42 protein-coding genes (1 of these 42 cut by a window edge) are annotated in these 45155 nt (G+C 64.4%); 29 read left to right on the top strand and 13 right to left on the bottom strand.

Annotated features, from left to right (window positions below):
- The 5 genes from AWB74_RS18430 to AWB74_RS18410 all read left to right on the top strand — a co-directional run.
- Positions 1 to 891: EAL domain-containing protein (locus AWB74_RS18430; RefSeq protein ID WP_143749275.1), on the top strand; the 891-nt coding region annotated here is incomplete at its 5' end.
- A 6-nt stretch (positions 892 to 897) separates the two neighbouring features.
- Complete coding sequence (locus AWB74_RS18425) at positions 898 to 1635, top strand: TenA family transcriptional regulator (RefSeq protein WP_061148170.1); 738 nt, start codon at positions 898 to 900, stop codon at positions 1633 to 1635.
- A gap of 124 nt (positions 1636 to 1759) precedes the next feature.
- Positions 1760 to 2491 (top strand): OmpW/AlkL family protein, encoded by a 732-nt coding sequence (locus AWB74_RS18420; protein WP_200821991.1) that lies wholly within the window; start codon positions 1760 to 1762, stop codon positions 2489 to 2491.
- 66 nt (positions 2492 to 2557) lie between these two features.
- A complete protein-coding gene (locus AWB74_RS18415) occupies positions 2558 to 3163 on the top strand; it encodes a sigma-70 family RNA polymerase sigma factor (protein ID WP_061148168.1) in 606 nt (201 codons plus the stop codon).
- The gene (locus AWB74_RS18410) at positions 3160 to 3897 is read left to right on the top strand and encodes an anti-sigma factor (protein ID WP_061148167.1); all 738 of its coding nucleotides are present in this window, start codon (positions 3160 to 3162) and stop codon (positions 3895 to 3897) included. The genes AWB74_RS18415 and AWB74_RS18410 overlap by 4 nt, the downstream gene beginning before the upstream one ends.
- Before the next feature lie 398 nt (positions 3898 to 4295).
- Here the strand turns inward: AWB74_RS18410 and gcvA are convergent, their stop codons facing one another.
- On the bottom strand, positions 4296 to 5183 hold the full coding sequence (gene gcvA, locus AWB74_RS18405; RefSeq protein ID WP_061148166.1) for a transcriptional regulator GcvA: 888 nt from the start codon (positions 5181 to 5183) through the stop codon (positions 4296 to 4298).
- Between the two features lie 143 nt (positions 5184 to 5326).
- Here gcvA and AWB74_RS18400 point away from each other — a divergent pair, with 143 nt between their 5' ends.
- From AWB74_RS18400 to AWB74_RS18350, 11 genes are all read left to right on the top strand, one after another.
- Positions 5327 to 6175: a transketolase gene (locus AWB74_RS18400; RefSeq protein ID WP_061148165.1), complete on the top strand. Its 849-nt coding sequence runs from the start codon at positions 5327 to 5329 to the stop codon at positions 6173 to 6175.
- Positions 6172 to 7170 (top strand): transketolase family protein, encoded by a 999-nt coding sequence (locus AWB74_RS18395; RefSeq protein WP_061148164.1) that lies wholly within the window; start codon positions 6172 to 6174, stop codon positions 7168 to 7170. The genes AWB74_RS18400 and AWB74_RS18395 overlap by 4 nt, the downstream gene beginning before the upstream one ends.
- A 36-nt stretch (positions 7171 to 7206) precedes the next feature.
- Positions 7207 to 7971, top strand: a complete 765-nt coding sequence (locus AWB74_RS18390) for an SDR family NAD(P)-dependent oxidoreductase (RefSeq protein ID WP_061148163.1) — start codon at positions 7207 to 7209, stop codon at positions 7969 to 7971.
- Between the two features lie 70 nt (positions 7972 to 8041).
- Positions 8042 to 9082 (top strand): TRAP transporter substrate-binding protein, encoded by a 1041-nt coding sequence (locus AWB74_RS18385; protein WP_061148162.1) that lies wholly within the window; start codon positions 8042 to 8044, stop codon positions 9080 to 9082.
- 5 nt (positions 9083 to 9087) lie between these two features.
- The gene (locus AWB74_RS18380) at positions 9088 to 10947 is read left to right on the top strand and encodes a TRAP transporter large permease (RefSeq protein WP_061148161.1); all 1860 of its coding nucleotides are present in this window, start codon (positions 9088 to 9090) and stop codon (positions 10945 to 10947) included.
- A gap of 65 nt (positions 10948 to 11012) precedes the next feature.
- Positions 11013 to 12992: a transketolase gene (gene tkt, locus AWB74_RS18375; protein WP_061148190.1), complete on the top strand. Its 1980-nt coding sequence runs from the start codon at positions 11013 to 11015 to the stop codon at positions 12990 to 12992.
- Positions 12993 to 13014: 22 nt separating this feature from the next.
- Positions 13015 to 13971 (top strand): D-2-hydroxyacid dehydrogenase, encoded by a 957-nt coding sequence (locus tag AWB74_RS18370; protein ID WP_061148189.1) that lies wholly within the window; start codon positions 13015 to 13017, stop codon positions 13969 to 13971.
- A 204-nt stretch (positions 13972 to 14175) separates the two neighbouring features.
- On the top strand, positions 14176 to 15078 hold the full coding sequence (rbsK, locus tag AWB74_RS18365; protein WP_268811196.1) for a ribokinase: 903 nt from the start codon (positions 14176 to 14178) through the stop codon (positions 15076 to 15078).
- A 52-nt stretch (positions 15079 to 15130) separates the two neighbouring features.
- A complete protein-coding gene (locus AWB74_RS18360) occupies positions 15131 to 16450 on the top strand; it encodes an MFS transporter (RefSeq protein ID WP_061148159.1) in 1320 nt (439 codons plus the stop codon).
- Positions 16451 to 16499: 49 nt separating this feature from the next.
- A complete protein-coding gene (locus AWB74_RS18355) occupies positions 16500 to 17459 on the top strand; it encodes a dihydrodipicolinate synthase family protein (protein WP_061148158.1) in 960 nt (319 codons plus the stop codon).
- Between the two features lie 65 nt (positions 17460 to 17524).
- Entirely contained in the window at positions 17525 to 18634 is a 1110-nt protein-coding gene (locus AWB74_RS18350; RefSeq protein WP_235024618.1) for a LacI family DNA-binding transcriptional regulator, read from the top strand.
- Here the strand turns inward: AWB74_RS18350 and AWB74_RS18345 are convergent.
- Positions 18631 to 19515, bottom strand: coding sequence for a LysR family transcriptional regulator (locus AWB74_RS18345; RefSeq protein ID WP_061148157.1), 885 nt, complete (start codon positions 19513 to 19515; stop codon positions 18631 to 18633). The two genes, AWB74_RS18350 and AWB74_RS18345, sit on opposite strands and share 4 nt — an antisense overlap.
- A 151-nt stretch (positions 19516 to 19666) precedes the next feature.
- Here AWB74_RS18345 and AWB74_RS18340 point away from each other — a divergent pair, with 151 nt between their 5' ends.
- The 5 genes from AWB74_RS18340 to AWB74_RS18320 all read left to right on the top strand — a co-directional run bounded on the left by AWB74_RS18340 (position 19667) and on the right by AWB74_RS18320 (position 25015).
- Positions 19667 to 20440, top strand: coding sequence for a glucose 1-dehydrogenase (locus AWB74_RS18340; RefSeq protein WP_061148156.1), 774 nt, complete (start codon positions 19667 to 19669; stop codon positions 20438 to 20440).
- 19 nt (positions 20441 to 20459) lie between these two features.
- Complete coding sequence (locus tag AWB74_RS18335) at positions 20460 to 21650, top strand: YncE family protein (RefSeq protein WP_061148155.1); 1191 nt, start codon at positions 20460 to 20462, stop codon at positions 21648 to 21650.
- A 41-nt stretch (positions 21651 to 21691) separates the two neighbouring features.
- Entirely contained in the window at positions 21692 to 22684 is a 993-nt protein-coding gene (locus AWB74_RS18330) for a 2-hydroxyacid dehydrogenase (protein ID WP_061148154.1), read from the top strand.
- A 16-nt stretch (positions 22685 to 22700) separates the two neighbouring features.
- The gene (gene aroE, locus AWB74_RS18325; RefSeq protein ID WP_061148153.1) at positions 22701 to 23516 is read left to right on the top strand and encodes a shikimate dehydrogenase; all 816 of its coding nucleotides are present in this window, start codon (positions 22701 to 22703) and stop codon (positions 23514 to 23516) included.
- 95 nt (positions 23517 to 23611) lie between these two features.
- Positions 23612 to 25015, top strand: coding sequence for an MFS transporter (locus AWB74_RS18320; RefSeq protein WP_087039082.1), 1404 nt, complete (start codon positions 23612 to 23614; stop codon positions 25013 to 25015).
- A gap of 45 nt (positions 25016 to 25060) precedes the next feature.
- Here AWB74_RS18320 and AWB74_RS18315 read toward each other — a convergent pair whose 3' ends face one another.
- Genes AWB74_RS18315 through AWB74_RS18295 form a run of 5 tightly spaced genes read right to left on the bottom strand, consistent with a single transcriptional unit; the run spans position 25061 to position 30530 of the window.
- The gene (locus tag AWB74_RS18315) at positions 25061 to 25981 is read right to left on the bottom strand and encodes a dihydrodipicolinate synthase family protein (RefSeq protein ID WP_061148152.1); all 921 of its coding nucleotides are present in this window, start codon (positions 25979 to 25981) and stop codon (positions 25061 to 25063) included.
- A 22-nt stretch (positions 25982 to 26003) separates the two neighbouring features.
- Positions 26004 to 26960: an amidohydrolase family protein gene (locus AWB74_RS18310; RefSeq protein ID WP_061148151.1), complete on the bottom strand. Its 957-nt coding sequence runs from the start codon at positions 26958 to 26960 to the stop codon at positions 26004 to 26006.
- A 4-nt stretch (positions 26961 to 26964) separates the two neighbouring features.
- Complete coding sequence (locus tag AWB74_RS18305) at positions 26965 to 27966, bottom strand: 4-hydroxythreonine-4-phosphate dehydrogenase PdxA (protein WP_061148150.1); 1002 nt, start codon at positions 27964 to 27966, stop codon at positions 26965 to 26967.
- A gap of 21 nt (positions 27967 to 27987) precedes the next feature.
- Entirely contained in the window at positions 27988 to 29298 is a 1311-nt protein-coding gene (locus AWB74_RS18300) for an MFS transporter (protein WP_061148149.1), read from the bottom strand.
- A 56-nt stretch (positions 29299 to 29354) separates the two neighbouring features.
- On the bottom strand, positions 29355 to 30530 hold the full coding sequence (locus tag AWB74_RS18295) for an L-rhamnonate dehydratase (RefSeq protein WP_061148148.1): 1176 nt from the start codon (positions 30528 to 30530) through the stop codon (positions 29355 to 29357).
- A gap of 160 nt (positions 30531 to 30690) precedes the next feature.
- On the opposite strand from AWB74_RS18295, the gene AWB74_RS18290 reads away from it, so the two are divergent.
- Positions 30691 to 31614: a LysR family transcriptional regulator gene (locus AWB74_RS18290; RefSeq protein ID WP_061148147.1), complete on the top strand. Its 924-nt coding sequence runs from the start codon at positions 30691 to 30693 to the stop codon at positions 31612 to 31614.
- A gap of 52 nt (positions 31615 to 31666) precedes the next feature.
- Here the strand turns inward: AWB74_RS18290 and AWB74_RS18285 are convergent, their stop codons facing one another.
- The 5 genes from AWB74_RS18285 to AWB74_RS18265 all read right to left on the bottom strand — a co-directional run bounded on the left by AWB74_RS18285 (position 31667) and on the right by AWB74_RS18265 (position 38603).
- Positions 31667 to 32980 (bottom strand): MFS transporter, encoded by a 1314-nt coding sequence (locus tag AWB74_RS18285; RefSeq protein ID WP_061148146.1) that lies wholly within the window; start codon positions 32978 to 32980, stop codon positions 31667 to 31669.
- A gap of 188 nt (positions 32981 to 33168) precedes the next feature.
- A complete protein-coding gene (locus AWB74_RS18280) occupies positions 33169 to 34386 on the bottom strand; it encodes a trypsin-like serine peptidase (RefSeq protein ID WP_235024617.1) in 1218 nt (405 codons plus the stop codon).
- 165 nt (positions 34387 to 34551) lie between these two features.
- Positions 34552 to 35169, bottom strand: a complete 618-nt coding sequence (locus AWB74_RS18275; protein WP_061148145.1) for a VC0807 family protein — start codon at positions 35167 to 35169, stop codon at positions 34552 to 34554.
- 50 nt (positions 35170 to 35219) lie between these two features.
- Entirely contained in the window at positions 35220 to 36710 is a 1491-nt protein-coding gene (locus tag AWB74_RS18270; protein WP_235024616.1) for an MFS transporter, read from the bottom strand.
- Between the two features lie 153 nt (positions 36711 to 36863).
- Entirely contained in the window at positions 36864 to 38603 is a 1740-nt protein-coding gene (locus AWB74_RS18265; RefSeq protein WP_061148184.1) for a sigma-54-dependent Fis family transcriptional regulator, read from the bottom strand.
- Between the two features lie 443 nt (positions 38604 to 39046).
- Between AWB74_RS18265 and AWB74_RS18260 the strand changes: the two genes are divergently transcribed.
- From AWB74_RS18260 to catA, 7 genes are read left to right on the top strand one after another with little or no spacing between them, the layout of a single operon-like run.
- Complete coding sequence (locus AWB74_RS18260) at positions 39047 to 39301, top strand: phenol hydroxylase subunit (RefSeq protein ID WP_061148144.1); 255 nt, start codon at positions 39047 to 39049, stop codon at positions 39299 to 39301.
- A 23-nt stretch (positions 39302 to 39324) separates the two neighbouring features.
- Positions 39325 to 40332, top strand: a complete 1008-nt coding sequence (locus tag AWB74_RS18255; protein ID WP_061148143.1) for an aromatic/alkene monooxygenase hydroxylase subunit beta — start codon at positions 39325 to 39327, stop codon at positions 40330 to 40332.
- On the top strand, positions 40325 to 40597 hold the full coding sequence (locus tag AWB74_RS18250) for an MmoB/DmpM family protein (RefSeq protein WP_061148142.1): 273 nt from the start codon (positions 40325 to 40327) through the stop codon (positions 40595 to 40597). Before AWB74_RS18255 ends, AWB74_RS18250 begins: the two co-directional genes overlap by 8 nt.
- 24 nt (positions 40598 to 40621) lie before the next feature.
- The gene (locus tag AWB74_RS18245) at positions 40622 to 42211 is read left to right on the top strand and encodes an aromatic/alkene/methane monooxygenase hydroxylase/oxygenase subunit alpha (RefSeq protein WP_061148141.1); all 1590 of its coding nucleotides are present in this window, start codon (positions 40622 to 40624) and stop codon (positions 42209 to 42211) included.
- Between the two features lie 23 nt (positions 42212 to 42234).
- On the top strand, positions 42235 to 42597 hold the full coding sequence (locus tag AWB74_RS18240; protein WP_061148140.1) for a phenol hydroxylase subunit P4: 363 nt from the start codon (positions 42235 to 42237) through the stop codon (positions 42595 to 42597).
- Positions 42598 to 42620: 23 nt separating this feature from the next.
- Positions 42621 to 43685 carry an NADH:ubiquinone reductase (Na(+)-transporting) subunit F gene (locus AWB74_RS18235; protein ID WP_061148139.1) on the top strand — a complete coding sequence of 355 codons (1065 nt, stop codon included), beginning with the start codon at positions 42621 to 42623 and terminating at the stop codon, positions 43683 to 43685.
- Positions 43686 to 43704: 19 nt separating this feature from the next.
- Positions 43705 to 44613 carry a catechol 1,2-dioxygenase gene (gene catA, locus AWB74_RS18230; RefSeq protein WP_061148138.1) on the top strand — a complete coding sequence of 303 codons (909 nt, stop codon included), beginning with the start codon at positions 43705 to 43707 and terminating at the stop codon, positions 44611 to 44613.
- A gap of 4 nt (positions 44614 to 44617) precedes the next feature.
- Here catA and AWB74_RS18225 read toward each other — a convergent pair whose 3' ends face one another.
- Positions 44618 to 45155 carry the 3' portion of a LysR substrate-binding domain-containing protein gene (locus AWB74_RS18225; protein WP_061148137.1) on the bottom strand. It continues 371 nt past the right edge of the window, so only the last 538 of its 909 coding nucleotides appear in the window; its start codon lies off the right edge, out of view — the gene reads right to left on this strand; its stop codon occupies positions 44618 to 44620.

The following is a 45155-nucleotide window of genomic DNA, read 5'->3' as shown; positions in this document are numbered from 1 at the left end:
GAAACGGCGATGCGCTTCGGCGATATCGCCTGCTATCTCGCGAAGGAACGCGGGCGCGACCGCGTGCATCTTGCCGTCCGCGGCGACAAGGAACTCACGCGGCACGCGAGCGCCATGTCATGGTGCGGCCGCATCAAGGATGCGCTGGCGAACAACCGCTTCTGCTTGTATGGGCAGGAAATTCGCCCGGTCGACCCGGCCGGCAGACACGCATCGCAGCAACATCCGCGGCATGTGGAAGTGCTGCTGCGCATGGTCGGCGAAAGCGGCAAGATCGTCTCGCCCTACCACTTCCTGCCGGCCGCGGAACGTTACGGATTGATGTCCGCAATCGATCGCTGGGTCGTGCGCGCCGTGTTCGCGACGCTCGAAGAAACGGGCAATCCCGAAGGCATTCAATACGCCATCAACCTGTCCGGCGCCTCGATCGGCGATGAACGCTTTCTGCAATTCCTGACGGATCAGTTCGAGATCAGCCGCGTGGACCCCGCGTCGATCTGCTTCGAAGTGACCGAAACCACGGCCGTCGCCAATCTTGCCGCAGCGGCGCGCTTCATCCGCGAGTTGAAAGAGCGCGGCTGCAAATTCTCGCTCGACGACTTCGGTGCGGGCATGTCCTCGTTCGGCTATCTGAAGCATCTGCCCGTCGACTACATCAAGATCGACGGCGGATTCATCAAGGACATGCTCAAAGATGCCGTTAGCAGAGACATGGTGGCGGCGATCAATGATATCGGCCATTCAATGGAGCGCCTGACGATCGCGGAGTACGTCGAGAGTGAAGCGATCCTGCAGGCGCTCAGCACGATGGGCGTGGATTTCGTGCAGGGGTTTCATGTCGGGCGACCGGCTCTCTGGGCACAAAACATTGAATTTCTTGAAGTGACGTAGGAGGAGATGTTGGATCCCACTTTTCAGCGAGTTGGCGATTTGAAGGACATTGCCAGCTACCCGGCCTGGTTGGGCGACGTGCTGGCCGAGACGAACGAGGCCAAGCGGCAGGTCATCGACCATCCCATCTTTGCCGCGATGCGCGAAGCCGAGTTGACGACGCACCAGGCCGAGGCATTTCTGGTGAATGGCTGGCCGGTCGTCGAGCAGTTTCCGCAATACATGGCGATGAATCTTCAAAAGCTGCGCTACGGGCATTCGCGCGGCGAAGACCTGGCGCGGCGCTATCTGACGCGCAATATTCGCGTCGAGCAAAACCATGCCGACTATTGGGTCGACTGGGCCGCGGCGCACGATGTGAACAAGCGCGCATTGATGAAGGGCAGCGGCTCGTCCCTCGCTTATGCACTGTCGCACTGGTGCTGGAAAAGCAGCAGCGGCGATCCGCTTGCCGCGAGCATCGCCGCGACCAACTTCGCAATCGAAGGCGTAACCGGCGAGTGGTCGGCATTCGTTTGCAGCAGCGAGACGTACGCGAACAGCTTCCCGGCATCGATGCGCCGCAAGGCCTTGCGCTGGCTCAGCCTACACGCGCACTACGACGACGCGCATCCCTGGGAGGCACTCGAGATCGTGGCAACGCTGCTTGGCAATGCGCCCGGCGTCGACGAGGTTCATGCGGTGAAACGCAGCATTCAAATGAGTTATGAATATTTCAAGGTAAGCCTCGACTGCTGTCTTTAGAGACCACTGGTTCAATTGCTTTCCCTTGTTGCACGTCCATCGCCCCGGATTTCATGACTCCGGCGATGCGGACGCGCTCGCCCCTACCCGATTGATATCTGAAACGAGAAGAGAAAAAATGAAGCTGAAACATATTGCATGCGCAGCCCTTACGGCATTGGGCATAGCCGGCGCAAGCGGCGCACATGCGCAGTCGGCGGGCGATGTCCAGGTCAGTGCCGGCTGGATGCACTTCGCACCGCAGGACTCTAGCGGCCCGTTCAACATCACCGCATTGGGCCAGACGGTCACGAAACAAGGCGCGAGCGCATCGGTCAGCGATGCCGATACCTTCGGCCTGACGCTTCAGTACTTCGTCACGGATCACATCGCCGTCGAAGCGGTCACGGGCGTGCCGCCGAAGTTTCATCTCAATGGCGAAGGGACGCTCGGGCCTTTAGGCGAACTCGGCACCGCTCGCGAATGGAGCCCGACGCTGCTGCTCAAGTACTACTTCCTGGGTGCGCAGAGCAAGTTCCGGCCTTATGTCGGAGCGGGCGGCTCGTATGTGTGGTTCTCGGACGTGAAGCTCAGCCAGCAGATGGCGAACGGCGCGTTCCTCTATACGCCGCAAACCGGCACGGCGCTGACGGGTCCGACGAGCGTGCACATCAACAGTTCCTTTGCACCGGTCGTGAACGCGGGACTCTCGTACAACTTCAGCAAGCACTGGTCGGCGGCGTTCTCGGTGTCGTACATGTGGCTGTCGGCGCGCGCGACGCTCACGACGAACTCGTCCGTCGGCCAGGTCAAGAGCGAATCGAAGCTCAAGCTGGATCCGATCGTGACGTTCCTGTCGGTGGGCTATACGTTCTGAGCATCGAACGCGATGCTATAGTCCGCCAGATACTCAGCCAGAAGCGCAGTTCGGCTCATTCTGTGCATGACGGACATATCCTCAGGCAATACCGGGAACTTCGACGCCCGCTTCTCCGACGACGCCGACCGGCTGCGTCGCGAGCGCACGAACCGGATGCTCGCGCATGTCGCGAACGGCGACGAGAACGCGTTCGCCGAGTTGTATCGCGCGACATCGCCTCGTGTGTTCGGCGTGATCGTGCGCATGATCCACGATCGCGGTGAAGCCGAAGACCTCCTGCAGGAGGTCTTCGCCACGGCCTGGCGTCGCGCGGACACGTTCGATCCCGAGCGCGGCAGCGCCATGACATGGCTTACCACGCTCGCGCGCAATCGTACGATCGACCGCATGCGCCAGCATCGCGACGAACTGCTCGGCGAGAACGATGCGCCCGAGATCGTCGACGAGTCTCCGACGCCCGCCGTCGCCGCTGAGTCGAACGAGGAACGGCGGCGGCTCGAACAATGTCTGGATCGGCTTGAACCGCAGCAGAAGCGTGTGATTCGCGAGGCGTTCTTTACCGGCGCGACCTATGGCGAACTGGCGCAACGGCTCGCCGTGCCGCTCGGCACGATGAAAAGCTGGATTCGCCGCAGCCTGATGCAGCTCAAGACCTGCCTCGAAGAATGAACACGCCCGCCGCGAACGATGACGATCTGCGCTGTGCCGAGTACGCGCTCGGCGTGCTGGATGCGCAAGCGCGCGCGGCACTCGAAGCCGACATGTCGCGCGATCCTGCGTTGCAGCGCACGCTCGATGCATGGCAGCAACGGCTCGCGCCGCTGGCGGACGATATCCGCCCGATTGAACCACCCGAACGCGTGTGGACGCGTATCCGTCACGATCTGGGCTTCATGACGCCACAAAGATCCGGTCCGCTCGCACGAAAGCGCTGGTGGGACAACCTGAGCCTGTGGCGATGGCTCGCGGTGAGCGCGAGCGTCGCCGCGCTCGCGCTGCTCGGCACGAACCTCGTCTGGATGCGGCACGCTGCGCAAGCCCCGACGACGGCAGCCGTCCCCGGCGAATACATCGTCGCGTCGATCGCGCGCAAGGACGGCCTTGTGCACTGGACTGCAACCGTCGATCTGCAGCGCGCTCGTGTCGTCATCACTCCCACGGTGCGCGTAACGGTGCCGCCGAATCGCACAACGGAACTGTGGCTCATCCCGCCGAACGCCAAGCCGATCGCGCTCGGCGTGTTCCCGTTCGATCAGCCCGCGACGCTATCGCTGCCGCCCGAGATCATCGCTCAGATGAATGCGCAGGGTGTGCTCGCCGTGTCGGAAGAGCCGCCGGGCGGATCGCCGACCGGCGCACCGACCGGTCCGGTGCTCGCAACTGGTCAGTTGCATTCCACCTGAGTTATCGACGGCTTTTCGATGAACGCGAGGCGAAAGGCAACGCGCGTGCATCCGTCCGCGCATCTCTCTCGTATCTAGCGAAAACAGCCGCTCACACGGCGTGAGGAGACCCTAGGCGCGAGGAGACCACTCGAGTTATGAAAGCTTCACGATTATTTCCGAACAGTGCGTACGATCTGCGGCATACAGACGCCGACCTCGCTCACCTGCGCACGATGGTGCGGGCCGAAAGTCGATGTGTGACGCCAGTACTGCCACTGTGTTATTGGCGTCGCCGGGTGGCCGATGTCATGGCGACAAGGCATTTGCTACCCGCGCAATTGGCTCTGGCTAGCGCACTGCTCGCGCAACTCGACTGTGTTGCGGAGCTGCATGTCGATTCGGCGACGTACGCCTGATTAGCCCAGTTCCTCGAAGAGCCAGTCCTGAAAGCTCTTCACCTTCGGCAAATCCACCGACGACTTCAGCAGGTTCAGCGTGTATCCGTTCACGCTCAGGCCGTCGAAGCCGAACGGCGCGATGAGCTTTCCGGTGTCCAGTTCGCGTTGCACGAGCAGCAGACTTTCCAGACATACGCCGACGCCGTCAGCGGCCGCGCTGATCGCCATGAACGAGCGATCGAAGCGCGGCCCGCGCGAAATATCGAGCGGCGTCTTTCTATGCAGGCGCATCCAGTCGCGCCATCCGACGAGGCAATTCTCGCTGTGGATCAGCGTGTGATGCTTCAGGTCCGCGACCGTGCGGATCGGATGCTCGCTTTCCATCAGCGTCGGCGAACACAGCGGCACGATCACTTCAGACGGCAGATCGAGCACCAGCGTGCCCGCCGGTTGCAGTCGGCGCGCGCCGTATCGCAAATCGATGTCCACCGATTCGCGCGTCAGATCGACGGGTTCGTTCGACGCATTCAGCCGCAAATCGATATCGGCATGACGCGCTGAAAAGCGCGCGAGCCGCGGCATCAGCCATTGCGTGGCAAAGCTCGGCGTCGAATGCACGGTGAGGATGTCGCTCTTCGCGACGCGCCCGATATCGCGCGTCGCCTTCTCGATGCGCGCGAACGCCGCGCCGATCTCTTCCGCGTAGTGCCGGCCGCTGTCGGTCAGGATCACCGCGCGATGCACGCGATGAAAGAGCCGCACGCTCAACTGCTCTTCCAAAAGCTTGATCTGATGGCTGATCGCGGACGGCGTCACGAACAGTTCGTCTGCTGCAAGCGCGAAAGACGAGAGCCGCGCCGCAGCCTCGAAAGCCTGTATCGACTTGAGCGTCACACGATTGTGCATTGCAGCGTCTACATGAATTGAATTCAACGATGGGCCACTTTAATTCGTTTGAGCGCGACTGTGCAAATCAATACGCTTATACCTACTCACTGGCCGCCCGATTCGCGGGAATACCCTGAGCCGGACAGGCCGCCAATAAAACGATGGAGACAAGACGCGTGAACAACGACATCGCGCAACTTGCGGAGCATGCGTATCGCATTCGCCGCAACGCGCTTCTGATGGGTGAAGTGCAAGGCCAGGGCTATATCGGCCAGGCACTCGATATCGCAGATGTACTGGCCGTCGCCTACTTCGGCGCGATGAATCATCGTCCCGACGATCCCGCATGGGAAGAACGCGACCGCTTCCTGCTGTCCAACGGTCACTACGCAATCGCGCTCTATGCCGCGCTGTTCGAAGCGGGCGTGTTGCCGCAGGACGAGCTCGAAACCTACGGCAGCGACGACAGCCGTCTGCCGATGTCGGGCATGGCGAGCTACACACCCGGCATGGAAATGTCCGGCGGCTCGCTCGGTCAAGGCCTGACGATTGCTGTTGGAAGATGCCTCGGCCTGAAACGCAAAGGCTCGAAGTCCTTCGTCTACACGCTCTTCTCCGATGGCGAGCTCGACGAAGGCGCGATCTGGGAGGGCCTGATGTCCGCCGCGCACTGGAAGCTCGACAACCTCATCGCCATCGTCGATGTGAACAACCAGCAGGCCGATGGTCCGTCGACGCAGGTCATGGCGTTCGAGCCGCTCGTCGACAAGCTCGAAGCATTCGGCTGGTACACGCAACGCATCGACGGCAACGATATTCGCGCCGTGAAGCAGGCCTTCGACAACGCGCGCAATCTCACCGACGCAAAGCCGCGCATCATCGTGTGCGACACGAAGATGGGCTGCGGCGTGCCCTTCCTCGAAGAGCGCGAGAAGAATCACTTCATTCGCGTCGATCCGCACGAATGGAAGCTCGCGCTGGAAGCACTCGAAGAAGGGAGACAAGCATGAGCACCATCGACAAGAAGCCGCGCCTGAAAACCTCGGCGATGATCGCGTCCATCGCGGGCGAAGGACAGGTCACGCGTTCCGCGCCCTTCGGCCACGCACTCGTCGAGCTTGCGCGCACGAACACGAATATCGTCGGCATGACGGCCGACCTCGGCAAGTACACGGACCTGCATATCTTCGCCAAAGAATTTCCCGAGCGCTATTACCAGATGGGCATGGCCGAGCAATTGCTGATGGGCGCGGCTGCAGGCATGGCGCACGAAGGCGCGCAGCCCTTCGTCACGACGTATGCGGTCTTTGCGACGCGCCGCGCCTATGACTTCATCCATCAGACGATCGCGGAAGACAATCTCGACGTGAAGATCGTCGCCGCGCTGCCGGGACTCACGACCGGCTACGGTCCGAGCCATCAGGCCGCCGAAGACCTCGCGCTGATGCGCGCGATGCCCAACATGACCGTCATCGATCCGTGCGACGCGCTCGATATCGAGCAGATGGTTCCGGCCATCGCCGCGCACAAAGGTCCTGTGTATGCGCGCCTGTTGCGCGGCAATGTGCCCGCCGTGCTCGACGAATACGGCTATCAGTTCGAGCTCGGCAAAGCCAAGCTTTTGCGCGACGGCAACGACGTGCTGCTGATCTCGACCGGCATCATGACGATGCGCTCGCTCGAAGCGGCGAAGGCCTTGCAGCAAGACAACGTCGATGTCGCCGTGCTGCACGTCCCGACGATCAAGCCGCTCGACACCGCAACCATCCTGCGCGAAGCGAAGCGCACCGGCCGCATGGTCGTCGTCGCCGAAAACCATACGACGATCGGCGGCCTCGGCGAAGGCGTCGCGCGCACGCTGCTCGGCGCAGGCGTCACGCCTGCGTTCCGCCAGATCGCGCTGCCCGATGCGTTTCTCGACGCGGGCGCATTACCCACCTTGCACGATCGCTACGGCATTTCCACCGAAGCGATGTGCAACACCATCAAAGGCTGGCTCGGCTAAGCCTTCATCGACCACAACCATTCGGAGAATCAAATCATGTCAGAGTCGCGTCTTCTCGAAGGCAAGATCGCCGTCATCTCGGGTGCAGCATCGCTGCGCGGGATCGGCATGGCGACGGCGCGCATGTTCGCGAAGCACGGCGCGAAGGTCGCCATTCTCGATCTCGACGAAACTGCCGCGCGTGAAGCCGCCAGCAGCATCGGCGCGGAACATCGCGGCTATGTCTGCGACGTGACCGACCGCGCCGCGTGCGATGCCGCCGTGGAACGCATCGTCGCGGACTTCGGCGCCATCGACATTCTCATCAACAACGCGGGCATCACGCAGGCCGCGAAGCTGCTCGACATCGATGCGAAAAGCTGGGACCGCATCCTCGATGTGAACCTGCGCGGCGTGCTGTATCTGTCGCAGGCCGTCGTCCCGGTGATGAAGCGCAACGGCGGCGGTTCGATCGGCTGCATGTCGTCGGTCTCGGCGCAGCGCGGCGGCGGCATTCTCGGCGGCCCGCACTATTCCGCCGCGAAAGCGGGCGTGCTCGGTCTCGCCAAGGCGATGGCGCGCGAGTTCGGCATCGACGGTATCCGCGTGAATTGCGTGACGCCGGGCCTCATCCAGACCGATATCAACGCGGGCAAGATCAGCGACGAAAAGCGCGTCGAGATTCTCGCGGGCATTCCGCTGAATCGTCTCGGCGTACCCGATGACGTCGCGGGCGCGTTCCTGTTTCTCTCGGCGCCGATTTCGTCCTACATCACCGGCGCCGTCATCGACGTGAACGGAGGCATGCTGATTCACGGCTGATTCACAAGTAAGGCGCGGTACCGGATAACAACATATATATCGACACCATCCAGGTTTGGAGGAGCACACCATGACCACTCGCACCAAAGACAGCGGCATCGACCGGCGCACGTTCCTGAAGGCGGGCGCGACCATCGCTGCGGCCGCTCCGTTGTTCGCGATCACGACGCGCCGCGCATCGGCTGCGGAGTTCTCGTACAAGTTCGCGACGGGACAAGACCCGACGCATCCGGTGAACATTCGCGGACAGCAGGCGTGCGACAAGATCCGCGAAGCCACGGGCGGCCGGCTCGACATCAAGCTCTTCCCCGCCAACCAGCTCGGCTCCGACACCGACCTGCTCTCGCAGGTGCGCAGCGGCGGCGTCGAGTTCTTCAATCAGGCCTCGTCGATTCTCGCGACGTTGACGCCCGCCGCCGGCATCGTCAACACGGGCTTCGCGTTCCCCGACTACGACGCCGTGTGGAAAGCGATGGACGGCGATCTCGGCGGCTATGTCCGCCAGCAGATCGAGAAGTCGGGGATCATCGCCGTATCGAAGCCGTGGGACAACGGCTTCCGCCAAGTGAGCTCGTCGACACGCGTCGTGAAGACGCCCGCCGATCTGAAGGGCTTCAAGATTCGCGTGCCGCAGGCGCCGATGCTCACGTCGCTGTTCAAGTCGCTCGAAGCCGGCCCCGCGCCCATCAACTTCAACGAGCTGTATTCCGCGTTGCAGACGGGCGTCGTCGAAGGTCAGGAAAACCCGTTGCCGATCATCGCGACGGCGAAGCTCTACGAAGTGCAGAAGTCCATCAGCCTCACGTCGCACGTGTGGGACGCGTACTGGATCCTCGGCAATCGCCGTGCGTGGGAAAAGCTGCCCGCCGATATGCGCGCCATCGTCACGCGCGAATTCGAAGCGGCCGGCATGAACCAGCGCGCCGACATCGCGAAGCTGAATGTGAGCCTGCGCGCCGACCTGAAGGGCAAGGGCATCAACATCGTCGAAGTAGACCGTGAAGCGTTCCGCGGCGCGCTGAAGAAGACGAGCTTCTATACCGACTGGAAAGCGAAATACGGCGAGCAGGCCTGGAGCACGCTCGAGAAGTACACCGGAAAACTGGTATGAAAACTATGCAGACGGTCCCGCTTCCACATCCGGCGCCGCGCAGCATCGCCGCGAAACTCGATAACGTGCTCGGCCATCTCGTCGAGATTCCGGCCGCGCTGCTGGTCGTGGCCGAGATCGTCGTGCTGCTCGCGGGCGTGACGAGCCGCTATGCGCTGCACACGCCGCTCGTCTGGTCCGACGAGCTCGCGTCGATGCTGTTCCTCTGGCTCGCGATGCTCGGCGCAGTCGTCGCGTTGCGCCGCGGCGAGCACATGCGGATGACGGCGCTCGTCGGCATGGCGTCGCCGGGCATGCGCGCGTTCCTCGATGTCATCGCGATCGCCGCGCCGCTCGCCTTCCTCGCGATGGTGATCGGCCCTGCCCTCGACTTCGCCCAGGACGAAGCGTTCATCACGACGCCCGCGCTCGACATCTCCAACTCGTGGCGCGCGGCCGCGTTGCCGATCGGCTCGGGCCTGATGCTGCTCGTCGCGTGCCTGCGGCTCGCACGCGTCGGCGACTGGAAGCTCGTGCTCGGCGCGCTGGCCGTGGTCGCGGCCATCGCGGGCGCGTTCTACGCGGCGAGTCCCGTGCTGAAGGATCTCGGCAATCTGAACCTGCTGATCTTCTTCGTCGGGCTGGTCGCGTTGTGCGTGCTCTCGGGCGTGCCGATCGCGTTTTCGTTCGGCCTTGCGACCTTCGGCTATCTCGCGCTGACGACGAGCACGCCGCTCGTCGTCGTGGTCGGGCGCATGGACGAAGGCATGTCGCATCTGATTCTCCTGTCCGTGCCGCTGTTCGTGTTCCTCGGGCAACTGATCGAGATGACCGGCATGGCCGCCGCGATGATCGCGTTCCTCGCGAGCCTGCTCGGGCACGTGCGCGGCGGTTTGTCGTACGTGCTCGTCGGCGCGATGTATCTCGTCTCCGGCATCTCGGGTTCGAAAGCCGCCGATATGGCAGCGGTGGCACCCGTGCTGTTCCCCGAGATGAAAGCACGCGGCGCGAAGCCCGGCGATCTCGTCGCGCTGCTCGCGGCGACCGGCGCGCAGACCGAAACCATCCCGCCGAGTCTCGTGCTCATCACACTCGGCTCGGTGACGGGCGTGTCGATCTCCGCGCTGTTCACGGGCGGCATGCTGCCAGGCATCGTGCTCGCGATCACGCTGTGCGCAGTCGTGTGGTGGCGCTATCGCGTGGACGATCTGTCGAACGTGAAGCGCGCGACGCGCGGCGAGATTCTGCGCAAGCTCGCCATCGCCGTGCCCGCGCTCGCGTTGCCGTTCGTGATTCGCGCGGCAGTGGTCGAAGGCATCGCGACGGCGACGGAAGTGTCGACCATCGGCATCGCGTATGCGGTTGTTGCGGGCCTGCTGATCTATCGCCGCTTCGAATGGATGCGTCTCAAGCCGATGCTGATCGACACCGCCGCACTGTCCGGCGCGATCCTGCTGATCATCGGCGCGGCGACGAGCATGGCGTGGGCGCTCACGCAATCGGGTTTCTCGGGCCAGCTCGCACGCGCAATGGCCGCGCTGCCCGGCGGCGGCTGGATGTTCATGGCGGCATCGATCCTCGTGTTCATCGTGCTCGGCAGCGTGCTCGAAGGCATTCCCGCAATCGTGCTGTTCGGCCCGCTGATGTTTCCGATCGCACGGCAGATGGGCATCAACGACGTGCATTACGCGATGGTCGTGATTCTCTCGATGGGCGTCGGCCTGTTCGCGCCGCCGTTCGGCGTCGGCTACTACTCGGCGTGCGCGGTCAGCCGCATTCATCCCGACGAAGGCATGAAGCCGATCATCGGTTATATCCTGGCGCTGATCGTGGGTCTCATCGTCGTGGCCGCTGTTCCGTGGATTTCCACGGGCTTCCTGAAGTAATCCTGAAGTAAATCCCCGTCCAATCACCTTGCTGCCGCTCCTTCATGGAGCGGCAAGGAGAAGTCATGTCTTCCATCGACACGCCAGCGCTGTCGAACGCCATTCGCTTTCTCGCCATCGATGCGATTCAGCGCGCGGGCGAAGGTCATCAAGGCGTGCCGCTCGGCATGGCCGAGATCGCGACGGCGCTGTTCACGCGCCACATGAAGTTCAATGCCGCCGAGCCGCGATGGCCCGATCGCGACCGCTTCGTGCTCTCCAACGGACACGGCTCGATGCTGCTCTACGCCGTGCTGCATCTCACGGGCTACGCGAATTTCGGCATCGATCAGATCAGGACGTTTCGCGACATGGGCTCGCATTGCGAGGGGCATCCCGAGTTCGATACGGCGTCCGGCATCGAAGTGACCACCGGCCCGCTCGGGCAAGGCATCGCGAACGCGTTCGGCATGGCGGTCGCGGAGGCGTATCTGAATGCGAAGTTCGGCGATGGCATCGTCGATCACTACACGTATGCGTTCGTCGGCGATGGCTGTCTGCAGGAAGGCGTCGGACAGGAAATGATTTCGCTCGCCGGGCATCTGAAGCTCGGCAAGCTGATTCTGTGCTGGGACGATAACCGCATCACCGACGACGGCAGCACGTCGCTCTCGATCAGCGAGGATGTGAGCGAGCGCTTTCGCGTGGCGGGCTGGCATGTGATCGAAGTCGACGGACACGATCTCGAAGCGGTTTCGCGCGCGCTCGCCGAAGCGAAACAGGATTCGCGTCCGTCGATGATCGCGTGCCGCACGGTCATCGCGCGCGGCATCGCCCGGCTGCAGGGTCAGCGCGGCGGGCACAGCGGACGTCTCTTCGAAAGGGACGCCGATGCGGCGCGCAACGAACTGAACTGGCCGCACGCGCCGTTCGAGATTCCCGCCGACGTGCTGACGACCTGGCGCGATGCGGGCCGTCGCAGTGAGAGCGACTATCGCGCGTGGCGCGAGCGCGTCGCGTCGTTGCCGCCGGAAGCGCGCGCGGAGTTCGAGCGCATCATCGCGGGCGAATTGCCCGAAGGCTGGAAAGACACGCTCGAAACGTACAAGCGCGATGCATCGAAGCAAGCGGAAGCGCCCGGCGGCATCGTGATTTCCGCCGAGATCAACGATCTGCTCGCGAACGTGCTGCCCGAGCGCGTCGTCGGCTGCGCCGATCTCGAAGCGCCGACGAGCCACAAGCGCAGCCTGCGCGCGTTCACCGCAGAGGATCACGGCGGCGCGTACGTGCATTGCGGCGTGCGCGAGCACCTGATGGGCGCGATGGCCAACGGCATGGCCGCGCACGGCGGCATCGTGCCGCTCGCCGTCACCTATCTCGCCTTCTCCGACTACGAACGCCCCGCGATGCGCATGGCCGCGCTGATGGGCTTGCCGGTGAAGTTCGTCTTCAGTCACGACTCGATCGGCGTCGGCAAGAACGGGCCGACGCATCAGCCAGTGGAAATTCTCGCGTCCTTGCGCGCGATGCCGAATATGCGCGTGTTCCGCCCCGCCGATGCCGTCGAAGCCGCCGAATGCTGGATGCTCGCCTACAAGCACAAGCGCGGCCCGAGCACGATGGTCTTCGCGCGTCAGGCGCTGCCGCTCGTGCGGCGCACGCATGACGAAGCGAACCGCTCGGCGCGCGGCGGATACGTGCTCGCCGAAGCCGAAGGCGGCCCGCGCCGCGTGACGCTCATCGCGACGGGATCGGAAGTCGCCATCGCGCTGGCCGCGCGCGAGCAGTTGCAGGCAGCGGGCATCGCGACGGCCGTTGTGTCGATGCCCTGCTGCGAACTCTTCGACGAGCAGGACGCGGACTATCGCCGCAGCGTGCTCGGCGCCGACACCGTGCGCGTCGCGGTGGAAGCAGCCGTGCGCTTCGGATGGGACCGCTATCTCGGCGACCGCGGCGGCTTTGTCGGCATGAAAGGCTTCGGCGCATCCGGGCCGGCGGAGACGCTTTACGAGCACTTCGGCATCACGCCCGCGCATGTCGCCGCAGAAGCGCAGCGGCATCTTTGAACCTCACAACCTCGGAACACTCATGCAGAAGATCGTCTTTCTCGACCGCGAAACGCTCGCGCCGCAGATCACGCTGAAGCGTCCCGCGTTCGAACACGAACTCGTCGAATACGACCGCACCGCGCCTGAACAGGTCGCGGCGCGCCTGGCAGGCGCGAGCATCGTCATCACGAACAAGGTCGCGATCAGCGCCGATGTCATCGGGCAAGTGCCGACGCTCAAGCTCGTCGCGGTCGCCGCCACGGGCACGGACGTCGTCGACAAGGCCGCTTGCGCGAAACGCGGCATCGTCGTGTCGAACATTCGCGGCTATGCGGTGAACACGGTGCCGGAGCATACGTTCGCCCTGATGCTCGCATTGCGGCGCAACCTGATCGCCTATCGCGACGACGTGCTGAACGGCGAATGGCAGAAGTCCGGCCAGTTCTGCTTCTTCAATCACGCGATCCGCGATCTCGGGGGAGCTAAGCTCGGCATCATCGGCGAAGGCGTGCTCGGGCAGCGCGTCGCGGAGATCGCGAAGGCCTTCGGCATGAAGCCGGTCTTCGCGGCGCATAAGGGGCGCACGGACATGGGTCCGCTCTACACGCCGTGGGATGAAATGCTCGCAACGAGCGATGTCATCACGATCCACAGTCCGCTCACGCCGCAGACACGCGTCATGCTGTCGACGGCCGAATTCCGCGCGATGAACAAGAAGCCGCTCATCATCAACACGGCGCGCGGCGGTCTCGTCGATGAAGCCGCGCTGGCCGCCGCGCTCGACGAAGGGCTGATCAGCGGTATCGGCTTCGACGTGCTGACGACGGAACCGCCCGCGCCCGACAATCCGCTCATGCGTATCGCGAACCGCCCGAACGTGATCGTGACGCCGCACGTCGCATGGGCATCGGACGAAGCGCAGCAATCGCTCGCCGATCAGTTGATGGACAACGTCGCGGCGTTCGTCGAAGGAAAGCCGGTCAACGTGGTGTCTTGACGCGGGCGGCTCTGGCCGGCCTTTAGGGAATTTCCCTGAGGCCGGCATTTTTCCGTTGCCCGGTGGGGCGCTCGTGCGCTAATGTAAGCGCTAACACATCACGTGTCCCAACAACTCTCGATAAAATTTCGCATGTCGCCGTCTCAAACGCCAGAAAATGTAAGCGCTAACACACGATCGATCGAACCGAATTCGAGCGCCCGGATCGTCGTCGCGGGCAGCGCGAACATGGATCTCGTCGTGCACGCGGAGCGTCTTCCGGCGCGCGGCGAAACCTTGCTCGGCGGCGCGTTCGCCACATTCGCCGGCGGCAAGGGCGCGAATCAGGCGGTCGCGGCGGCGCGTCTCGGCGCATCGGTGACGATGCTCGGCTGCATCGGCGACGACGACTTCGGCGTGCAGCTTCGCGCGGGCCTTCATCACGAGGGCATCGACACGGCGCACCTGCACACGGCGGATCGCACGTCGAGCGGCATCGCCGTCATCACGGTCGCCGCGGACGGTGCGAACACCATCGTCGTTGCGCCCGGCGCCAACGCCGCGCTCACGCCCGCTCACGTCGATGCGGCGCAGGACGTCATCGACGCCGCGGGCATGCTGATCTGCCAGCTGGAAGTGCCGCTCGACACGGTGCGGCACGCAATCTCGGTCGCGGCGCGGCTCGGCACGCCGGTGCTGCTCAATCCGGCGCCGGCGCAGCCGCTGCCGGACGCGCTTTATCGTCAGGTCGACGTTCTCGTCGTCAACGAGACCGAAGCCCACTTGCTGACGGACGTGCCCGTCGACGGCCCGGCGTCCGCGCGCGAAGCCGCCGCGTGCCTGCGCGCGAAGGGCGTGGAGACGGTGATCGTCACGCTCGGCGCGGCGGGCGTCTGGTATTCGACCCACGCGGACGAAGGCCATCTGCCCGCGCCGCGCGTCGATGCGATCGACACCACCGCCGCCGGCGACACCTTCGTCGGTGGCTTTGCGGCCGAGCGCGTGCGCGGCGCGAGCATCCGCGACGCGATCGACTTCGGACAGCGCGCCGCGGCGCTCAGCGTCACGCGGCAAGGCGCGCAGGCATCCATCCCGACGCATGACGAAGTGCAGGCGGCGATTCGGTAGACCGGCTGCGCGCGCTCGCAGCCCATTCACAAAACGATACGGAGACGACAGCATGAACCCGACCCCCGCGCCCGAGCAGGCACCGCCCCGCGTGCGCCGCGCCCAGATCGTGGCGCTTACGCTGCTGATGGTGAGCGGCATCGTGAACTATCTCGACCGGGGCACGCTCGCGGTCGCCAATCCGCTGATCCGCAAGGATCTCGGTCTCTCGCTCGGCGAAATGGGGCTGCTGCTGTCGGCCTTCTCCTGGAGCTATGCGCTCTTTCAGTTGCCGGTCGGCGGCCTCGTCGATCGCGTCGGGCCGCGCAGGTTGCTCGGTCTCGGCCTCATCATCTGGTCGCTCGCGCAGGCAGCGGGCGGCATCGTCTCCACGTTCGGCTGGTTCGTCATCGCGCGCATCGTGCTCGGGATTGGCGAGTCGCCGCAGTTTCCGTCCGCGGCGCGCGTCGTGAGCAACTGGTTTCCGCTGCGCGCGCGCGGCAAGCCGACCGGCATCTTCAATTCCGCATCGCCGCTCGGCACGGCGCTCGCGCCGCTGTGCCTGTCGGTGCTCGTCGTCGAGTTTCACTGGCGCTGGGCGTTCATCATCACCGGCGCGCTCGGCCTCGTCGTCGCGGTGATCTGGCTCGCGGTCTATCGCGACCCGAACCCGTCGACGCTGACGCCGGAAGAAACGCACTACCTGAAAGGCGACGTCGCCGAGTCGAAAGCCGCCGAGAGCCTGAGCTTCGCGGACTGGCGCGCGCTCTTCTCGAACGTGACGACGTGGGGCATGCTGATCGGCTTCTTCGGCTCGGTGTATCTGAACTGGGTCTATCTGACCTGGCTGCCCGGCTATCTGACGATGCAGCGCCACATGACGCTGATGCACACGGGCATCGCGGCCTCCGTGCCGTTCTTCTGCGGCTTTCTCGGCGCGCTCTGCGCGGGCTGGTTCTCCGATCTCATCACGAAGAAGAGCACCTCGCCGGTGGCGAGCCGGCGCAACGCGGTCGTCATCGCGATGCTCGGCATGGTGGCGTTCACCGTGCCGGCCGCGCTCGTCGAAAGCAATACGATCGCGATCGTCTGCATTTCCGTGGTGATCTTTCTCGCCAACGCGGCGTCGGCCTGTTCATGGGCGCTCGCGACGGCGGCGGCGCCGGCCAACCGCATCGGCTCGCTCGGCGCGATCCAGAACTTCGGCGGCTTTCTCGGCGGCGCGCTCGCCCCCATTCTCACGGGCTACATCGCCCAGACGTGGTCCTTCGTGCCGGCGCTCTTGACGGCTGCCGTGATCGCCTTCGTCGGCGCGATGAGCTACCTGTTCCTCGTGCGCAAGCCGATCGAAACCGAAGCGGAACCGGGCAGCCCGGCACGCGCCTCCGCCTGACTTTCGACCACGGAAGCGGCCCGTTCAACCTGACAAGGACAATTTCGACATGACCCTCTCCACTTCTCCGGCACGCGCGCCGCAATCGATCGAAGGTATCGTGCCCGTGATGCTGACGCCCTTCGACGACGCCGGCGCCATCGACTATGCCGGGCTCGAACGGCTGATCGAGTGGTATCTCGCGCATGGCTCGGACGCGCTTTTCGCCGTCGCGCAGTCGAGCGAGATGCAGTTTCTGAGCCTCGCGGAGCGCGCCGCGCTCGGCCGCTTCGTCGTCGAACGCGTGGCTGGCCGCGTGCCGGTGGTGGTCTCGGGCCATATCAGCGACGATCCCGACGCGCAGGCCGAAGAGCTGAGCGCCGCCGCGGCGACGGGCGCGGACGGCATCGTGCTGGTGACCAACCGGCTCGATCCGCGCCGCGAAGGCACCGAAGCGTTCTCGGCGAACCTGCGCCGGCTGATGAGCCGCTTGCCGTCCGACATGCCGCTCGGGCTGTACGAATGCCCGGCTCCGTACCGGCGCCTGCTGTCCGACGACGAGCTCAGGATGTGCATCGACACCGGCCGTTTCGTGATGCTGAAGGATGTGAGTTGCGATCTGGACACGGTGAAGCGCCGCGTCGCACTGGCGCAGGGATCGCCGATGAAGATCCTGAACGCGAATGCCGCGATCGCCTGGGATGCGATGAAAGCCGGCTCGGCGGGATTCAACGGCGTGTTCACGAACTTCCACCCGGACCTGTACAACTGGCTGCGCAATCGGTCCGATGAGAACCCGACGCTCGCCAGCGAGCTCTCGACCTTTCTCGTGCTCTCGGCGGTATCCGAGGCGCTCGGCTATCCGGCGCTCGCGAAGATCTATCACCAGCGCATCGGCACGTTCCAGTCGATTCGCTGCCGCGCGATCGACTACGACGTGCGCGAGCGCTTCTGGGCACTCGACGCGGTGCTCGACAAGATCGTCGAAGGCACCGAGCATTTCCGCTCGCGCATCGCAGCCGAAGCCTGACCCATGCGTGACCCTGCCACGCCGCGAGTAAGATGACGGGCTCAGCCTACGAAGCCACAGCGTCGATGCCCCGCTCTTCCGACACCGCCTCCGCTCTCGAAGAAGAACCGTCGCCGGCCGGGCGGCCCGCCGGGGCGCGCTCTCGCCGCGGCACGGGGCGCACCGTCCTGTCCGATGTGGCGAAGCGCGCGGGCGTGTCCACGGCGACGGTATCGCGCGTCTACAACGAGCCCGGCAAGGTGTCGGACAGCGTGCGCGAGCGCGTCGAGCGGGCCGCGCTGGAACTGAACTGGTTTCCGAATGCGGCCGGGCGCGCGCTTGCGTCCACGCGCAGCCATATCGCGGGCATCGTCATTCCGACGCTCGACGATCAGGTGTTCGCGTCGCAGGTGAGCGGCATGCAGGCGGCGTTCGCCGCGCGCGGCATCACCCTTTTCCTCGGCTGCTCGAATTACGATCCCAAGGAGGCGCTCTCTCAGGTTCACGCGATGCTCGCGCGTGGCGTGGAAGCGATCGCGGTCGTGGGCGAGGCGCATCCGCCGGCGCTCTTCGAAGCGCTGCGCGTGTGGCGCGTGCCCTACGTCGTGCTGTATGCGTGGCGCGAAGGCAGTCCGCATGACTGCATCGGCTTCGACAATCGCGGTGCGTATGAAGAGATCACCGAGCATCTCGTCGCGCTCGGACACCGGTCGTTCGCCGTCTGCATCCAGCCCACGCGCGAGAACGACCGCGTGCAGGCGCGGCTCGAGGGCATTCGAATCGCGCTAGAGCGGCATGGTCTCGCGGTGCGTCCGGAGCATCTGATCGAAGGCGAATCCACGCTCGATTTCGGCCGGCGCGCGCTGCGCGCGCTGTGGCAACAGCCGGGGCCGCGCCCGACGGCGGTGATCTGCGGCAACGATCACATCGCGCTCGGCGTGTTGCGGGAGGCGGAAGAACTGGGCATCGCGATTCCCGGGCAGCTTTCGGTCACCGGTTTCGACGATCTCGCGATCGCACGCGAAGCGCGCCCGCCCCTGACGACGATGCACGTGGACACGCGCGCGATCGGCACCGTCGCCGCGAGGCATCTGCTCGATGCGCTGGATGGGCGGGCGACGCAGCGGGGATTTGCTGTGCCGGCGGTGCTGAAAGTGCGCGGGTCGACCGGGCCTGCGCCGGTTGAAGCCCGCTAGACACCCACAGTGCAAAACTCGATCACATCGAGCAACGCGCGCTTGATCGCGCTGTCCGGACCGGAATAAGCGAGCCCGATCCCCGCCTTGTACTCACGCAGTTCGAGCGGCCGGGCCACGACCTTCGGCGGCAGCGCCATTGCCGCGGCCGCCGGAATCACGCCGATGCCAAGACCGGCCGAAACCAGCGCGAGCATCGTCGAGAATTCGCCGAGTTCCTGCGCGATGTTCAGATCCGCGCCCTCGCGCTTGAGCGCCACCAGCATGTCGTCATGGAAACCCGGCGCGTACCGCCGCGCGAGCACGAAAGCGGGAAAACCCCGGAGATCGGGCGGGCGGATCAGCGGCCGCGCGGCAAGCGCGTGGTCGTCGGGGAGCGCGACGACGAACGGTTCCTCCAGCACCAGGCGGATTTCCAGACCGGTGCCGCTCACGGGCAGCCGTATCAGCCCGAAGTCGAGCTGATTGTTCTGTAGCGCCGCAATCTGATTCGGCGTCGGCATATCCTTGAGTTCGAGCGTGATGAGCGGATAGCGCGCATGCATCGTACGAATGAGCGCGGGCAACAGCTTCGGCAGCACCGACGACACGAACGCGATGCGCAAAGTGCCGATTTCACCTCGCGCCGACAGCCGCGCGATCTGCTCCGCGCGCGCCGCCTGATGCAGCGTCGCGCGCGCCTCGGGCAGAAAGAGCGTGCCGGTCGCGCTCAGGACGACCCTGTGACGGTCGCGCTCGAACAGCCGCACGTCCAGTTCCTCTTCGAGCGCCTTGATCTGCATGCTCAGCGCCGGCTGCACGATGCACAGGCGCTGCGCCGCGCGTCCGAAATGCAGTTCCTCGGCGAGCGCGACGAACGCGCGCAGATGCTTCAACTCCATGAAATCCCCCGCCGCGCGGCCCTGTGAAACCCGTTATCACGATTCATGATAACAGCGTCACGAAAGACTATTGGCGCGACGGCCGTCGTTCGGGTGAACTAGGCGCATTCGGAGACAAAACGCATCCGCCACGGGATGCGCAGCCAAAAAAATGAGCGAGACACTGAGACTTTTCGGCCTGCACGGCAGGCGCGCGCTGATCACCGGCTCCGGGCGCGGCATCGGCCTGGCGCTGGCGCGAGGACTCGCGGGCGCGGGCGCGTCGGTCGTCATCAACGATCGCAATGAGCAAAAGGCCGCCGATGTCGCCGCACGGCTGCGCGACGAAGGTTGCGACGCCAGCTTCGCCGTGTTCGACGTGACCGACCGCGAGCAGGTCATCGCGGCGATCGACCGTGTCGAGAACGACATCGGCGCGATCGACATTCTGATCAACAACGCCGGCATCCAGCGCCGCGCGCCGCTCGAAAGCTTCGACGAACGCGACTGGAACGACCTGCTGCGCGTGAATCTCGACGGCGTGTTCCAGGTTTCGCAGGCCGTCGCGCGGCACATGCTGGCGCGCGGGCACGGCAAGATCATCAACATCGGCTCGGTGCAGAGCGAGCTGGCGCGGCCGGGCATCGCGCCCTACGCCGCCACGAAAGGCGCGATTCGCATGCTGACCAAAGGCATGTGCGCGGAATGGGCGCGGCACGGCATTCAGGCCAACGCGATCGCGCCCGGCTACTTCGAGACCGATCTCAATCGCGCGCTCGTCGACGATCCGGCTTTCTCCGACTGGCTCTGCAAGCGCACGCCGGCGGGCCGCTGGGGCCGCGTCGAGGAACTGTGCGGCGCGGCGGTCTTTCTCGCATCGCCGGCGTCGGATTTCGTGAACGGCCAGACGCTTTTCGTCGATGGCGGATTGACCAGCGTGGTCTGAACCAAAAGGAGACAAGGACATGCGCAACTCACTGGCAAGCCGAAGCCGCCGCATCCGGGCGCTCGCCGGCCTGACGATGGCCGTCGCGGCGTGCGCGTCGCACGCGGCCGATTGGATCGTGTCGGGCAACGACGGCAAGTATCAGCGCGTCGAAGGCCGCGACACGTATCCGGAGAATCCCGCGCCGGACACGCTGACGCTCCTCGATGCGAGCCGCTTTCCCCCGCAGGTCAAGGTGCAGGTGGAAGTCGAAAACGGCATTCAGGGGCCGCCGCAGGCGGTCGCCATCACGCCGGACGCGAGCGTCGCGCTGGTCGGCGCGCCCACGCGCTACGACCGCGAGGCGAAGAAGCTGCTGATGGATTCGTTCGTGCAGACGATCGACCTGCAGGCCACACCGCCCGCCGTGACGCGGCTCGATATCGGCAGTCATCCGCAGGGCATCGCCATCGACCGCAGCGGCAAGCTCGCGCTCGTCGCGTGCGTCGACGGCAGCGTGGCGGTGCTCGGCATCGACGGCAATCGCGTGACGCTCGTCGACACGCTGAAGATCGCGCAGAAGCGGCTCTCCGGCGTGAGCTTCACGCACGACGGCGCGCATGCGCTCGTCGCGTTGCGCGACGAACAGGGCGTCGCCGTGCTCGACGTCGCCGCTGGCCGCGTGACCGACAGCGGCGTGCGTCTTTCGAGCGGCGTCGCGCCTTACACGATCGACGTATCGAGCGACGGCAAATGGGCCGTCGTGAGCGATGTCGGGCTGGCCGGCCTGCCTTCCTACGCGGGCAAGCTCGCGGGCGATGCCGACGTGATCACGCTCATCGACGTCTCGCGCATGCCGTATCGGACGGTTCAGCACGTGACGGTGCCTTCGCTGCCCGAGGGCGTGGCGATCTCGCCCGACGGCAAATGGATCGGCGTGCAGGCGATGGACGGCTCCAATCTGACGCCCGACAACCCCGGACGCCACGCGCGCGGCAAGGTGCTGCTGTTCGCGATCCGCGACGGTCAGGCCGTGAAAGTGGCCGAAGCGCCGGGCGGCGAGGCGGCGCAGGGCATCGTCTTCACCGCGGACAGCAAGCATCTGATCGTGCAGTTCAACGTCGAGAAGCAGCTCGCGTTCTACGCCGTGAACGGCGGCCATCTGCGCGACACCGGACAACGCATTTCACTGACGGGCGGGCCTTCGTCGCTGCGCACGACGCCACGCTAAACGCGCCAGTCATTCACCACCCAACGTATCAGGAGAGAAGCATGCGTACGCCCAGCGCCGAACGCAGGAACGTGGTCGTCTTTCGAAAACTGCCGGACGACCTGCTCGACCGCATCGCCACCCGGCATGACGTGACCCTGGCCGACCCGCGCCGCGCCGATGAACTGCCGCGCTTTCGCGAGGCACTCGGCCACGCCGACGGCCTGATCGGATCGAGCTTCAGACTCGGCGCGGACGAACTCGCGCGCGCCTCGCGGCTGAAGGTGATTTCGAGCATTTCGGTCGGCGTCGACAATTACGATCTCGCGCATCTCAGGCAACGCGACATCACGCTGTGCCACACGCCCGGCGTGCTCACCGAAACGACCGCCGACACCGTGTTCGCGCTGATCATCGCGAGCTCGCGACGGCTCGTCGAATTGTCGAACCATGTGCGCGAAGGCCGCTGGACGCGCAACATCGGCGAAGACCTGTTCGGCTGGGACGTGCACGGCAAAACCCTCGGCGTGCTCGGCTTCGGGCGCATCGGCCAGGCGGTGGCCCGGCGCGCGGCGCTCGGCTTCGGCATGCCCGTGCTGTTTCACGATCCCTTCGACGTGCCGGTTCCCGCAATGCTCGCCGGGCACGCCGAGCGCGCATCGTTCGACGACGTGCTCGCACGCGCGGACATCGTCGCGCTGACGCTGCCGCTCTCCGACGACACGCGCGGCCTGATGGACGCGCGGGCGTTCGCCGCGATGAAGCCCGGCGCGATCTTCGTCAACGGCTCGCGCGGCGCGATCGTGCGCGAGGACGCGTTGCTCGCCGCGCTCGACAGCGGCCATCTGCGCGCCGCCGGACTCGATGTATTCGCCGTCGAACCGCTCGCACAGGATTCGCCGCTGCGCGCGCATCCGAAAGTGACGCCGTTCCCGCACATCGGATCGGCGACGCACGAAACGCGGCGCGCGATGGCCGAGCTCGCCACCGACAACCTGCTGCGCGTGCTCGATGGCGAAGCGCCCCTCGCCGCGTTCGATCTCTCGAAGCACTGACCCGACGATCCCGACCATGCCCCATTCGATTCCATCCCTGTGCGGCTCGCTCGCCGGGCAGCCGTTCACCTACAACGTCAAGGTCCACAACGCGGCCTATCGGGCGCTTGGCGTGGACTGCACCTTCGTCAGCTTCGGCGTGGAAGACGCGGCCGGCGCGATCGACGCCATGCGCACGCTCGGCATCCGCGGACTCAACGTGACGATGCCGCACAAGCAGGCGGTGATTCCCCATCTCGATGCGCTCGACGAAACCGCCCGCGAGATCGGCGCGGTCAACACCATCGACAACCGCGACGGCCATCTGACCGGCTACAACACGGACTGCGTCGGCGCGGTGCGCGCGCTCGAAGAGGCGACGCCGCTCGAAGGCCGGCGCATCGCCTTGCTCGGCGCGGGCGGCGCGGCCCGCGCGATCGCGTGGGGCGTGCGGCGCGCCGGCGGCCGCGTCACCGTGTTCAATCGCACCGCGTCGCGCGGTCAGGCGCTCGCCGACGACTTCGGACTCGCATTCGGCGGCGATCTCGGCGACTTCGATCCGCATGCGTTCGACGTCGTCGTGAACGCGACCGCCGCCGGATTCCGCGCGCCGGACATCAATCCATTGCGTGCCGGGCAGCTCGCGCCGCATCTCGTCGTGATGGACGCGGCGTTCATCCCCGTGCGCACGAAGCTGATCCGCGATGCCGCCGAACTCGGCTGCCGAGTGATCGACGGCACGCGCATGCTGCTGCATCAGTTCTGCGGGCAGGTCGAGCTGTACACGGGCAAGACGGCGCCTCTGGACGCGATGAGCGCCGCCCTGCTCGACGAAATCGCCCGCGTGGGCTAGGCCACGCACATCAGGAAAAGCCGGCGGTCCCGCATCTCGCGCAAAGACGAGGACGGGATTGCCGCCAGAGGTCGCAGGAACCGGAGAGAGACATCATGAAGCACCAGCCCACCATCGCGGCCGCCGACAACGGACTCGCACGCAACACCAACACGAACACGAGCCGTGACGACGTCACGACGCGCGACCTGTATCGCGCCGCATGGGCCGCATCGCTCGGCAGCGCGCTCGAATACTACGACTTCGCGCTCTATAACCTCGCGTCGGCGCTGATCTTCGGGCCGCTCTTCTTCCCGTCGAGCGATCCCGCCATCGGTCTGATCGCGAGCTTCGGCGCTTACTTCCTCGGCTTCGCGATACGGCCGGTGGGCGGCATCATCTTCGGCGCGCTCGGCGATCGCTACGGCCGCAAGTTCGTGCTGATGGCGACGATCCTGCTGATGGGCGTCGCCAGCACGCTCATCGGCTTGTTGCCGACCTATGCGAGCGCCGGCATCTGGGCGCCCGTCCTGCTGGTCGGCTGCCGCCTGCTGCAAGGACTCGGCGCGGGCGCGGAACAGGCCGGCGCGGCGGTGCTGATGGCCGAATACGCGCCCGCGAAGCGGCGCGGCTATTTCGCGGCGCTGCCCTTCATGGGCGTGCTGCTCGGCACGGTGATGGCGGCCGCGATCTACTTCGCGCTGGTGCGCGTCGAGGATATCTCGCAAAGCTGGCTGTGGCGCGTGCCGTTCCTGCTGAGCGTGCTCATCATCGCGGTGGCGATTTGGATCCGGCTGAAGCTGAAGGAATCGCCGTCGTTCACGAAGCTCGAAGCAAGGCATCAGATCAACGACAGCCCGCTCAAACATCTCATCAGACATTCGAAGCCGACGCTGCTCAAGGTCATCGGCATGCGCATGGCGGAGAACGGCGGTTCGTCGATCTATCAGTCGCTCGCGATCAGCTACATGGCCACCGCGACGGGTCTCAAAGGGCCGATCGGGCCGGTGGCGCTGCTGCTCGCGGGGGTATCGGGTGCGGTGATCATTCCGCTCACCGGCAAGCTCAGCGATCGCTTCGGACGCGTGCCGGTCTATCGCGCCTTCGCGCTGTATCAGTTGTTGCTGGCCTATCCGACATGGTGGGTGCTGAGCCAGGGCAATGCGGCGGCGAGCGTCGCGATGCTGTGTGTCGCACTCGCGGGCGTATGGGGCATGTTCGCGACGCAGGGCGCGCTGCTGCCCGAGCTGTTCGGCGCGCAGCATCGTTATGCGGGCGTCGCGGTGGGACGCGAAGTGTCCGCGGTGATCGCGGGCGGCGTTGCGCCGCTGATCGGCGCATCGATCATCGCCTGGGCGACCGCGCACTGGGGCGGCAGCGAAGGCCGCATTCTCGCGTGGATTCCGCTGGCCAGCTATGTCGCGGTGCTGAGTCTGATCGGCGTCGTGACGACGTACTACACGCCCGAGACGCGCGGCCGCGACCTCGACGATTTGCGTGACGCCGCGGACGCTGGTTAAGCGTTCGGGACGCGCGCGGAACGCCCGCGCGCGTTCAAACAAAGCTCACTTGCCCCAGCGCAAGACCAGCGGATCGAGCCTGCGCGCCACCTTGAACAGCCCTTCGCGCACTTTCGGATGCATCGGCGCGAGCGGATGGCGCACCGCGTCCGAGCGGATCACGCCGCCTTCCTTCATCAGCGCCTTGCACGCGGCGAGCCCGCACTGGCGGTTCTCGTAATTGATGAGCGGAAGCCATTGCTGATACAGCGCCGCCGCCCGCTCGGTGTCGCCGGATGCGTAGGCATCGACGATCCTGCGAATGCCGTCCGGATAACCGCCGCCGGTCATCGCGCCGGTCGCACCGGCATCGAAATCCGGGATCAGCGTGATCGCTTCCTCGCCGTCCCAGGGCCCGACGATCGCGTCGCCGCCCAGCTCGATGAGCTCGCGCAGCTTCGAGGCCGCCTGCGCCGTCTCGATCTTGAAGTACGAGACGTGCTCGATTTCCTTCGCCAGCCGCGCGAGAAACGGCGCGGACAGCGGCGTGCCCGCGACCGGCGCGTCCTGGATCATGATGGGAATGTCGATCGCATCCGAAACGCGTTGATAGAACTCCTGAATGCCGCGCTCACTCACGCGGATCGTCGCGCCGTGATACGGCGGCATCACCATGACCATCGCGGCACCCGCGTCCTGCGCGGCGCGGCTGCGCTCGGCGCAGATCTGCGAGCCGAAGTGCGTGGTCGTGACGATCACCGGCACGCGTCCGGCGACGTGTTCGAGCACGGTGCGCTGCACCGCTTCGCGCTCGGCGTCGGAGAGCGCGAACTGCTCGGAAAAGTTCGCGAGGATGCAAACGCCATGCGAGCCGGCGTCGATCATGAAGTCGATGGCGCGCTTCTGGCTTTCGAGATCGAGTCGTCCATCTTCATCGAAAACGGTGGGCGCGACGGGGAATACGCCGCGATAGATCGGTGCAGTCATGTGAGCCATGTCTCCATGTTGTCTAAATGCGATAGAGCGCGCACGCGTTGTCATGAAAGAGCGCGAGCCGCTCTTCGCGCGTGCGTTCGGCGACCATCGCCTTGAAGCCGCTGAACAGGTCGTCGAGCGTGACGACGAGACTGTCGACGGGAAAGTTGCTCGCGAAAAGGCAGCGCGCCGCACCGAAGGCGGCGATCGCATCCCGCACGACCGGGCCGTTGCGCGCGACGCTCCATGCGACGCCCTGTTCACCGATGCCCGAAATCTTCAGCCACACGTTGGGATGACGCGCCAGCACACCGAGCGCGCGGCACCAGGCGGCGAGTCCTTCGTCGCTGCGATCGGCGGGCAGGCCCGTGTGATTCACGACGATCGTCGTGCGCGGAAAGTCGCGCGCCAGTTCGGCCGCTTCCTCGAAATGCCACCACGGCGTCTGTAGCTCGAACATCAGGCCGCTCGCTTCGAGCAACGCGTAACCGCGCCGCCAGCGCTCGCAGCGCATCGAACCGGGCGCGCTGAAATCAGGGCGATGCGCCGCGCGCGCAACGGCCGCGGGCTTGTGCCGCACGCTGCGCACGAGCGGCAGGTCCCGGTAGGCGGCGAGCACCTCGGTGACGTCGTCGCGGTCGAGCCAGATCTGCGCGGCCATCGCGCTGGGCAGGCCGGTGCGCTGATGCAGCGCCGTGGCCCAGCGCGCTTCGCCCGTGGGATCGCTCGGGTCCCACTCGCCTTCCATCATCACCGTCTTGACGATGCGATGACTGCCCGCCTGCGCGAAATAATCGTCGGGCAGAAAGTCGCGGCAGATCTTTTCGTAATCGCCGTAACGAAACGCGATGCGCGGCAGATCGCGCAGCCATGGGTGATAGTTGCGCGCCAGATCCCAGAAGTGATGATGGGCGTCGACGATGGGCAGATCGGCGTCGTCGCCGCTATCCAGGAAGCGCTGGCGCAGGGTTTCGATATGCTCGCGCATCATGGCATCAGCCCAGACGGTCCTGCGCCATGCGCACGGCGATGTCGAACGCCTTTTGCGTCGCGCCCACGTCGGCCTTGCCCTGGCCGTGGATGTCGAACGCCGTGCCGTGCGCGGGTGTGGTGATCGGCACGGGCAGGCCGCCGTGAACGGTCACGCCGCGCCAGAAGCCCATCAGCTTCATCGCGATCTGGCCTTGATCGTGATACATCGTCACCACGCCGTCGAACGCCTTCTGGTCGCGCGCGCGCACGAAGATCGTATCGGCGGGGAACGGGCCCTGCGCATCGAAACCGAGCGACCGCGCCTTTTCGACGGCGGGCGCGATCACGTCCAGCTCCTCGCGGCCGAACGCGCCGTTGTCGCCGTTGTGTGGATTGAAGCCGCACACCGCGATGCGCGGCGCGGCGATGCCCGCGCGCTTCAGACCCTCGTCGATCAGCCTGACCGCGCCGACGATGCGTTCCTCCGAGAGCCGCGCGCTCACGTCCTTGAGCGCCATGTGCGAGGTGACGCGCGACGTCCACAGTTCGTCGAGCACGTTGAACTCGCAGAACGCGCCGCTGTAGTCGAGCTGCCGCGCGAACCATTCCATCTCGTCGCTCGTCTCCATGCCCGCCATGTGCAGCGAAGTCTTGTTGACGGGGGCGAACAGCATCGCGTGAGTGCGCTTGTCCTGCGTCAGCGCCAGGGCCTTCTTGAAGGCTTCGAGGCTGTAGCGGCCGCCGCGCTCCGTCGACACCGCACGCTCGTAGGGCGCGTCGTCGGCGAGGCGGAAATCGATGAGAGCGGGCACATCGGTATCGCGCTTCGCATCGGCTTCGCTTTCGATCACGTCGTAGTCGAAGCGCTGCTGCGCGATCTCCATGCCTTTGTCCAGCTCGCGCCGGTCGCCGATGATGAGCAGATCGGCGCGCGCGCGGTTTTCGGGCCGCGCGAGAAGGCGCGCGATGAGTTCGGGACCGATGCCGGCAGGGTCGCCGAGCAGCACTGCAATACGGGGTTTCATCGTCGTTTTACCTGTTGAATGTCAGCGCGTGCGGCGCAGGTCGATTGCCAGCGAACCGAAGATATAGACCAGCGCGCAGACGCTATAAAAATGCAGCACGGCGTCGAAGGAGCCGGTGCGTTGAAGGATGAATCCGGTGATGAGCGGAATCGAAATGCCGCCGACGCTGCCCGCGCAATTCATGCACGCGCCGAGCAGGCCCACGCGTCCCGGGCTCGCGAGCAGCGAAGGCAGGCTCCAGTACAGGCTGCCCCACATAAGGACGAACGCCGCCGCGCACAGCACCGCGATGGCCGTCACAGGCGATGAAATGCCCGGCAGCGCCGCGAACACGGCGAGCGTCGCGAGACCCGACACCGCGATCATGCTCTTCACGACCTTGCCGCGCGCGAAGCCCCACGAGCACAACGCATCGCACAGAAAGCCGCCGGTCAGCGAGCCGCATGCGCCGGCCAGGAAGATGAAGAACGTGGCTGCGCCGATCTGCGACAGGCTCAGGCCCCGCGCCTGGGTCAGATAGGTCGGGCCCCAGGTCAGCAGGCCGAAGAAGATCATCGCCCAGGCCATGCGGCCCACGCACATCGCCACCGTCGAGCGCAGCGGCAGGGGCACGTCCTGCGTATGCGCGCTGGCCTGAACCGCGGCGCTGGCCTGCGCGGGCGCGCCGTCGCGGATATGATCCAGCTCCGCCGCGTTGACGCCCGGATGCTTCGCGGGATCGTCGCGCAGATAGCGCCACGCAAGCCAGCCGCACGCGATCGTCGCAAGGCCCGCCACGACGAACGCCGTGCGCCAGGAGCCGAACATGAGGATCAGGTTGGAGATGGCCAGCCCGCCGATCGCCGCGCCGAGCGGCGAGCCCGCATCCATCAGCACCGCGCCGCGCGCACGTTCCTTCTTCGAGAGCCACAGTGCGTTGAGCTTGCTGCCGGCGGGAAACAGCGGCGCTTCGGCGGCGCCCAGTCCGACCCGCATGACGAGCATCGACAGACCGCCCGTTGCCGCGCCCATCAGCGTCTGAAACAGGCCCCACAGCAGCGTCGCGCCCGCGACGACCTTGCGCGCGCCGAAGCGGTCGATCAGCCAGCCGCCCGGAATCTGCAGCAGCGCATACGACCAGAAGAAGCTGGACAGGATGAGGCCCTGCATCGCGGGCGAGAGCGAGAACTCCTTCGCGATGGTCGGCATCGCGATCGACAGCGAGATGCGATCCACCAGATTGATCAGCGTGATCAGAAACACCACGCCGAAGATGCGCCAGCGCACGCTCGTCGCGCGCTGCGCCGTTGCCGCGTCGCGCGTCGCCGCGCGGGCCTCCATCCTGCTTTCCATGTCCTGTCTCCTGTTGACTGCTTCACGGGCTACGTGGGCCCTGCCGTCCATGCGGCTCATTCGATGATGTCGAAGTCCTTCAGATGCTTGTCCGAAAGCGTGATGCCGAGACCCGGCGTCTCGTCGGACAGTTGCAGATAGCCGTTCTCCGGCTGCGGCTCGCCGTCGAAGATGTAATAGAACAGTTCGTTGCCCACTTCGACGTCGAACACGGGGAAGAACTCCGACATCGGGCTGGCGGTCGAGGCCATCGTGAGGTGATAGTTGTGCATCTGTCCCGCGTGCGGGATCACCGGCACCGACCAGGCTTCGGCCATCGCATTGATCTTGCGCGCGGCCGTGATGCCGCCCACGCGATTGGTGTCGTACTGGATGACGTCCACCGCGCGCCGTTCGAGCAGATCCTTGAAGCCGTACACGGTGAACTCATGTTCGCCGCCCGAGATGGGCAGGATGTTCATCTTCTTGAGCTCCTGATAGCCTTCGACGTCGTCGCCTATCACCGGCTCTTCCAGCCAGCGCGGATTGAATTCGGCGAGGCGCGGCAACATGCGGCGCGCGTATTCGAGCGTCCAGCCCATGTAGCATTCGAGCATGATGTCGACCTCGTCGCCCACCAGCTCGCGCAGCAGGCGCACTTGCTCGAGGTTCTTCGCCATGCCCTTCGGACCGTCCTTCGGGCCATAACCGAAGCGCATTTTCATCGCGGTGAAGCCCTGGTCGAGATAGCCCTGCGCTTCCCCGAGAAAAGCGTCGCGGTCGTCGTTGTTATAGAGCTTCGACGCGTAGGACCAGATCTTCTCTTTCGTGCGGCCGCCGAGCAGCTTGAACACCGGCTTCTTAACCGCCTTGCCCATGACGTCCCAGATGGCGATGTCCATCGCCGAGATCGCCGCCATGCCGATGCCCTTGCGGCCCCATGCCAGCGTCCGGCGATACATCTTTTGCCACAGGTATTCGTAGTCGAACGGATCTTCTCCGATGGCGATGGGCGCAAGGTATTCGTCGACGATCTGCTTGGCCACGCGCGGCGCCAGCGCGCAGTTGCCGATACCCACGGTGCCATCGTCGCATTCGATCTCGACGACCAGCCAGCCGTGAAAGCGAAACGAGCCCATCGCGTCGCCGCGTTCGTAGAGGATATCCACGGCATTCGTGCAGAAGTGCGATTGCGGCGGAACGACCTTGCCTTTCCATTCGAAAACGCGTGCGCGGACGTGCTTGATCTTCATCGTGATTGTCTCCGTTTGATCGAGTTGCGCCGCAACATTCGAGGGTTTGCGCGGCTGTGTCGAGTGACGCTAGTGTGCGAAACTCTGCGATAACTGACTATTGAATTATTTGAATCAGCCTATTTCCCACGGTTATCACTCACGAAGGCCACGCCACGAGATGATTGCGCCCTCCTCGACTATCCGGAAACGACTTCGACTGCGGCATCTGCAACTGATGCAAGCGCTCTCCGAAACCGAATCGTTGCGCGGCGCCGCCGACGATCTCGCGATGACCCAGCCCGCCGCCACCAAAGCGCTGAAGGAGCTGGAGGACACCATCGGCGTGTCGCTGTTCGTGCGCCACGCGCGCGGCATGGAGCCGACCGTCTACGGAGAGGCGGTGATGCGCTATGCGCGCGTGATGTTCGAGGATCTCGACGAGTTGCGCGAGGAGCTGGCCGCCATCGAAGCGGGCGATATCGGCAAGGTGAGGATCGGCGCGGTGATGGCGCCCGCGCCGGATTTGCTGACGCGCGTGATCGTGCAGTTGAAGGAGGCCCACCCGCGTCTGCAGATCAGCGTGCAGATCGATACCAGCGACGTGCTCGTGCAGGCCTTGCAGCAGGATCAGCTCGATATCGTGGTCGGGCGCATACCGTATGGTTTCCCGGCGCTGGACCTGAGCTTCGAGACCTTGTCGGAAGAGGCGCTTTCCATCGTCGCGCGGCCGGGGCATCCGGCCCTGGCAATCACGGGCCGGCCGAAACTCGCGCAGATCACGCAGTTCGCGTGGATCATGCAGCCGCATCCCAGCCCGATGCGCGAGGTCATCGACCAGACATTCAGGGAATCGCGCGTGGCGCCGCCGGCGAGCACCGTGGAGACCTCGTCGATTCTCACGACGCTCTCCCTGCTGCGGGATTCGGACATGCTGGCCGTGCTGCCCTCATCCGTTGCCGACTACTACAGCGCGCTCGGCACGATCGCGTCGCTGGGCACGGCCTTGCGTGGCCGCCTTGCCCCGTACGGACTGATCCTGCGCAAGAACCGGCGCATCAGTCCGGCGACGCAACTGGTGATCGAGGCGATCCGCGCCGCCTGAGAAATGGAAAGGCCGCCTTGTTTCACGAAGGCGGCCTTTCCGTCCGGATGCTTCAGCGGCGCTCTTCGGCCAGCTCGAATCTGGGTTCGACCGGGCTTTCGCCGGGCTGCGTCTCCGCGTCCAGCCTGATATCCGGCCGCATGAAGAACGTCATGACGATGCCCACCGCCAGCAGTCCGAGCGATCCGACGAACGGCAGCGTCCAGTTACCGGTGCGATCGACGATGAAGCCGAAGACGATCGGCGAGAAGATGCCCGCGACAGCGGAGCCTGCGTTCACGAGTCCGCTCGCGATGCCGACGTGCTTCGGCGTGATGTCCATCGGCACGGCCCAGATGGGTCCGATCGTCATTTCGAGGAAGAAGAACGACAGGCTCAGCGACGCAGCCATGACGGGCAGCGAGTGCACGATCATCACCGGCGCGAGAAACACGAGCGCGCCCAGAAACGCGACGATGATCATGTTGCGGCGCGCGGCCACCACGTTGCCCGTACGCTTGAGAATCCGATCCGACAGCACGCCGCCCGCCGTATTGCCGACCACACCCGACAGAAACACGCCCGCCGAGAACAGCGCCGAACTCTTTAGATCGAGGCCGCGTCCGTGCATGAAGAAAGTCGGCAGCCACGTGAAGAACAGCCAGCCGGTCCAGCCGTAGCAGAAATAGACCATCATGGTCGGACCGATGCGTTTGATGAGCCTGCCCCACGGAGTCGGCTCGCGCGTCTTCTTCGCCGACGCTGCCGTTTCCGGCGGCAGTTCGGCCACTTCTTCCGGCGTGATATGGCGATGCTTGCGCGGATCGTCCTTGAAATACCACGCGTAAAACCCGAGCCAAATGGCGGTGAGCGCGCCGACCAGCAAAAAGGATGCGCGCCACGACGCGAACGCCACCAGCACCGCGATCAGCGGCGGCGTGAGCGCGTTGCCCAGACGCGAAAACGAATGCGTCAATCCCTGAACGAAACCGCGCTTGCTCGCCGGGTACCAGTTGACGAGCGCACGCGCCTGCGCAGGCAATGCCGCCCCTTCGCCGATGCCGAGCAGCATGCGCGCGCAGAACAGCGACACCACGCCTCCCGCGAAGCCGGTTGCGACCGTCGCGATGATCCAGATCGTCGCGCAAATCACGAGCGTGGTCTTCGCGCCGACGCGGTCGCTGAACCATCCGCCGATCACCTGGCAGATCGCGTACGTGTAGGCGAACGCGCCGAACACGAAACCGACATCGGTGTTGGAGAGATGCAGATCGTCGCGAATCAGCCCCGCAGCAGCGGAGAGATTCACGCGATCCAGATACATGATGAAAGACATCGCGCACATGAGCGCGAGTACTGACCGTGTGACTCTTGGGCGATGCGGCATAGCGGGTGTCTCCTCCGGGCTTCTTTTGCGCTGTTGCGCACTCTTGTCGGGGGCGGACCTTGATTCGAGGTCCGACGCCCCGGAGTCTGGAGAAAACCGCGATAGCCGTCTATTGAATTTCCCTTATGGAGTGATTTCCAGTGGTTATCGCTGGGCGATGCGAGGGATGCATCGCGGAGCGTGCACCGCTAATCGCAATAGCCCTGAGAAGCGTATGTGCCGCCGCCGGACGCCGCCGGGCCCGAACACAAAGTGTTCAGCAGGGACGCGATATTGCCCGACCCGTAATTGCCGTAGGTGGCGTTCGGATACTGCGTGTTCTGGCGAAATTGCGACGCGTAGTTATCCTTGGGCGCGTTCGGGTCCGCCGAGCCCCACGAGGTCACGCCGACAATCGCAAGGTTCGATGAATTCCCGACGACGGCGCCGCCCGCCAGCGCTGCATCGCGCGCTCTGAAGTTCACGATCCACGGGCCGCCGCTCGCGCCGCCCGTGAGGTTGCTGCCCTGCCATAGTTGCGATGCGCCGCTGACGGTCGTCGTATAGGTCGGTCCGTCCGTTCGCTGCATGATCGCGCCGCCGTCGAGCAACTGCGGATAGCCCAGCGTCGTGACCGCCGCCGTCAGCAGGTTGCCGGTCTTTGCGGACGATATGAAGGAATAGTTGTTCCAGCCGTAGTTGAGATACCCGGTGATATCGCCGATGAACTGATTCGATGCGTTCTTCGCGATGAGGATCACCGCGATGTCGTTGTTGCGCGCGGAACCCGATCCCGTATCCGTGCCGTTCGCCCACGTCGATGGCCGCACGAGCGCGCCCCACGCCCACGTCCCATACGGCGCGCTTTGCGCCGAGGTCGCGCCGGACGCGCCGTAATGACCGGGAATGAACTGCCATTTGTCGAACATCAAGTTGCCGCTTCCGAACGTCTGAATGCAATGCGCCGCCGTGACGATCACGCTTCGGCGAATCAGGCTCGCGGTGCAGTATCCGGTGGAGAACGTGAGTTTGCCGATCGCCCGATAGGGATAGGTCGTGCTCAGGTAATTCGCAGTGGTGGTGCCGCCGGCACTCTGATTGCCATCCTGCACGCGGCCGGTCGAATAGGGAATGCCAAAGTCGCCGTACGCTCTCGTCTGCGCATTCGAGACGATGCCGCTCTGTGTCTTCACGCCCGGCAAGTACGGCCCCGCGTCGGTGTTCGGCACTGCCGTGGACGTGTCCGGAGGAAGCAGCACGTTCACCACCGGATCGAGCGCGAGCACATCCGACATCGACATGCGCGGCGCAGCCGGATTCGTGTTCTGGATCACCTGATCGTCCGCATACGCTGCGCCTGCGCCCGACATCGACAGCGCGACGACTGCGATCGCCTTCACGCTGGACACGTGTTTCGATTTCCGCATGGCACCCTCCGCTTCCGAGAATTTAATATCCGACGAATGACTGAATCATTAGTTCGAATTCCTAAGTCTTATGAGTATTAGCGCACAGACTCGAGCCCGAGTCCCTAAGGAACTCTAGTCGATATTTTCAACAGAGGCGGATCTTGTTTTGCAGCATTGAATAGTTCAGTCGGGAGCTTGCTTCCTGAGATACGCGCGGCGATAGAAGATCGTCCACGCCGTCAATGCGCCGTAGAAGACATATCTGACATACGTCGAGGCGCGCTGCGCATCGTCGCCGTTCATCCGTTCGAGCACCCCGAGCCTCACGATGTTCTCGGCCAAGAGGCCAATGCCCCATACGGTCGTCATCAGCCGGATGGATCTGACGAGCGCCGGACGGCTTTGCCACATCGCATCGAATTCGAGTTCGCGGCCCTGCCGTTCGCGCGACATCGTCGAGCGCGCGAGATAGTAGACGATGGGGCGATCCCACATCAGCGATACGAGAAACATCACGCCGATGACACCACTCACCGCCGGCTCGCGCAACGCGATCAGCCAATCCGCGGGCTTCAACGCGAGCAGGCACAACGACATGACGATGCCGGCAAGCACGATTGCGCTCAATGCATCGAAATGGCGGAAGCGCGCGAGATCGATGCAGAGCCAGAGAAGCAGCGGCGCCATCGATGCGAGCAGCGCGCCCGCGACGCCGTAGTGCCCGAGCGCGAGCCGGTACGCGGCCATCGGCAGGAGCACGTTGATCACGACGGCGAACGCGTAACGGGCAGAAGGCATCATGGGGCTTCCGATGATTCCCGCATCATCAGTTCCAACCGGAAATCAGGACTTCACTCGCGAGGAACCCGGCCGTCTGGAGCGACGGCGAGCTTGCCTGATTCAGGTCGTACCGACGGTTCGATAGACGCCGCATCCAGCTCGCGCGGACCGCGCGCTCTCGGCACCAGCAGCGTCAAAACCACACCTACGATGCCGATAACCGCCAGAACATAGAAGATCGAATTGAGCGCGAGCCCTGCGCTGATCAGCAATCCCCCCAGCAGCGGGCCAACAACGCCCCCGAGGCGTCCGAATCCGGCGCACCAGGCGACGCCAGCGCCCCGCACGTTGGTTCGATAGTAGTTCGCGACGAAGCCGTAGATCAATGTCTGCGTGCCGCTGGTGCCCAATCCGACGATCGCAATCAGGGCCAGCAGTATTCCGACCGGCACATTCGAAGTCAGCAGCGCGATCGCGATTGATCCGATGAGAAAACACGCCGCGACGACCGGCTTGGGACCGAATCTGTCCGCAACACGCGAGCCTGCCAGGGCGCCTATCACCGCACCGCCGTTGAGCACCAGCAGAAACGACAGCGACCCTTTGGCGTCGAACCCGGCCCGGAGCATCAGCTCAGGCAACCAGGTGTTGAGCGAGTAGACGAGCACCAGCCCGGTAGCACTCATCAGACCGAGCATGATCGTAGGAAACAGATAAGAGCCGAACAGTCCGGCGAACCCTGCTTTCTCGGAAGGGACCGGCGGGACGCCGGCGGCCGGGGCTTCGGCGAGCGTGGGAATCTCCACGCCGGTCTGCTCCGATATGGCGCGAGCTTCATCGAGACGGCCGCGGCTCACGAGCCACGCCACCGATTCCGGCATTTTGAAATACGCGATCGGCAGCAGCGTGACGAAAGGCAGTGCGCCGATCCAGAACATGCCGCGCCAGCCGATATGCTGTAGCAGCAGGATCGCCAGCATGGCCGCCAGCAGGCTTCCCAACGGCACCCCGGAATACGTTATCGCGTTGCAGAGGTTCTTGCGGCCCTTCGGGGCATATTCCGCCACGAGCGCGCCTGTCGTCGCCACCAAGGCGCCGACGCCAAGACCGGTGACGAAACGCATCAGCCCGAACGTCGCCGTGGTGGTGGTCATCGCGGTGATCGCCATCCCGACCGAGAACCACGCGTACGCGAACAGCATCACTTTGCGGCGCCCCAGGATGTCGCCGACGCTTCCCGCGAGCAACGCCCCGACGAGCACGCCGACGAGCGCATAACTTCCGAGTGCGCCTGCGGTCGCCGGCGTCACACTCCCGATCTGCGACGGATCGCGCAGGAATTTCGACACGACCGTTCCGTACACGACGAGATCGTAGCCGTCGAAAATTAAGCCCACAGTGGCGAGGGCCACTACCCATACGACCGTGCGACGGCGCAAAGAATTTGCAGCGAGAGCTGTTGTCATCGTGTTTCTTTCGGTATCCCAAGTATTTAAAATACGACGAATCGCGCCGCGATCATCGGCATCCGATCTGCGGAACACAATCTCGTTGATCCACATATGCTGCGCCAGTGCGATGAATTTGCATGGTGTCGTCCTCCATTGGTCTAGATTGCCTTGTCTCGAATATACTCCGTACGCCAACTATATCCAAGAATTAATCGCGATTCTGCGGTTTACCCTGAGATCAGGATGTGTATTGCGAATTGAGAATCAGACTCTCAATCCCCGGCTCTTGAGCCGATAAACCAGCTGAGGCCGCGTGATGCCGAGCGTGCGCGCCGCTGCCGACAGGTTTCCTTCGGCCCGCTGCACCGCGCTCTTCAGCAGCGCGGTCTCGATGTCGTCGAGCGAAGTCGGCTCCACATCGCCGGCGATGCCCAGCAAGAGGCTGTTCACCTTGCGCGTCACTCGCTCGACTTCATCGCCGCCCGCATCGCCTTGCCGCGACGACAGCGCGCCCGACGCCATGAGCGTGCCATCGTCGCCAATGCCGAAACTTTCGGTCTCAACCGTCTCGCCGCTCGTGAAGAGATGACCGATATCGATCGCGCCGCCATCGTTCGCGAGAATCACGCCCCGCTCCACGATGTTTTCCAATTCGCGGATATTGCCCGGCCAGCTGTAGTTCAGGAGCGCATCGAGCGCGCGCGGCGTGAAGCCGGTGACATTGCGCTCGTGCCGTTCGCGATACTTGCGCAGCATGTGGTTGAGCAGCACGGGCAAGTCCTCGCGCCGCTCGCGCAGTGACGGCACGCGAATCGGGAACACGTTCAGGCGGAAGTACAGGTCTTCGCGAAAGCGCCCCGCGCGAATCTCGTCGCGCAGATCGAGATTGGTTGCGGCGACCACGCGCACGTCCACGCGCCGCGTCTCGGTGCCGCCCACGCGTTCGATTTCGCCTTCCTGCAACGCCCGCAGCAGCTTGCCTTGCGCGGTCATGCTGAGAATGCCGATTTCGTCGAGAAAGAGCGTGCCGCCATGCGCGCGTTCGAAGCGCCCGGCGCGGCTCTGCGTGGCATCGGTGAAGCCGCCTTTGTCGACGCCGAAGAGCTCCGACTCGACGAGCGCCTCCGGAATCGCCGCGCAGTTCACGGCGACGAACGGGCCTTCGGCGCGTTTGCTGATCCGGTGCAGCGTGCGGGCGCACACTTCCTTGCCGACGCCGCTCTCGCCGAGGAACAGCACGGTCGCACGCGTGCCCGCGACGCGCCTGATCATGTGGCACACCGCATTGAATCCCGGCGAAGCGCCGACCATGTTCTCGTCGCCGAACGCGCCCTCACCTCCGGTGGCGGTCGCGGCAAGCCCCTGTGTGAAGTTCTGCGCGCGCATGAAGCGCAGATCGTCGGCGGCTTCCTCGCCCCACTCCTCGACCGGCTTGCCGATGATGCGGCAATGCGCCTGTCCGAGCGCGCGGCATTCCACCTCGCGATAGAGAATCGGGCGGCCCATGAACACGCTCGTATAACCCGCGGCATAACCGAGCTGCGTCCAGCACACCGGCTCCGCGCCGATGCCGTAGATGCGCACGTGCTCCTCGTCTTCCGCGCAGTTCTTCCAGATGAACTCGCCGTAGTACTTGCCGCGCTCGACATCGATTTCGAGGCGCACCGGCTCGACCATCGTCATGCCTTCGAGCATGTGCAACTGCGGGCCGACCGCGAACATTTCGGTGATGCTGTTTTCCGGGCGCACACGGCGCGCGAGTTCGGCATCGCGCGCGCCGGAGTTGTAGCCCATGCGCGTGAGCAGCCCGCGCGCCGCATCGAGGCCGAGGCTTTCGATCAGCTCGCGCCGCATCGTTCCCATCGCGCCGGTATGCATGAGCAGCATGCGCTGCTCGTCGAGCCAGATGCGGCCATCGCCCGGCGAGAAGTGCAGCCGCGACATCAGATCCGCGATGTCGGGATAACGCAGGCTGTCGACGGGTCCGCCCTTCGGCGCAACCATCGACATGCCGTCTTGCGCCTTCGAAGGCGCTTTCTCGCGACGTGGCATTGCTCGTGTCTCCGTCTGCCTGACCGTTTTCATGACGCCACGATAGGCGATGTGCGCGCGTCGCGCAATGCTCCGCCGCCTCGCTTGCAAGCCCGGCTGAATCGGCTACTAGTGCGTTCCCTGATACGGATTTGATCAGGTCGGGTCACGGGCTTTTCGAGCATTTCATCAAGTCGCCCGGCCGCCGCGTGGACCGTGCCCGCGTGCGTCCGAAACATGTTCAAGGCCGCGGCAGCCCCTTCCCACAAAGCTTTGGCCGCGCTGCATCGACGCAATCCGACCGCCTGCGTGCATCGATTGGCATACGAGTTGCCTTATAGGGTGCGCACACCGGTTCTCGATCAATTCATTCATCGAACGGAACCGGCGATAGACACCAAAGACAGGAGACAGCGATGCAAACATCCGCGCGCGCCTTCGACATCACGCGCCGCTATGTCCGGTTCAGGGAGCAACGAAACGACGGCTTCGTCGAGTTCGATTTCTCCATCGGCGATCCGGGCTTAAGCGTCGAACTCGTGATGCCCTTGCGCGAATACCAGTCGTTCTGCCGAACGCATCGCGTGATCCATCTCACGCGCGACGAAGGCGAGCTGCTCGATTTCGAAGAGTTGAAATGGCGGTACGGACAGCCCGGCCTCTCTGAATGATCCCCATACCCAAGGAGTGACGAATGCAGATCGACATCAAGACTTCAGCGGTCGAGCAGGTGCGGCAGACCTTCTCGCATGTCGCGCGGCGCCTCGGCGCGGACAAGCCCGCATCCCGCTATCAGGAAGCGACCTTCGACCTTCAGCCCGAGGTCAACTTTCATTATCGTCCGCTGTGGCAGCCGGAATTCGAGCTGTATGACAAGGGCCGCACGGGCATCGTGATGAAAGACTGGTACGCGTTCAAGGACCCGCGTCAGTACTACTACGGCGCCTACACGACCGCCCGCGCGAAGCAGCAGGAGACGATGGAGAAGAACCTCGAGTTCGTCGCGAAGCGCCGCCTGCTCACCGATCTCTCCGACGATGCGAAGGCGCACATCGCATCGATCATGGTGCCGCTGCGTCACGTCGAATGGGCGGCGAACACCAACAACTGCTTCGTGACCGGCTACGGCTGGGGCACGGCCATCACGCAGGCGACGATGTTCCATTGCATGGACCGGCTCGGCATCGCGCAGTACCTGTCGCGCATCGGGCTTGCACTGGACGGCAATCAGGGCACGTCACTCGCCGAAGGCAAGACGCGCTGGATGAACGATCCGATGTGGCAAGGGCTGCGGCGCATCGTGGAAGACACGATGGTCGTACGTGACTGGTTCGAGACCTTCGTTGCGCAAAACGTCGTGCTCGATGGCCTGCTCTATCCGCTCGTGTACCGGCATATCGACGAGCGCTTCTCGCGCCTGCACGGTCCGGGTCTCGGCATGCTCAACGAGTTCGCGAGCACATGGTTCGACGAAACCAGCCGCTGGGTCGATGCCACCATCAAGACCGCGGCGGCCGAATCGCCGGCCAATGCGGCCTTGCTCGCGCAGTGGGTGGCGAAGTGGCGAGGCGTGGTCCTCGAAGCGCTCAAGCCGCTTGCGCTAGCCGGCCTCGATGACGACGCGCATCACGCGCTCGAAGCAGTCGCACAGGCCTTCGATGCGCGCGTGGCCAAACAGGGCGTGGAGGTGAGTCATGGCTGATTCCGTCTTCATCGCATTCCAGGCAAACGACGATTCGCGGCCGATCATCGAGGCCATCGAAGCGGACAACCCGCACGCCGTCGTCAACGCATTCCCGGCGATGGTCAAGATCGACGCCGTCGGCAAGCTCGTGATCCGGCGCGAATCGATCGAAGCGATCATCGGCCGCGACTTCGACCTGCGTGAGCTGCAACTGAATCTGATTTCGCTGAGCGGCAACATCGACGAAACCGACGACGAATTCATCATCGAATGGAAAGCCTGAGCGGCGACTCAAGGAGACGAGCAAATGAGCACACAGCAACCTGCCCCGAAGAAACTGAGCATCAAGGAAAACTACGCGATGCTCACACGCGGCCTCGGCTGGGAAACCACCTATCAGCCGATGGACGAAGTGTTCCCCTACGACCGCTTCGAAGGCATCAAGGTGCATGACTGGGACAAGTGGGAAGACCCGTTCCGCCTCACGATGGACGCCTACTGGAAATATCAGGGCGAGAAGGAACGCAAGCTCTACGCGATCATCGATGCGTTCCAGCAGAACAACGGCCAGTTCAATGTCACGGACCCGCGCTACATCAACGCGCTCAAGCTCTTTCTGACCGGTGTGAGCCCGCTCGAATATGCGGCGCATCGCGGCTTCGCGCTCGCGGGGCGCAACTTCCGTGGCGCGGGCGCGCGCATCGCGTGCCAGATGCAGGCGATCGACGAGCTTCGGCACGCGCAGACGCAGGTGCATACGATCAGCCACTACAACAAGTACTTCAACGGCTTTCACGACTTCAGGCACATGCACGATCGCGTGTGGTACCTGTCGGTGCCGAAGTCGTATTTCGAGGATGCGATGAGCGCCGGGCCGTTCGAGTTCGTGACGGCGATCTCGTTCTCGTTCGAATACGTGCTGACCAACCTGCTGTTCATGCCGTTCATGTCCGGCGCGGCCTTCAACGGCGACATGGCGACGGTCACGTTCGGCTTCTCCGCGCAGTCCGACGAATCGCGCCACATGACCCTCGGGCTCGAAGTCGTGAAGTTCCTGCTGGAACAGGACCCCGGCAACGTGCCGATCATCCAGAAATGGATCGACAAATGGTTCTGGCGCGGCTATCGCCTGCTCACGCTCGTCGCGATGATGATGGACTACATGCTGCCCAAGCGGATCATGTCGTGGCAGGAGGCATGGGAAACCTACTTCGAGAAGAACGGCGGCGCGCTGTTCCATGACCTCGAACGCTATGGCATCCGTATGCCGAAGTATCACGAAGTCGCGATGAAGGAAAAGGACCGCCTCTCGCACGAGGCGTGGGGCATCTTCTACAACTACACGCACGCGGCGGCGCTGCACACGTGGGTTCCTTCCGAAGACGAAATGCAGTGGCTCGCGGAAAAGTATCCTGCCACCTTCGACAAGATCTATCGCCCGCGCCTCGAATACTGGCGCGAAGAGCAGAAAGCAGGCCGGCGCTTTTATAACAACACGCTGCCGATGCTGTGTCAGACGTGTCAGATCCCGATGGCCTTCACCGAGCCCGACGACCCGACGAAGATCTGCTATCGCGAAAGCGATTACCTCGGCAACAAGTTCCATTTCTGCTCGGACGGCTGTAAGGACATCTTCGACAACGAACCGGAAAAGTATGTGCAGGCATGGATGCCGGTGCAGCAGATCTATCAGGGCAACTGCTTCGCCGACGATGTCGATCCGGCCGCACCCGACTTCGATCCGATGCGCGAAGTGCTGCGCTACTACCACATCCACGCTGGCGAAGACGGCCACGAGTTCGAAGACTCGCCCGACCGCAGCAACTGGCTGCGCTGGACGGGCAAGCCGAGCCACGGTGGCGAGGAAGCCCCTGAAGCACAGCAGAAAGCGGCGTAAGCACAAAACACAGGAGACGAATCATGTCAGTCATCGCACTGAAGGAAGGTTACGCCGGCGAGATCCGGGACCGTGTCGAGAACTTTCACGGCAAGCAGTTGCTCTTCGTCGGCTGGGAAGATCACCTGATGTTCTGCGCGCCGCATTGCATACCTGTCGAGGCGTCGACGCCGTTCAGGGCGTTGATCGACGAACTGCTCCCGTCGATGTATTCGCAGCATCCCGACTGGCGAAGCGTCGATATGAACGCCGCCGAGTGGTTCAGATCGGGGGCGCCGTTCACGCCCGACTTCGACAAGTCGATCGGCGAGAACGGTCTCGGCCACAAGGCGGTGATCCGCTTCCGCACGCCGGGCCTGAACGGCATCGGCGGATCGCGCAGCTAGACGACGATGAAGGAGAAGATGCGATGAGCTATCAACTGACCATCGAGCCCATCGGGCAGACGATCGAGATCGAGGACGACCAGACCATTCTCGATGCGTGCATGCGCGCCGGCGTATGGCTGCCGCACGCGTGCTGTCACGGCCTGTGCGCGACCTGCAAGGTGCAGGTGGTGGACGGCGAGATCGAACACGGACCGGCGTCGCCGTTCGCGCTGATGGACTTCGAGCGCGACGAGCGCAAGTGCCTCGCGTGCTGTGCAACGGCGCAATCGGACCTGACGATCGAAGCCGATATCGACGAAGACGAGGACGCACGGCATTTCCCCGTGCGCGATTACACGGGCCGCGTGAAGGAGATGATCGATCTCACGCCGACGATCAAGGGCATCTTCGTCGAACTGGAGGACAACGGCATCGAGTTTCAGGCGGGGCAGTACGTGAATGTGCACATTCCGGGTGAGGATATGCCGCGTGCGTTCTCGCTCGCGGACAAGCCGGGTTCTCGCACCGTGATCGAACTGAACGTGCGGCGCGTGCCCGGCGGCAAGGGCACGGGCTATCTGCACGAACAGATCAGGTCGGGCGACGAGATTCGCTTCAGCGGCCCATATGGACGCTTCTTCGTGCGCAAGTCGGACCCGCAACCCGTGATCCTCATCGCAGGCGGATCGGGCCTGTCGAGCCCGAAGTCGATGCTGATCGACATGCTGGAAGAGAACGACGCGCGGCAGATCACGCTCGTCTATGGCGCGCGCAATCGCGCGGAGCTGTACTACCACGGCCTCTTTCAGCGGCTGCAGGGCGAGCACGCGAATTTCACCTACGTGCCCGCGCTTTCCGACGAACCTGCGGACTCCTCATGGGAAGGCTTTCGCGGATTCGTGCACGACGCGGCGAAAGCGCATTTCGACGGCGTGTTTCGCGGGCACAAGGCGTATCTGTGCGGGCCGCCCATGATGATCGAAGCCGCCATCCGCACCCTCATGCAAGGCCAGCTTTTCGAACGCGACATCTATACCGAGAAGTTCCTCACCAGCGCCGACGGCGCCGATGCGCTCGCAAAGAGCCCGCTGTTCAAATCGATCTGAACCTCAACGGAGACACGCAATGAACCACGATACGATCGATGCCCTCCTCCATAAAATCGACGACAGCGCGACGAGCGAAGGGAATCCGCGCACGAAGGCCATCGTCAACCGCATCGTCCGCGACCTTTTTCATACGATCGAGGATCTCGATGTCACGCCCAACGAGTTCTGGACCGCGCTCAACTTTCTGACCGAGACGGGGCAGCGCGGCGAGTTCGGTCTGATCGCGGCAGGGCTCGGCTTCGAGCATTTTCTCGACCTGCGGCTCGACGAAGCAGAGCAGAAGGCGGGACTCGAAGGCGGCACGCCGCGCACGATCGAAGGTCCGCTATATGTCGCCGGTGCGCCGGAATCGGAAGGCCATGCGCGCATCGACAGCGGCAACGATCCCGGTCAGACGCTCGTGATGCGCGGCCGCGTGCTCGGCGACGACGGCAAACCGCTCGCGAACGCGCTCGTCGAAGTGTGGCACGCGAACCATCTGGGGAATTACTCGCACTTCGACAAATCGCAACCCGCGTTCAATCTACGCGGCACGATCCGTACCGACGCGCAAGGAAACTACAGTTTCCGCAGCGTCGTGCCGGTCGGGTACAGCGTGCCGCCGGGCGGCAAGACCGAGCAGTTGCTCGATCAGCTCGGCAGACATGGACACCGGCCCGCGCATATTCACTTCTTCGTGTCATCGCCGGGTTATCGCAAGCTCACGACGCAGATCAACATCGAAGGCGATCCGTATCTGTGGGACGATTTCGCGTTCGCCACGCGCGAGGGCCTCGTGCCGGAACTGAAGAAGGCCGAAGGGACGGATGGCAGGCCATACGGCGTGGAGGGCATGTTCGCGCTGATCGACTTCGATTTCACGCTCTCGCGCGAGCGCGGCGACGTGCCGACGGCGGAGGTGCAACGGGCGCGCGCCGCGGCCTGAGCTTTTACGGAGATACTGCAACGGCCTCGAGTCCCGCCTTCTCCCATAGCCAGCGACGGAAACTCGTTACCTTCTCCACGTTCTTATCGCTCATTCGATAGGAGAAGAAATGGGTTTCCCGCGCAAGGGGTCGAAAGACATCGCTGCCGAGTTCGATCAGATCGCCTCGCGCGAGCTCACGCTCCGCGAGCCTGACCGACTCGAGCGCGACGCCCATGCCATCGACTGCGGCCGAAAGCACCAGCGCGGCTCTGTCGAAGGAAGGTCTTGGCTGCGTCGGGATGGGGATGCCGTTCAGAACGAACCAGTGGGGCCAGGTGACACGGCTCAACTGCGAATCGATGAGCGTCGCGGATGCCATGAATTCCATCAGCGATGCGCCGCTGCTGACCAGCGCGGGCGAGCAGAGAGGAACGATGCGCTCCTGGCCCATAGGGATCGTGGTGATGCCGGGACGCTCCAGAGCGTAACCGTATGAGATGGCGACATCCACGTCCTGGAGCTGCGTGAGATCGATTGCCTCGGCGCTCGATGACAGCCGA

It is taken from the genome of Caballeronia arvi, from assembly GCF_001544695.2.
Classification (GTDB): domain Bacteria; phylum Pseudomonadota; class Gammaproteobacteria; order Burkholderiales; family Burkholderiaceae; genus Caballeronia; species Caballeronia arvi.
The sequence above is the reverse complement of the archived record's forward strand: the minus strand, read 5'-3'. Positions and strand labels throughout refer to the sequence as shown.

Bases quoted from the DNA above. Each gene is read 5' to 3' on its own strand.
- gcvA (WP_061148166.1), bottom strand. From the start codon at position 5,183: ATGCACAATCGTGTGACGCTCAAGTCGATACAGGCTTTCGAGGCTGCG.
- AWB74_RS18255 (WP_061148143.1), top strand. From the start codon at position 39,325: ATGCAGATCGACATCAAGACTTCAGCGGTCGAGCAGGTGCGGCAGACC.
- AWB74_RS18280 (WP_235024617.1), bottom strand. From the start codon at position 34,386: ATGCGGAAATCGAAACACGTGTCCAGCGTGAAGGCGATCGCAGTCGTC.
- AWB74_RS18400 (WP_061148165.1), top strand. From the start codon at position 5,327: ATGGAGACAAGACGCGTGAACAACGACATCGCGCAACTTGCGGAGCAT.
- AWB74_RS18265 (WP_061148184.1), bottom strand. From the start codon at position 38,603: ATGGTTGCGCCGAAGGGCGGACCCGTCGACAGCCTGCGTTATCCCGAC.
- AWB74_RS18360 (WP_061148159.1), top strand. From the start codon at position 15,131: ATGAACCCGACCCCCGCGCCCGAGCAGGCACCGCCCCGCGTGCGCCGC.
- AWB74_RS18285 (WP_061148146.1), bottom strand. From the start codon at position 32,980: ATGCCGCATCGCCCAAGAGTCACACGGTCAGTACTCGCGCTCATGTGC.
- AWB74_RS18340 (WP_061148156.1), top strand. From the start codon at position 19,667: ATGAGCGAGACACTGAGACTTTTCGGCCTGCACGGCAGGCGCGCGCTG.
- AWB74_RS18240 (WP_061148140.1), top strand. From the start codon at position 42,235: ATGTCAGTCATCGCACTGAAGGAAGGTTACGCCGGCGAGATCCGGGAC.
- AWB74_RS18415 (WP_061148168.1), top strand. From the start codon at position 2,558: ATGACGGACATATCCTCAGGCAATACCGGGAACTTCGACGCCCGCTTC.
- AWB74_RS18260 (WP_061148144.1), top strand. From the start codon at position 39,047: ATGCAAACATCCGCGCGCGCCTTCGACATCACGCGCCGCTATGTCCGG.
- AWB74_RS18315 (WP_061148152.1), bottom strand. From the start codon at position 25,981: ATGACTGCACCGATCTATCGCGGCGTATTCCCCGTCGCGCCCACCGTT.
- AWB74_RS18380 (WP_061148161.1), top strand. From the start codon at position 9,088: ATGCAGACGGTCCCGCTTCCACATCCGGCGCCGCGCAGCATCGCCGCG.
- AWB74_RS18245 (WP_061148141.1), top strand. From the start codon at position 40,622: ATGAGCACACAGCAACCTGCCCCGAAGAAACTGAGCATCAAGGAAAAC.
- AWB74_RS18310 (WP_061148151.1), bottom strand. From the start codon at position 26,960: ATGATGCGCGAGCATATCGAAACCCTGCGCCAGCGCTTCCTGGATAGC.
- AWB74_RS18270 (WP_235024616.1), bottom strand. From the start codon at position 36,710: ATGTGGATCAACGAGATTGTGTTCCGCAGATCGGATGCCGATGATCGC.
- AWB74_RS18250 (WP_061148142.1), top strand. From the start codon at position 40,325: ATGGCTGATTCCGTCTTCATCGCATTCCAGGCAAACGACGATTCGCGG.
- AWB74_RS18295 (WP_061148148.1), bottom strand. From the start codon at position 30,530: ATGAAGATCAAGCACGTCCGCGCACGCGTTTTCGAATGGAAAGGCAAG.
- AWB74_RS18425 (WP_061148170.1), top strand. From the start codon at position 898: ATGTTGGATCCCACTTTTCAGCGAGTTGGCGATTTGAAGGACATTGCC.
- AWB74_RS18290 (WP_061148147.1), top strand. From the start codon at position 30,691: ATGATTGCGCCCTCCTCGACTATCCGGAAACGACTTCGACTGCGGCAT.
- tkt (WP_061148190.1), top strand. From the start codon at position 11,013: ATGTCTTCCATCGACACGCCAGCGCTGTCGAACGCCATTCGCTTTCTC.
- AWB74_RS18395 (WP_061148164.1), top strand. From the start codon at position 6,172: ATGAGCACCATCGACAAGAAGCCGCGCCTGAAAACCTCGGCGATGATC.
- AWB74_RS18235 (WP_061148139.1), top strand. From the start codon at position 42,621: ATGAGCTATCAACTGACCATCGAGCCCATCGGGCAGACGATCGAGATC.
- AWB74_RS18350 (WP_235024618.1), top strand. From the start codon at position 17,525: ATGCCCCGCTCTTCCGACACCGCCTCCGCTCTCGAAGAAGAACCGTCG.
- catA (WP_061148138.1), top strand. From the start codon at position 43,705: ATGAACCACGATACGATCGATGCCCTCCTCCATAAAATCGACGACAGC.
- AWB74_RS18410 (WP_061148167.1), top strand. From the start codon at position 3,160: ATGAACACGCCCGCCGCGAACGATGACGATCTGCGCTGTGCCGAGTAC.
- AWB74_RS18355 (WP_061148158.1), top strand. From the start codon at position 16,500: ATGACCCTCTCCACTTCTCCGGCACGCGCGCCGCAATCGATCGAAGGT.
- AWB74_RS18275 (WP_061148145.1), bottom strand. From the start codon at position 35,169: ATGATGCCTTCTGCCCGTTACGCGTTCGCCGTCGTGATCAACGTGCTC.
- AWB74_RS18300 (WP_061148149.1), bottom strand. From the start codon at position 29,298: ATGGAAAGCAGGATGGAGGCCCGCGCGGCGACGCGCGACGCGGCAACG.
- AWB74_RS18385 (WP_061148162.1), top strand. From the start codon at position 8,042: ATGACCACTCGCACCAAAGACAGCGGCATCGACCGGCGCACGTTCCTG.
- AWB74_RS18305 (WP_061148150.1), bottom strand. From the start codon at position 27,966: ATGAAACCCCGTATTGCAGTGCTGCTCGGCGACCCTGCCGGCATCGGT.
- AWB74_RS18330 (WP_061148154.1), top strand. From the start codon at position 21,692: ATGCGTACGCCCAGCGCCGAACGCAGGAACGTGGTCGTCTTTCGAAAA.
- AWB74_RS18345 (WP_061148157.1), bottom strand. From the start codon at position 19,515: ATGGAGTTGAAGCATCTGCGCGCGTTCGTCGCGCTCGCCGAGGAACTG.
- AWB74_RS18390 (WP_061148163.1), top strand. From the start codon at position 7,207: ATGTCAGAGTCGCGTCTTCTCGAAGGCAAGATCGCCGTCATCTCGGGT.
- aroE (WP_061148153.1), top strand. From the start codon at position 22,701: ATGCCCCATTCGATTCCATCCCTGTGCGGCTCGCTCGCCGGGCAGCCG.
- AWB74_RS18320 (WP_087039082.1), top strand. From the start codon at position 23,612: ATGAAGCACCAGCCCACCATCGCGGCCGCCGACAACGGACTCGCACGC.
- AWB74_RS18335 (WP_061148155.1), top strand. From the start codon at position 20,460: ATGCGCAACTCACTGGCAAGCCGAAGCCGCCGCATCCGGGCGCTCGCC.
- AWB74_RS18370 (WP_061148189.1), top strand. From the start codon at position 13,015: ATGCAGAAGATCGTCTTTCTCGACCGCGAAACGCTCGCGCCGCAGATC.